52 protein-coding genes and 1 tRNA gene (2 of these 53 running past the window's edge) are annotated in these 56,519 nt (G+C 60.1%); 28 read left to right on the top strand and 25 right to left on the bottom strand.

Annotated features, from left to right (window positions below; genetic code table 11):
• Both V7M64_RS02105 and V7M64_RS02100 read left to right on the top strand, forming a co-directional pair.
• Window positions 1-360, top strand: partial view of a glucosaminidase domain-containing protein gene (locus V7M64_RS02105; RefSeq protein WP_333676689.1) — the 3' portion only. 150 nt of this gene lie to the left of the window's left edge; 360 of the gene's 510 nt are visible here — the last part of the coding sequence; the start codon falls outside the window, past its left edge; the stop codon is at window positions 358-360.
• The gene (locus V7M64_RS02100; protein ID WP_333676687.1) at window positions 357-725 is read left to right on the top strand and encodes a hypothetical protein; all 369 of its coding nucleotides are present in this window, start codon (window positions 357-359) and stop codon (window positions 723-725) included. The genes V7M64_RS02105 and V7M64_RS02100 overlap by 4 nt, the downstream gene beginning before the upstream one ends.
• Before the next feature lie 140 nt (window positions 726-865).
• Here V7M64_RS02100 and V7M64_RS02095 read toward each other — a convergent pair whose 3' ends face one another.
• Together V7M64_RS02095 and V7M64_RS02090 are read right to left on the bottom strand one after the other, a co-directional pair.
• A complete protein-coding gene (locus V7M64_RS02095; RefSeq protein WP_333676685.1) occupies window positions 866-1,183 on the bottom strand; it encodes a helix-turn-helix transcriptional regulator in 318 nt (105 codons plus the stop codon).
• A gap of 426 nt (window positions 1,184-1,609) precedes the next feature.
• Window positions 1,610-2,023 carry a hypothetical protein gene (locus V7M64_RS02090; RefSeq protein ID WP_333676684.1) on the bottom strand — a complete coding sequence of 138 codons (414 nt, stop codon included), beginning with the start codon at window positions 2,021-2,023 and terminating at the stop codon, window positions 1,610-1,612.
• Window positions 2,024-2,164: 141 nt separating this feature from the next.
• On the opposite strand from V7M64_RS02090, the gene V7M64_RS02085 reads away from it, so the two are divergent.
• A complete protein-coding gene (locus tag V7M64_RS02085; RefSeq protein ID WP_333676683.1) occupies window positions 2,165-4,048 on the top strand; it encodes a hypothetical protein in 1,884 nt (627 codons plus the stop codon).
• Between the two features lie 319 nt (window positions 4,049-4,367).
• On the opposite strand, the gene V7M64_RS02080 is transcribed toward V7M64_RS02085, so the two are convergent.
• Window positions 4,368-5,252 carry a hypothetical protein gene (locus tag V7M64_RS02080; protein ID WP_333676682.1) on the bottom strand — a complete coding sequence of 295 codons (885 nt, stop codon included), beginning with the start codon at window positions 5,250-5,252 and terminating at the stop codon, window positions 4,368-4,370.
• 848 nt (window positions 5,253-6,100) lie between these two features.
• Here V7M64_RS02080 and V7M64_RS02075 point away from each other — a divergent pair.
• Window positions 6,101-6,814, top strand: coding sequence for an rRNA pseudouridine synthase (locus V7M64_RS02075; protein ID WP_333676681.1), 714 nt, complete (start codon window positions 6,101-6,103; stop codon window positions 6,812-6,814).
• A 128-nt stretch (window positions 6,815-6,942) separates the two neighbouring features.
• Here V7M64_RS02075 and V7M64_RS02070 read toward each other — a convergent pair whose 3' ends face one another.
• Entirely contained in the window at window positions 6,943-8,142 is a 1,200-nt protein-coding gene (locus tag V7M64_RS02070; RefSeq protein ID WP_333676680.1) for an acyltransferase, read from the bottom strand.
• A gap of 145 nt (window positions 8,143-8,287) precedes the next feature.
• Here V7M64_RS02070 and V7M64_RS02065 point away from each other — a divergent pair, with 145 nt between their 5' ends.
• The 6 genes from V7M64_RS02065 to ilvD all read left to right on the top strand — a co-directional run bounded on the left by V7M64_RS02065 (window position 8,288) and on the right by ilvD (window position 14,964).
• Window positions 8,288-9,163 (top strand): LytTR family DNA-binding domain-containing protein, encoded by an 876-nt coding sequence (locus V7M64_RS02065; protein WP_333676679.1) that lies wholly within the window; start codon window positions 8,288-8,290, stop codon window positions 9,161-9,163.
• A 528-nt stretch (window positions 9,164-9,691) separates the two neighbouring features.
• Window positions 9,692-11,233 carry an oligopeptide:H+ symporter gene (locus V7M64_RS02060; protein WP_333676677.1) on the top strand — a complete coding sequence of 514 codons (1,542 nt, stop codon included), beginning with the start codon at window positions 9,692-9,694 and terminating at the stop codon, window positions 11,231-11,233.
• A 155-nt stretch (window positions 11,234-11,388) separates the two neighbouring features.
• Complete coding sequence (locus V7M64_RS02055) at window positions 11,389-11,850, top strand: GNAT family N-acetyltransferase (RefSeq protein WP_333676675.1); 462 nt, start codon at window positions 11,389-11,391, stop codon at window positions 11,848-11,850.
• A gap of 37 nt (window positions 11,851-11,887) precedes the next feature.
• A complete protein-coding gene (locus V7M64_RS02050; protein WP_333676674.1) occupies window positions 11,888-12,487 on the top strand; it encodes a hypothetical protein in 600 nt (199 codons plus the stop codon).
• Window positions 12,435-12,905, top strand: coding sequence for a hypothetical protein (locus V7M64_RS02045; RefSeq protein ID WP_333676705.1), 471 nt, complete (start codon window positions 12,435-12,437; stop codon window positions 12,903-12,905). The genes V7M64_RS02050 and V7M64_RS02045 overlap by 53 nt, the downstream gene beginning before the upstream one ends.
• Window positions 12,906-13,125: 220 nt before the next feature.
• Window positions 13,126-14,964 (top strand): dihydroxy-acid dehydratase, encoded by a 1,839-nt coding sequence (ilvD, locus tag V7M64_RS02040; protein ID WP_333676673.1) that lies wholly within the window; start codon window positions 13,126-13,128, stop codon window positions 14,962-14,964.
• Between the two features lie 476 nt (window positions 14,965-15,440).
• Here ilvD and V7M64_RS02035 read toward each other — a convergent pair whose 3' ends face one another.
• Window positions 15,441-18,278: a diguanylate cyclase gene (locus V7M64_RS02035; RefSeq protein WP_333676671.1), complete on the bottom strand. Its 2,838-nt coding sequence runs from the start codon at window positions 18,276-18,278 to the stop codon at window positions 15,441-15,443.
• A gap of 594 nt (window positions 18,279-18,872) precedes the next feature.
• Window positions 18,873-19,286 (bottom strand): H-NS histone family protein, encoded by a 414-nt coding sequence (locus tag V7M64_RS02030; protein WP_333676670.1) that lies wholly within the window; start codon window positions 19,284-19,286, stop codon window positions 18,873-18,875.
• A gap of 330 nt (window positions 19,287-19,616) precedes the next feature.
• Between V7M64_RS02030 and V7M64_RS02025 the strand changes: the two genes are divergently transcribed.
• Window positions 19,617-20,108, top strand: a complete 492-nt coding sequence (locus tag V7M64_RS02025; protein WP_333676668.1) for a hypothetical protein — start codon at window positions 19,617-19,619, stop codon at window positions 20,106-20,108.
• A 25-nt stretch (window positions 20,109-20,133) separates the two neighbouring features.
• On the opposite strand, the gene V7M64_RS02020 is transcribed toward V7M64_RS02025, so the two are convergent.
• Complete coding sequence (locus V7M64_RS02020) at window positions 20,134-21,795, bottom strand: MASE1 domain-containing protein (RefSeq protein WP_333676667.1); 1,662 nt, start codon at window positions 21,793-21,795, stop codon at window positions 20,134-20,136.
• Between the two features lie 644 nt (window positions 21,796-22,439).
• Here V7M64_RS02020 and V7M64_RS02015 point away from each other — a divergent pair.
• Window positions 22,440-22,790, top strand: coding sequence for a 2-hydroxyacyl-CoA dehydratase (locus V7M64_RS02015; RefSeq protein ID WP_333676666.1), 351 nt, complete (start codon window positions 22,440-22,442; stop codon window positions 22,788-22,790).
• 55 nt (window positions 22,791-22,845) lie between these two features.
• On the opposite strand, the gene V7M64_RS02010 is transcribed toward V7M64_RS02015, so the two are convergent.
• A complete protein-coding gene (locus tag V7M64_RS02010) occupies window positions 22,846-23,814 on the bottom strand; it encodes a zinc-binding alcohol dehydrogenase family protein (RefSeq protein ID WP_333676665.1) in 969 nt (322 codons plus the stop codon).
• A gap of 114 nt (window positions 23,815-23,928) precedes the next feature.
• On the opposite strand from V7M64_RS02010, the gene V7M64_RS02005 reads away from it, so the two are divergent.
• Window positions 23,929-24,594, top strand: a complete 666-nt coding sequence (locus tag V7M64_RS02005) for a response regulator (protein WP_333676664.1) — start codon at window positions 23,929-23,931, stop codon at window positions 24,592-24,594.
• Between the two features lie 5 nt (window positions 24,595-24,599).
• Window positions 24,600-25,979, top strand: coding sequence for an ATP-binding protein (locus V7M64_RS02000; RefSeq protein WP_333676703.1), 1,380 nt, complete (start codon window positions 24,600-24,602; stop codon window positions 25,977-25,979).
• Window positions 25,980-26,092: 113 nt separating this feature from the next.
• On the opposite strand, the gene V7M64_RS01995 is transcribed toward V7M64_RS02000, so the two are convergent.
• Both V7M64_RS01995 and V7M64_RS01990 read right to left on the bottom strand, forming a co-directional pair.
• Window positions 26,093-27,571: a TonB-dependent receptor gene (locus tag V7M64_RS01995; protein ID WP_333676663.1), complete on the bottom strand. Its 1,479-nt coding sequence runs from the start codon at window positions 27,569-27,571 to the stop codon at window positions 26,093-26,095.
• Window positions 27,510-27,995, bottom strand: a complete 486-nt coding sequence (locus V7M64_RS01990; protein WP_333676661.1) for a hypothetical protein — start codon at window positions 27,993-27,995, stop codon at window positions 27,510-27,512. The genes V7M64_RS01995 and V7M64_RS01990 overlap by 62 nt, the downstream gene beginning before the upstream one ends.
• Window positions 27,996-28,680: 685 nt before the next feature.
• On the opposite strand from V7M64_RS01990, the gene V7M64_RS01985 reads away from it, so the two are divergent.
• From V7M64_RS01985 to V7M64_RS01940, 10 genes are all read left to right on the top strand, one after another.
• Entirely contained in the window at window positions 28,681-28,881 is a 201-nt protein-coding gene (locus tag V7M64_RS01985; RefSeq protein ID WP_333676660.1) for a hypothetical protein, read from the top strand.
• A gap of 74 nt (window positions 28,882-28,955) precedes the next feature.
• Window positions 28,956-30,188, top strand: coding sequence for a radical SAM protein (locus tag V7M64_RS01980; protein WP_333676659.1), 1,233 nt, complete (start codon window positions 28,956-28,958; stop codon window positions 30,186-30,188).
• Window positions 30,121-32,115 (top strand): alpha/beta fold hydrolase, encoded by a 1,995-nt coding sequence (locus V7M64_RS01975; protein WP_333676657.1) that lies wholly within the window; start codon window positions 30,121-30,123, stop codon window positions 32,113-32,115. The genes V7M64_RS01980 and V7M64_RS01975 overlap by 68 nt, the downstream gene beginning before the upstream one ends.
• The gene (locus tag V7M64_RS01970; protein WP_333676656.1) at window positions 32,112-33,176 is read left to right on the top strand and encodes a hypothetical protein; all 1,065 of its coding nucleotides are present in this window, start codon (window positions 32,112-32,114) and stop codon (window positions 33,174-33,176) included. The genes V7M64_RS01975 and V7M64_RS01970 overlap by 4 nt, the downstream gene beginning before the upstream one ends.
• A gap of 60 nt (window positions 33,177-33,236) precedes the next feature.
• Complete coding sequence (locus tag V7M64_RS01965; RefSeq protein WP_333676655.1) at window positions 33,237-34,412, top strand: HlyD family efflux transporter periplasmic adaptor subunit; 1,176 nt, start codon at window positions 33,237-33,239, stop codon at window positions 34,410-34,412.
• A 40-nt stretch (window positions 34,413-34,452) separates the two neighbouring features.
• Window positions 34,453-36,549, top strand: coding sequence for a peptidase domain-containing ABC transporter (locus V7M64_RS01960; protein WP_333676654.1), 2,097 nt, complete (start codon window positions 34,453-34,455; stop codon window positions 36,547-36,549).
• Window positions 36,550-36,602: 53 nt separating this feature from the next.
• Complete coding sequence (locus tag V7M64_RS01955) at window positions 36,603-36,992, top strand: hypothetical protein (protein WP_333676653.1); 390 nt, start codon at window positions 36,603-36,605, stop codon at window positions 36,990-36,992.
• 21 nt (window positions 36,993-37,013) lie between these two features.
• The gene (locus V7M64_RS01950; protein ID WP_333676652.1) at window positions 37,014-37,352 is read left to right on the top strand and encodes a hypothetical protein; all 339 of its coding nucleotides are present in this window, start codon (window positions 37,014-37,016) and stop codon (window positions 37,350-37,352) included.
• A 270-nt stretch (window positions 37,353-37,622) separates the two neighbouring features.
• Window positions 37,623-38,303 (top strand): helix-turn-helix transcriptional regulator, encoded by a 681-nt coding sequence (locus tag V7M64_RS01945; RefSeq protein ID WP_333676651.1) that lies wholly within the window; start codon window positions 37,623-37,625, stop codon window positions 38,301-38,303.
• Window positions 38,300-39,373 (top strand): ubiquinol-cytochrome C chaperone family protein, encoded by a 1,074-nt coding sequence (locus V7M64_RS01940; protein WP_333676650.1) that lies wholly within the window; start codon window positions 38,300-38,302, stop codon window positions 39,371-39,373. Before V7M64_RS01945 ends, V7M64_RS01940 begins: the two co-directional genes overlap by 4 nt.
• A gap of 189 nt (window positions 39,374-39,562) precedes the next feature.
• On the opposite strand, the gene V7M64_RS01935 is transcribed toward V7M64_RS01940, so the two are convergent.
• The 4 genes from V7M64_RS01935 to V7M64_RS01920 all read right to left on the bottom strand — a co-directional run bounded on the left by V7M64_RS01935 (window position 39,563) and on the right by V7M64_RS01920 (window position 41,795).
• Window positions 39,563-40,069 (bottom strand): hypothetical protein, encoded by a 507-nt coding sequence (locus V7M64_RS01935; protein WP_333676649.1) that lies wholly within the window; start codon window positions 40,067-40,069, stop codon window positions 39,563-39,565.
• 115 nt (window positions 40,070-40,184) lie between these two features.
• The gene (locus V7M64_RS01930) at window positions 40,185-40,757 is read right to left on the bottom strand and encodes a hypothetical protein (RefSeq protein WP_333676647.1); all 573 of its coding nucleotides are present in this window, start codon (window positions 40,755-40,757) and stop codon (window positions 40,185-40,187) included.
• 620 nt (window positions 40,758-41,377) lie between these two features.
• A tRNA-Leu gene (locus tag V7M64_RS01925) sits at window positions 41,378-41,464 on the bottom strand.
• A 91-nt stretch (window positions 41,465-41,555) separates the two neighbouring features.
• Window positions 41,556-41,795 (bottom strand): hypothetical protein, encoded by a 240-nt coding sequence (locus tag V7M64_RS01920; protein WP_325369106.1) that lies wholly within the window; start codon window positions 41,793-41,795, stop codon window positions 41,556-41,558.
• 217 nt (window positions 41,796-42,012) lie between these two features.
• On the opposite strand from V7M64_RS01920, the gene V7M64_RS01915 reads away from it, so the two are divergent.
• A complete protein-coding gene (locus V7M64_RS01915; RefSeq protein WP_333676646.1) occupies window positions 42,013-42,663 on the top strand; it encodes a response regulator in 651 nt (216 codons plus the stop codon).
• Between the two features lie 96 nt (window positions 42,664-42,759).
• Here the strand turns inward: V7M64_RS01915 and V7M64_RS01910 are convergent, their stop codons facing one another.
• Complete coding sequence (locus V7M64_RS01910) at window positions 42,760-45,903, bottom strand: Rne/Rng family ribonuclease (protein ID WP_333676645.1); 3,144 nt, start codon at window positions 45,901-45,903, stop codon at window positions 42,760-42,762.
• A 341-nt stretch (window positions 45,904-46,244) separates the two neighbouring features.
• Between V7M64_RS01910 and V7M64_RS01905 the strand changes: the two genes are divergently transcribed.
• Window positions 46,245-47,219 (top strand): RluA family pseudouridine synthase, encoded by a 975-nt coding sequence (locus tag V7M64_RS01905; protein WP_333676644.1) that lies wholly within the window; start codon window positions 46,245-46,247, stop codon window positions 47,217-47,219.
• 29 nt (window positions 47,220-47,248) lie between these two features.
• Here the strand turns inward: V7M64_RS01905 and V7M64_RS01900 are convergent, their stop codons facing one another.
• Entirely contained in the window at window positions 47,249-48,772 is a 1,524-nt protein-coding gene (locus V7M64_RS01900) for a CPBP family intramembrane glutamic endopeptidase (RefSeq protein WP_333676643.1), read from the bottom strand.
• A complete protein-coding gene (locus V7M64_RS01895; protein ID WP_333676641.1) occupies window positions 48,769-49,110 on the bottom strand; it encodes a 4a-hydroxytetrahydrobiopterin dehydratase in 342 nt (113 codons plus the stop codon). Before V7M64_RS01895 ends, V7M64_RS01900 begins: the two co-directional genes overlap by 4 nt.
• 158 nt (window positions 49,111-49,268) lie before the next feature.
• Here V7M64_RS01895 and V7M64_RS01890 point away from each other — a divergent pair, with 158 nt between their 5' ends.
• A complete protein-coding gene (locus V7M64_RS01890; RefSeq protein WP_333676640.1) occupies window positions 49,269-49,877 on the top strand; it encodes an NfuA family Fe-S biogenesis protein in 609 nt (202 codons plus the stop codon).
• A 95-nt stretch (window positions 49,878-49,972) separates the two neighbouring features.
• Here the strand turns inward: V7M64_RS01890 and V7M64_RS01885 are convergent, their stop codons facing one another.
• The 8 genes from V7M64_RS01885 to V7M64_RS01850 all read right to left on the bottom strand — a co-directional run bounded on the left by V7M64_RS01885 (window position 49,973) and on the right by V7M64_RS01850 (window position 56,174).
• Window positions 49,973-50,323, bottom strand: a complete 351-nt coding sequence (locus V7M64_RS01885) for a cytochrome c (protein WP_333676638.1) — start codon at window positions 50,321-50,323, stop codon at window positions 49,973-49,975.
• A gap of 21 nt (window positions 50,324-50,344) precedes the next feature.
• Entirely contained in the window at window positions 50,345-50,677 is a 333-nt protein-coding gene (locus V7M64_RS01880) for a cytochrome c (protein WP_333676637.1), read from the bottom strand.
• A 130-nt stretch (window positions 50,678-50,807) separates the two neighbouring features.
• Window positions 50,808-52,040: a TraB/GumN family protein gene (locus tag V7M64_RS01875; RefSeq protein WP_333676635.1), complete on the bottom strand. Its 1,233-nt coding sequence runs from the start codon at window positions 52,038-52,040 to the stop codon at window positions 50,808-50,810.
• Window positions 52,041-52,195: 155 nt separating this feature from the next.
• Entirely contained in the window at window positions 52,196-53,086 is an 891-nt protein-coding gene (locus V7M64_RS01870; protein ID WP_333676634.1) for a carbon-nitrogen hydrolase, read from the bottom strand.
• A gap of 95 nt (window positions 53,087-53,181) precedes the next feature.
• Window positions 53,182-53,709: a YbhB/YbcL family Raf kinase inhibitor-like protein gene (locus V7M64_RS01865; protein ID WP_333676633.1), complete on the bottom strand. Its 528-nt coding sequence runs from the start codon at window positions 53,707-53,709 to the stop codon at window positions 53,182-53,184.
• Window positions 53,710-53,829: 120 nt separating this feature from the next.
• Complete coding sequence (locus V7M64_RS01860) at window positions 53,830-54,582, bottom strand: helix-turn-helix transcriptional regulator (protein WP_333676632.1); 753 nt, start codon at window positions 54,580-54,582, stop codon at window positions 53,830-53,832.
• A 13-nt stretch (window positions 54,583-54,595) separates the two neighbouring features.
• Entirely contained in the window at window positions 54,596-55,633 is a 1,038-nt protein-coding gene (locus V7M64_RS01855; RefSeq protein ID WP_333676630.1) for an agmatine deiminase family protein, read from the bottom strand.
• A 196-nt stretch (window positions 55,634-55,829) separates the two neighbouring features.
• Window positions 55,830-56,174, bottom strand: a complete 345-nt coding sequence (locus V7M64_RS01850) for a hypothetical protein (RefSeq protein WP_333676628.1) — start codon at window positions 56,172-56,174, stop codon at window positions 55,830-55,832.
• A gap of 303 nt (window positions 56,175-56,477) precedes the next feature.
• Between V7M64_RS01850 and V7M64_RS01845 the strand changes: the two genes are divergently transcribed.
• On the top strand, window positions 56,478-56,519 hold the beginning of the coding sequence (locus tag V7M64_RS01845; protein WP_333676626.1) for an ATP-binding cassette domain-containing protein. Its footprint extends 1,842 nt past the window's final position; the window shows 42 of its 1,884 coding nt (coding positions 1-42); it begins with the start codon at window positions 56,478-56,480; its stop codon lies beyond the right edge, outside the window.

The raw sequence follows: 56,519 nt of genomic DNA, 5'->3' as shown, positions 1-56,519 counted from the left end.
ATTCTCGCCCAATCCGGGCTCGAAAGTGGCTGGGGCCTTCGAATGAAGGGCAACGCCTATTTCGGCGTGAAAGGTCACGCCCCGGATGGCGGCACGACCAAGTTCGTCACGCACGAGGTAGTGAAAGGCCAGCGCAAACAGGTCACCGACAGCTTCCGCGACTACGCAAACTATGGCGAAGCTGCGGAGGACTACGCCGAGATGTTGCAGCGTCGCTTTCCACAAGCCTTCGCTGATAACAGCGACTCCATGAAGTTCGTGACTCACCTTCATCGCTACGCGACCGTTGGCGACTACGTGGAACGGGTTCAAGGTGTCATCCGCGGCCACAATCTGCAGCAATACGATGTGAAGCCATGAACCGACTACTTTCTTTTCTTCTCGGTCTGACGTTCATCGCGTCGGCGTGCGCCCAAAGTAAGCCCATCAAGAACGACGACGATGCGGCAGCGCGTGCAGAAGACCTGACGACGCAATATCACCTCACTCCTATCAAGCTGGATTGCCTCTACTTCGACACCGCTGATGAAGGTAACGACTGGCTCGTTCGCGTTCGCACCAAACAAGGTGGGGAATGCGGAGGCGAGCCGGACGTTACGCAGACCGTTTACTTCATGAAGCTTCGCAAGAGCGACGGCCACGCGACCACGACTGCCTACAATAACGATGGCAACTTTGAAGAACTCAAGCGTGCGCCCGCTAGCAGTTCAAGCGTAAGCAAATGATGCACTTACAGTAGCCTCCTTAGCAGCTCAATTTCGATGATAGAGATTGAACGAAGCTTCTTGTTCTAGGAGTGCCTGCTCGTATTTTCGCAGCGATAGCAGAAGATAGGTCAGATACTTCCCGGACAATTTGTCCTTAATCATGAGGCTTTGTCTTTTGAGACCTTTTTAGCGCGCCGGGCTTTCATCCCATCGGAATCCCGCTCAAACGTCTTGAGGCGCCTTTCCAGTTCAGCGCCAAAAGTACCGAGGTCGGAACCGCATCCAAGCAGCCACGTCCTGAGTTGCAGGGTGTCCAGTCTCAAAATTCCTCTTTCCACCGCGGACACATATGGCTGCGATAGCCCCGTTTTATGGGCTAGCTTGGCTTGGGTGAGATCCGCTTCCTGCCTGGTTTCAATCAGCAACTGCAGGAAAACTGGGTATTCCTTCGAATGGATGGATTTCCCCTTAGGCATGTCACGTGCTCCAGTAATGAAGCCACGCTAAACAACAACATGAATTACTCCATCTTGTTATACTCTATGTTGTTATATTTGACGAAAGTCAGGTGAGAGACGGCGCTTATGAATCTGAAAAGCATGCATAGAGGCAAGAACGAAACACTAGCTATTCGACGGTCGCAAACCGTGCTTGGACGCCGACTGCGATAAAGCTGTCAAGCGCATGCCGCTCGACGAACCTCCCCTCATATCAGAGCACTCATCATGACTCCCGCGCCTCACCGAACACGCGAACGCCCATCCGAACCCTTCTGGCTCATCAACGAATCCAAGCTTCCCTTGGACCCTGAGCACGCCAGGCAGTACACGTCGCTCATGAGCATCGCCGGTACGTCACTGGCCATGGGCGTGATTCGCAATCTCTTGAGATGCAGTGAAGCCTCAAGCCGAACGACGCATCAGCCACTTGATCCCACCCCGTGGCCGCTCAGCCCAGCGCAAGTGCAAGGCCTGCGCGCTGCGCTGTATTTTCTTCGCCGACATGGTGACGAGTTGTTGGAAGCCGAGCGAAACCGTTAGGCCGCCTGTTTTTTCGCTAAAAGCAGGCCGAATGGCGGCCGGCCATTTATGCTCTTTTGACGTTGTCCCGTAAGGCGAAGAATAATCGCTCGCCGCCCGCTGGACATCGTCGCTATGAAACATCGCTTCCGGTTTTCCGTCGTGCCCTTGCTCATCGCATGCGCCTTGTTGCCGCGAATCGGGTTGTCCAGGCAATACGAGGTTCGAAGTGGCGAGCTTGTCTTTTCGATTGACGATGCAAGCGGCGCGTATGCGCTCGACGCCCGTGGGCTTCATTTCGCGGGTCGTCTGCCCGGTGGGGCAGCGCACGTTTCAACATCGGCAAAGGGGCTTGGCTTTATGCTCGCCGAGGGTGTTGAGGCGGATGTCTCGCCTGCACCAAGCGCATCTGGCGCCTTGCTGTTTTCATGGAAAATCGTGGGCACACGTACGCTCACGCAGCTTCCAGCCTTTCCGGATTTCAACACTGTACCTACCGGATTGCACTCGCTTTCGCATCGGCAGTTGAATTTCGCGCCGCCGGTGTTTGATTCGCCGCAGGATGTGTCGACACCGTGGGTTCTTTTCGACGACAGCGGACGCGCGCTCATCATCTCGCCCGCGTCGGATTTCTTTCTTGCCAGCATGCTGGGCGATGCCAAGACGCGCATTGCGGTGGGATTGAATTCGGAAGTAGGGAAGTTGCCGGTTGGCTACACGGCAAGCGCGTTGGTGGCTGCGGCGCCGGATATCGCGACGGCCTATGGCGTTTGGGGTACGGCGTTGCGCGGGCTCTATCATCGCCGCCCGACGGCTCCCGACGCGGATGCCACCTTACGTTATCTCGGCGAGCTTACGGATAACGCCGGCGGCCACTATTACTACAACTATGAATACGCGCAGGGTCTGAATTACGAGGACTCGCTGGTGCGCTTCATCCAGCGCAGTCGTGAAGCCGGCATCCCATTCGGTTATCTGCAGCTCGATAGCTGGTGGTACGCCAAGAGTGCGTGGAATCCGCATGAGAAGGTGGGGCGGATCAAGAACCCGGCGTTGCCCGACGAAGACTGGAATCGCTACGGCGGTCTTCTCGAGTGGAAGGCGCAGCCCGGTGTGTTCCCCAAAGGCATGGCTGAATTCCACCAGCGCGTGAAGCTGCCATTCCTTGCGCACAATCGTTTTATCGACAAGGCCAGCCCTTATCGAAAGCGCTTTGCGATATCTGGCCTCGCCGCCGTCGACCGTCGCTATTGGGATGAACTCGCCGATTACGCCGCCAGCAACGGTATTGCCATTTATTTGCAGGATTGGCTGGATGCCATTTACAAGTTCTCGCCGGAGCTGCAAAGCGTGCCCGGCAAGGGCGAGTCGTTCGCGGACGGCATGGCGTCGGCGATGGCCGCGCACGGCATCACCATGCAGTACTGCATGGCCTATCCGCTGTTTATGTTGCAGGGGGTGAAATACCCGAACCTGACCACCATTCGTGCCGCCGGCGACGGCTTGACTCGCGATAAATGGACCCAGCTGGCCTTCAACGCGCGATTCATTCGTGAGTTAGGCGCATGGCCCGCGACCGATGTGATGCCCTCGCACGATACGGCCGCCATGCTCTTCGCCACGCTTTCCGGTGGACCGGTTGGGGTAGGCGATGCATTCGAAGATCTCGATCGCGCCAACATCTTCAGGGCCGTGCGTGCCGATGGCGAGATCGTGAAACCGGACGAACCCCTTATGCCGCTCGACGTCAGCTATATGACGCAGGCCAGGCAAACGGGCGCAGCGATCATCGGTGCTACGTTCACCCATCACGGCAATCACGCCACGGCTTATGTGCTGGCATTCGCTGATACTCCTTCGAAAGGTGCGAACGATTTTTCCATGCTGCCGGCAGCATTGGGTTTTAGCGGAACCGTGGCGGTGTTCGATCCGTTCTCGCAAACGCTGGTTACCGCACGCAGCAAGGAAACGATCACTGGAAAACTCAAGGGTGCCGATGCCTTCGCCTATCGCGTTATCGCGCCCGTGTCTGCATCGGGTATCGCCGTTTTGGGTGATATAGGCCAATTCGTTCCGATGGGGCGCAAGCGCGTAACGTCGTACGAGGAGCTTGCCAATGGGGTTCGGTTGAAACTTGCGTTCGCAGCCAACGACCCGGTGATCACGCTGGCCGGTTATTCACGGTCCAACATCGTTCCATATGCCGAAGGTGCAGCCATCCTGTCCGCGGCGCGTGACCCGCAGACAGGATTGTTCAAAGTAGCGCTGCGAGCGACCGCTCACACGGCCAGCGAGGTCACGCTTGTGTTAAGGCAACACTGACTAAGTATCGCCGTCGTCATGATGTCTGGAAGGCTCGCAGGGTGTGGCGTGTGGCGCCGGGAAGACTGGCCGTCTTGCCAAGCCGCGCGGCGCAGCCTACGGGCCTTCCAGGCATCACCCCATCTTTAAATTCAGCATGGGGGGCAGCCCTGTCTGTCCGCATGCCGCAGGTACCCGTCTCGACAGACGTCCAGTCTGCCTTCGCCGACGGCCCTGTGGCCTGCGAACAGACAGGACTGGTGACGACGGCGATACTTAGTCAGTGTTGCCTTAAATGCAAGCAAGTGACGGGAGCAGGCTGTCAGCGCCTGGTGCTGATCTACCATACATCTTCGTCGTCAGTGAACTCATGATTGATTTGCAAATTTGCCAGGTTGGTGGCCTGGAAGAACGCGTGAAGGCGAAGGTCCTTGTTGATTTGGGTAGTGCCTTGGGTGCCATTCATGGTGATCGGGTTCAGCCATTGCTTGGGTGCATTGCCGATATTCCCGTGCTTTATGCTGTACGCGTCAAGGCAAGAGCCGCAGCCCTTGCAGGTGCCTTGGCTAGAGCCCGCCAAGAGATCTTGTGTGCGCGTCCATTCACTGAAAAGTCCTGCAATTTTTTTCCTTTTTTCTTCAGTGGTGCCGGTGACCGTGCTGATTTTCGATTGCACGAATCCGATGTACAGGTAGCGAATAATTCGGGACTCGCCATGGAAGCCCGTGGTTTCAGTGGCCCACTGAAATATGTCGGAATTTACTACCGACCTTACAAGTGTGATGTTTCTTTTTATATCGACAAAATCGCTTTGCGATTTTTTTATGACGCTATCAAACAGTTTTTTATATATGCCATCTTTGATGTTTTTATATTTTGCCTTGGCCTTTTCCGATGGGGCGTTTTCCGCCTTGTCCGAAATTTTGCACTGCTTTTCCCAGAATTCTTCGCGCGCAGCTGCTCCATCAAAGCCTTCTTTGCCAATTTTTTTCTTCAACGCTGTCAAGGCGTCAATGACGTCGGTGTAGTCACTGGCAACGGTGGAGAAGCTCAGATTGGCCTGGGATGTGACAAATAGGCGACCCTGCGTCTTCGACAGGAAGATCGTCGTCGTGTTTTCAGTCGTCCCAGGGTGGATTGAAAAGGCTAGGAGCTCCAGAATCGGACAATATGTTGTCTCGATGTTCGATGCTTTTTTGCTCGCTTTGCTTTTGTCACGTGGCATTCTTCGCTCCTTAAGAACTGCGATGAGTTAAGCGGCGCTTGGCTTTTTACGTGCGCGCATGGATGAGTGGCCAGGCACGTCAGTCATGGCAATCCGCCTGAATCATTGGCGTATTCGACATCAGTGCGTTTCTTCTGTTCTCACCGCAGGGCTTCGCGCAGGCGGCAAGCGAGACCTTCCTTGACGTATCCATCAAGGTGATGACGAATTTCGATCGGATTCCCCAGTCACACTTACAGCCCCCTGTCGTGTGTTTAGCGCGTACCTTTTCCGAGTACGGCTTGGTAGCTTAGTTAATCATCGTATCGCGATCAATGCGAAGCCGTTGCTGCGCAGGCGTTCCATGCATGCGTTTATGCATAGTTCGTCGCGCAACCTATCCACAACGCTTGTGGTTTTCACATAATCATCACAAACGACAGCAGTTTGCTGCGAGTGATTGGGCGGCACGCGAAGGCGCGAGAAGGGAAGGCGGACTTCTGGCTTGGGTTGGCGAGGCGCTTGGAGTGCGGATGAAAAAAGCCGGCGTTATTCGGAAGCAAGCGGTTGAGTGTACAGGGGCCAGAGGCAGTCAAACGCCATTGGCATCGGCCCATTCGCGCAGCACCGCACGCTGCCGCCGCACTTCCCAGTAGGCGGCCCATTCAATCGCAGAACCAGCCCTATAAAAAGATGCATTTACGTTTGAACTGCTACCGCGGCGGACTTTTTCCTGCGATGAACGGAGAATAGGGAAAGGTGGGTGGTTGCCAAATTGCCGTAGCGCTCGATGAATGTCACGCTGGCAAAAGCCCGACCTCCGGAGGGTTAAGTAGACTAATCATCTCCGACCCTGCAGAGCCCTCCCGATGACCGAACCCGTCCGCCTCGCCAAACGTGTTATCGCCATGACGCAGTGCTCGCGGCGCGAGGCCGAGATGTATATCGAAGGCGGCTGGGTGAGCGTGGATGGCCAAGTCGTGGAAGAGCCGCAGTTCAACGTGCAGGAAGGTCAGTGCGTCGAGATCGATCCGCACGCCGAACTCGTCTCGCCCGAGCCGGCAACGCTGTTATTGCACAAGCCGGCGGGTCTCACCGTTGCGCAGGCGCGTGCCCTGGTCAGCACACAAAGCCATGCGGACGACGACGCTTCCGGCGTGCGCGTGTTGAAGCGCCACTTCGCCCGGCTGGAGTCGCCGCTGCCATTGCCCGACAACGCCAGCGGCCTGCTGGTGTTCACGCAGGATTGGCGGGTCAAGCGCCACCTGGAAGAAGACGTCGCCCGTATCGAGCAGGAGATGATCGTTGAGGTCGCCGGCACTCTGGCGCCGAACGGCCTCGCCTTGCTCAACCATGGGCTCAGCTTTAATAACTATGCATTGCCGCCGATCAAGGTGAGCTGGCAAAACGAAAGCCATCTGCGCTTTGCGTTGAAGCGGATCGCGCCGGAGATGGTCGAGTGCATGTGTCAGGCCGTGGGGCTCAAGGTGCTGTCGATCAAGCGTATTCGCGTCGGTCGCATTCCGATGTCGCGCCTTCAGGTAGGACAGTGGCGCTATCTTGCCGGCACCGACCGGTTCTGATCGTTGCCTGGAAACTCTGTCATTCCGACCAGGCTCCACTTCTGTCCGGCATGGCGGGGGCAATCGCCAGCTGATTTTGCGCCTGGGCAAGGGCGTTCTCGCGGGAACGCCCTTTGTCCAGTCTCACATCAGGCGATGTCGTCAGCGATGCGCAACGTCACCGGTGATACAACGGTCGTGGCACGTGACGGCGTCGCCTCCATCCCAAACAGCGGCCGCAACCAGCGCACGCGCCGGATCACGCATTCGTGCAACAACGCGCACCCGCCAATGGTGCAAGCGATGATCAACACCGGCTCAAGCACCGGTCCCAGCCCTAGCGGCATCAACTGCCACGCAAACAACAGCAACAAGCTCTGATGCAACACGTACCACGGATACACCGCTTCGCGCGCATATGGCAGCCAGCGGAACGGGCGGTTGAGATACGCATGGCCCCAGCCAAGCACGGCGCAGATCGCCGTCCACAGATAGGCGTAGCGGAACGCATGCACCATCCACCACACCGCTGCCGGAGCCGACTCGGGCAGCAGGCGAATGCCGGCCAGATAAACCGCGTAGCAGACCAATGCTGACGGCAGCGAGATCCGGCGCAGCCGCGCCAGTTCCGACCAGATTCCCGCATCGGTGCCAAGCAGATAGCCATACAAGAACATGCTGAAGTAAAGCGCATGGGCATACCAATCACCCCATAGCGCGCCGGTGAACGGATAGCGATGGGCCAGCAGGCGATCCCACACAAACAATGGGATGGCCGGCAACAGCAATAGCGCTGGGCCACGGCATTGCAGAACGGCGGCACGCAGGCGCTGGCCGGCTGGCGATTCCAGCAATGGCAGCAGCACCACCAGCAGCATCGTGTAGACCCATAGGTAGGGCAGGTACCACAGGTGGTTCCAGGTGAAGCCGTACTGCCAGCCGGTGAAGGCGCCAGCGGGCCACGGGCCACCGGTCCAGTAGCGCAGCAGGAAGTGGCCGAAGCCGGGCTGGACCAGGTGGGTAGACAGGCCCTCCACATAGGGCTGGATCGGAATCACCACCAGCATGCCGAACACCAGTGGCAGCAGCAGGCGCACGGTGCGCTTCCACGCCATGCCCGGCAGGCTGGCGCGGCGGCGCATAAAGTTCACCGCCAGCCCCGAAATCAGAAACAGCAGCTCCATCCGCCAGCGGTTGAGGAACAGCATCGGGTCTTGCAGCCAGGTGGCGGTGTGGCTGCTTTTTAGATGGAAGTCCCAGTGGGCCACGTACAGCATGGCCGCGTGGTAGAGAATCAGCAGCCCGAAGGCGAGTACGCGCAAGGCGTCGATGTCGTAGCGGCGGTTCATGGCACGGGCTCCGTGGCGGGAAAGTGGCGCCAGCTTCGGCGCGCCGGCGCGGCCTGTCGTGCCTCAAGTGATTGTTTGCAGGGCAGTTGTGACGAGCGGTGGGCCACAGGGACGAACGGAGTGGCGTTGTGCGTAGAATCCGCCGATGCAAACATCCCGCGGCTTCGACACCTACCAGCGTTGGCGGCGCCCGATCGAGATCGGGTTCTGGATCGCGCTGCTGACCCTCAACGTGATCTTCAACAGCATCGACACCCGCATCGACCACGCCGGCCGGATCGCGCCGTGGGAGTCGTGGGTGTGGGAGACGAGCAGCGCGCTACTGGTGTTGGCGCTGCTGCCTGCCGTGATCGTTGCCGAGCGGCGCTGGCCGATCCGCTTTGACACCTGGACCCGCAACCTGCCGTTGCAGGTTCTGCTCAGCCTGCTGTTCAGCCTGGTCCATGTCAGCGGCATGATCGCCTTGCGCAAGCTGGCCTATGCCGCCATCGCCGGCTGGCATTACGGCTTCGGCGCGTGGTGGATCAATTTCGGCTACGAATACCTCAAGGACGTGCGCACCTACTTTCTCATCATCGGCCTGCTGATGCTTTACCACTTGTGGCTGCTGCGCCAGCAGGGCGAGGCCAAGCTGCTGGCCGAACCGGAAGATGGGCTGCCGGTGGAGCCGGTGGATCGGCCCGAGCGCTTCCTGGTACGCAAGCTGGGCAAGGAATTCCTGATCAACGCCAGCGAGATCGAGTGGCTGCAGGCCGCAGGCAACTACGTGAACCTGCATGTACGTGGACGCGATTATCCGCTGCGCAGCACGATGGCCGGTATCGAGGCGCGGCTGGATCCGGCGCGTTTCCTGCGCGTGCATCGCGGCTATTTCATCAACCTCGATTACCTCGTCGAGATCGAGCCGCTGGAAACCGGCGATGCGCGGTTGCGCTTGCGTGACGGCACCACCGTGCCATGCAGCCGTCGCTATCGCACCGCGTTGCGTGAGCGCTATGGGCAACCGGTTGCGGCGGAGTGAGTTCGCGAAGCGTCCGTGGTCTGCAGGCTGGGATGCAATCCCAGCAGAAGGGGGCCAAACAAGCATCGCCTCGCGATGGCGCGCATAGGCTTTTTAAGGCAACACTGATAGCGCGGGGCATATTCCCGCCGAGCAGTGGTTTCCGCCGGCACGACGATATGCGCTGAATCGACATTAAGTCGGAAAATCCCCTGCCGCGATATTGGAACGAAACGAAGGATATGCCGCGCGCACAATGGACTGAAAATCACCCTGGAATCAGTCCAGTTGTATTGCGGGCTCACTCGCGCTACATATACCCCATGACATGTGTTCCAGGGGGGAAGCATGCTCGCCAGTCGCCCATTCCTGATCTTGCCGCTGTTGCGGATGCGTGGCCAGCCAAGCGCCACGCGGGTTCGTGGGCGCATTCAAGGCCGCCGTGCATACCATCCATCGATTTAATCATTCGCTCGGCGCGGTGGACATGCCGGTGCATGTCGATCGCGGCCGCCACGACGCACCGGTTTACTGAGGAATAGCTTGGACATGGACGCAACCGCTTTTTCGCCGGAGCAAGCACACATCAATTCACCCGAGCGTACCCGCAATGCTTTTATAACGGTGCTGTTGGTCGAGATGTGGGAACGCTTTGGCTACTACGGCATCACCATGCTGCTGGTGCTATTCATGGTGCAGCGGCTCGGTCTGGGCGATGCCCAGGTCAATCTGATCTGGGGCGCATTTTCGGTGCTGGTATTTGCGACGCCGGCGATGGGCGGCTGGATTGGCGACAAGGTGTTGGGCGCCAAGCGATGCCTGGTGTTGGGCGCCATAACGCTGGGTTTGGGCTACCTGTTGTTGTGCCTGTATGGCGACCGGTTGCCGGCCCTGCTCGCCGCATTGAGCGTGATCATTATCGGCAATGCATTGTTCAAGCCGAATGTGGCCAACCTGGTACGCCGCATCTTTGAAGATTCGCAGACACGTTTTGACAGCGCGTTCACGCTTTACTACATGGGCAGCAACCTGGCTGCCGCCATCGGCGTGCTGCTGATGCCGTGGGTCAAGGATCGTTGGAGTTGGTACGCCGCGTTTGGCTTGTGTTGCCTGGGGCCGTTGCTCAGCCTGGCTTACTATGCGCTGATGGCGCGCAAGCTCGGTGGCATGGGTTCCTCGCCCGATAACCATCCGCTACGCAGGGGGCGCCTGGCACTGGTGCTGCTGGGAATGATCGCCACACTGTGCGCTGCGACTTGTCTGCTGCATCACAGCGAGCTGGGTGTGGATTGCGTTTATGCCGGCGGCGTGATCGTAATCGGTATTTTCGCGCACATGATCCTGCGTGGTTCGCGCCGTGAACGGGCTGGATTGGTTGCAGCGTTGATCCTGCTGATTGAAGCGTCGTTGTTTTTTATCTTCTACCAGCAGCTGGCCACCTCGCTGACGCTGTTCGCCCTGCGCAACGTGGATGGCAACCAGACGCTGTTCGGGCATCATCTTTTTACCTGGTCGCCGGCGCAGTATTCGGCGGCGAATGCGATGTGGATTCTCGTGCTGTCACCGCTGCTGGCGTGGCTTTATCGACGGCTCGGGCAGCGTGATCTGCCGGTGGCGGGGAAGTTCGCGATCGGCTTCGCCGCGGTGGCAGCCGGCTTTTTCAGCTTTGGCTTGAGCGGAATGGTAGCGGTGAATGGCCTGGTGCCATCCTGGGTCATGTTGGTGGGCTATGGTTTCTATTCGCTGGGCGAGCTGCTGGTGGCCGCGCTTGGCCTGGCGATGATTTCGCGCTACGTGCCGGCGCGCATGGGCGGTTTCATGATCGGGGTGTTCTTTGTTGCCGGTGGCGTGGCGCAATACCTTGGCGCCATCATCGCGAATTTCGCGAGCCTGCCTTCGCAAGTGAAAGACCCTTCGCTCAGCCTGCCGGTCTATACGCGTCTGTTCGATCAGCTTGGCTTGCTTGCGCTGGCGGGCGCTGTCACGGCGTTGACGTTATTGCCGCTTATCAAACGCCTGTCCTTGGCTCATGCAGCTTCGTGCGCTGGAGAGGCCGGACATGCTGATGGGCGGACCGTGGCGGCGGGCTAGTTATTCTTGCTTAGTTGGCATGACGATTACTGCCGATAGCTATGTTTTTGCCCGGACTGCGTTTTATAACGAGGAACCTTGGCTGAAATACCAGCTTTCTCTGGCTTTCCGATGCTGGGATTTCATCCTGCCCTACGTGGCTGCATGGCAAAGCAATGATCAGAATCGAATCTGCAACCCAGGCCGACCAGGACGATGTCCATGCGCTTCTCGACGCTTGCGGTTTGTCTACCCATGTTTTTTTTTCTCCCGCTGCACTCTATTGGACGGTGCGAAGTACAACGGCGTTGATTGGTTTCTGCGGAATGGAACTGGCCGGACATGCGGCGTTGCTGCGCAGCGTAGCCGTGCATGACGAGTATCGCGGACAGGGGCTTGCGAAACGGCTTGTCGAAACGGCGATAACCGGGGCGAGGGCTCGCGCGATCAGTCGAGTTTATCTCTTCAGCAAGGATGCCGGCAGCTATTTTCAGGCCCTTGGATGGCACGAAGTACCGGTGGAGGAAGCGTCGCAGATCATGCATGCCGCACCCCAGGTTCGTCGCTATCATCACATCGGATGGTATCCCGGCGAGCGGGCTTTCCGGCGCGATATACAGGCGAGCCCGTGCAGTTGAGCTATGCCGTTCCACCGTGAAACAGGGGCCGAAAATCATGCAGCGTTGGGTGCTTGTGTTGCTGTTGCTGGTAGCCGGCTGGGCCGCGTTGCATGGGTGGCAGCGTCGACCTGTCCACCCGCCGCCGGGAATGCTTGCACCGGACGCGCCGCAGCAAATGGATATCGACCATGGTGTACAGCTTCAGCGGGGTGACACCACGCTCACCACGCGCGCCCGCTTCGAGTTGACGGCGCGTGTTCTATCGCGGGAAGACTATCGTTTCGACGCAGGGGCTTTTCTCGCGCCGGAGGATCTTGCGCTGGGTTGGGGCCGCATGTCCGACAGTGCCGTATTGGCGAAAATCAGCATCACGCAGTCCAACCGGTTCTATTACTGGCACGTCGATCAATTCCCCATTCCGCGGCGCGAAATAGAAACCTCCAGCGCCAACATGCACATGATTCCTGCCGATAAGACCGTCCGCCGTGCACTGGAGCGCGTGCGTATCGGGCAGCTCGTGCACGTTGAGGGCTTTCTCGTCGACGCCCGCCGACCGAACGGTTGGTATTGGCATACGTCGATGAGCCGGGAGGACACGGGAGATGGTGCTTGCGAGCTGGTATTTGTCGAACAGGTCGACATTGTGGCGCCTTGACAGCACACTGCCGCCTCCAGGCGATTGTTTAAAAATCCCATCGTCAAAACCGGTTCTGTCTTCTCTCATCCAAGGCATGCGCTACTTATCCCTGCTACTTCTTGGCCCCTGGATCGTCGTTCTGGCGTGCATCTATTGGGTGGCGTTTAAGCGGTCCCGCGTGACCTGGCTACATGCGGCCTACGACATGATGGTCGTTATCGTTGCTTTGGGGGCTGCCTACGGGTTGGCCCTGGTGGCTTACGATGAGGTGGTCATTCAGGACGTCGGCCAATTGGGGCGAGAAAGCGGAAGCATTTGGAAGCAGGTCATGCCGGCGTTATATGGCTACGGTGCGTTCGCTGCGGTGATGGTGCTGGGAATGGCGCTGCGTTTTGCTTTTTGGAGGCGCAAGCGGGCAGGGACCCGGGCGCTGTAGCGTCCACTTGCACCGAGAAGCTTGATTCTTGCAACAGACGGCTCTCTCCCCGCGCGCTGCGGGGGCACTTCTCCCCTGCGAGATACGGCCTTACGACGCCACGGCATAAGCAACCAACGGCTTTAATCTTGCACCCAAGCGTGCCTAGAATCGGAGACCGCCTCATGGCGCCGAGCTGCCAGCCCGGCGCGCGTTTCTCGCCTCACGTTCCGGAAGCACCATGCCCGACTATCGCTCGAAAACCTCCACCTTCGGCCGCAACATGGCCGGGGCGCGCGCACTGTGGCGCGCCACCGGCATGAAGAACGAGGACTTCAAGAAGCCCATCATCGCGGTGGCCAACTCCTTCACCCAGTTCGTTCCCGGGCACGTGCACCTGAAGGATCTAGGTCAATTGGTGGCGCGCGAGATCGAAAAAGCCGGCGGCGTGGCCAAGGAATTCAACACCATTGCCGTGGACGACGGCATCGCGATGGGCCATGACGGCATGCTCTATTCGCTGCCCAGCCGCGAGATCATCGCCGACTCGGTGGAATACATGGTCAACGCGCACTGCGCCGATGCGCTGGTGTGCATTTCCAATTGCGACAAGATCACCCCGGGCATGCTGATGGCGGCGCTGCGCCTGAACATTCCGGTGGTGTTCGTTTCCGGTGGCCCGATGGAGGCCGGCAAGACGCGGCTGGCCGAGCACAAGCTCGACCTGATCGATGCCATGGTCATCGCCGCCGACGACAAGGCGACCGACGAGCAGGTGCTGGAAGTCGAACGCAGCGCTTGCCCCACCTGCGGTTCGTGCTCGGGCATGTTCACCGCCAATTCGATGAACTGCCTTACCGAAGCATTGGGTTTGTCGCTGCCCGGCAACGGCACGGTGGTGGCCACTCATGCCGATCGCGAAGAGTTGTTTCTGCAGGCCGGACGCCTCATCGTCGAACTCTGCCGCCGTTACTACCGGGACAATGACGAGCGCGTGCTTCCACGCAACATCGCCAACTTCAAGGCATTCCAGAACGCGATGACGCTGGACATCGCCATGGGCGGTTCCACCAACACCATCCTGCACTTGCTGGCGGCGGCGCAGGAAGCCGAGCTCGATTTCGGCATGCGCGAGATCGATGCGCTTTCGCGCAAGGTGCCGCAGCTGTGCAAGGTCGCGCCGAATACGCAGAAGTACCACATTGAAGACGTGCATCGCGCGGGCGGCATCATGGCCATCCTGGGCGAATTGGCCCGCGCCGGCCTGCTGCATGCCGACGTTGCCACCGTGCACAGCACGACCATGCGCGATGCGATCGCCGGCTACGACATTACGCAAACGCAGGACGCGGCCGTCCACACGTTTTATAAGGCAGGCCCGGCAGGCATTCCCACACAGGTCGCCTTCAGCCAGGCCACGCGGTGGGACAGCCTGGATCTTGATCGTACCGAAGGCTGCATTCGCGATTACGAACACGCCTATTCCAAGGAAGGTGGCCTGGCCGTGCTTCACGGCAATATCGCGGAGGACGGCTGCGTGGTGAAAACCGCAGGCGTCGATGCCTCCATTCTCGTGTTCGAAGGCAACGCAAGGGTGTTTGAGAGCCAGGATGCCGCCGTCAAAGGCATTCTCGGCAATGAAGTGAAAGCCGGCGACGTGGTGGTGATTCGCTACGAAGGCCCGCGCGGTGGTCCGGGCATGCAGGAAATGCTTTATCCCACCTCGTACCTGAAATCCAAGGGCCTGGGCAAGCAATGCGCCTTGCTCACGGATGGCCGATTCTCCGGCGGCACGTCTGGCCTCTCGATCGGCCATGTTTCTCCGGAAGCCGCCGCCGGCGGCGCCATCGGTCTGGTTCGCGAAGGCGACCGCATCCGCATCGACATCCCAAACCGCAGCATCGATCTGCTGATCGGCGATGCCGAACTTGCCACGCGCCGTGCCGAGCAAGATGCCAAAGGCTGGAAACCTGCCGAGGCGCGTGCGCGCAAGGTAAGCACGGCGTTGAAGGCGTATGCGTTGCTGGCAACCAGTGCGGATAAGGGCGCGGTGCGCAACAAAGCGATGTTGGGTGAATAGTTGGCTTAGCGCCCATGGCGCTAGCTTAGGGATGTTTCAGCTGCCTCAGATTCGATATTCGTCATTCCAGCTTTCGCTGGAATGACGTTGTTTTAGCTTTCCTGCAAGGGCAGCGGGCAATTTCTCTGGCAGCAGCGGGCGAAAGCCGGGCCCAGCGACTTTGGGCACCTCAAGACCCTAGGACTCGGCCTTCGCCAGGATGACGTCAAGAAAAATCTTTTTTCGCGATAATCAATACCCGGATCACCCAAGCGTCGCAAATAGTGAACAGCAACAAGAAATGAATAACCCCAACGACGTGGAGGATGGCTATGCCGAAACCGCAGTCGGCAATATCGCCTCCCGCCGAATCTTGGAAGAGTAGGCTTCCATCATATCGGCCTGCATGAATCTGAGGACGACGGACTGGTGGACGGTTGGCTGTTGCGCGATTAGCCGTCTACTTGCAAGGCACTTGGCCAGGCAGCACGGTGAAGCTAAGCAGCACCCATCGCCTGATTACGTCCAGACGTTTTGGCCACATACAACGCCACATCGGCGCGGCGGATAAGGTCGAAACCATCGCGGTCCTGTGGTTGCAGCCACGCGACGCCAACGGAGCAGGTGAGTTCTACGCGCGCGCCGTCGCCGCCGAAGGGATGCTGGGCGATGCATGCGCATAGTATTTCAAAGGGCGCGTGGTTCGTTGGAACAGCACCGGGAACGACGGCGAGGATTTCCTCGCCGCCATAGCGGCCCAGGGTGGCATCTGGCGGCAATGTATCGCGTAACCGTTTGGACGCCTCGATCAACACGGCGTCGCCAGCCAGATGCCCATAACAATCGTTAATGTGTTTGAAGTGATCCAGATCGATCAGCGCGACGGCCAGAGGTTGGCGATGTTCGCGTGCATGCGCCATTGCCTGGGCTAATATTTCCAGCACGCGTGATCGGTTGGGGAGGCCAGTCAATGCATCGTGATTGGCTTGGTGCCACAGTGCGGCGCGGGTTTCTTCCAGGATTTGCTTGTCTATTTCCAGTTCGCGCGTGCGTTGCGCGACCAGTCGTTCGAGGGTGCGTGCGCGATGCCGAAGGTTGCGGGTGCGTAGCTGCCAGATCAGCACGATGCCAAGGACAAGTAGCAGCGCGGCAACCAGCATGGCGGGGGCGCGCCGCCACCACGGCGGCACAATGTGAATCGGTAGCCGGATGACGGGCGAGAGCTGGTGTGTATCCGGGTCATAGGCGGCTGCCTCGAACACGAAATCGCCGGGTGGCAAGGGCGGGTAGTCCACCTGCGAGCGGTCCGACGTCATCCAGCTGCGTTCCAGGCCCTGCAGTCGGTAGCGATATTGCAGCGTGCGTCGTGTGGGAGCGCCCAGCGTTGCAAGGTGCAGCGTAAGCGGCTGTTCGGGTGCGTTGTCGAAACGGTAGGCGGGCGCCAGGGGCTGCGGTTCATTATCCAGGCTTACTTGCGTGATGATCGCCGTCAGCGGGTCTGGGGCGATCAGCGACGTCGGGTCGAGAACATGGGTGATGCCATTGGACGTGCCGATCCATATCGAGCCGTCGTTATCTTCAAAGTAGGCATTCTCGCCGATGTCATCCCAGATCAGTCCATCGTCTTCGGTCAAGCGTCGCCAATGCTGGCCATCGAACAGCTCCACGCCATCGGTACCGCCGATCCATAGCCAGCCGCGGCGATCCTGTCGGATGAAATAGATGCGGGTGCTGTCGAGCCGTTCGTTTGCGACGTGTTGCATGGCCAGCTTGCCGGCGCCGGTTACGTGGCCTTGCCACAGGCCATCGAAATTGCCGGCTAGATAAAAATCGCCGCCAGGCAGAATATCCATATGGGTGAAGCTTTGATTGGATGGCATCCCGGTGACGGCAATGCGCATCCATTGGCCGTGATCAAAACGAAACAGCCCCGCATCACCGCTGAACCACAGCCGGCCTTGTGCATCCTCACTTGAATCGGCGAATGCGGTATCGGGAATGACGTCGCCGCCCGCGCGCTGCAGTGTATGTCCGTCGTAGAGATAGATGCCGCGCTCTGTGCAAAGCCATACCCGCCCTTGGCTATCGACCTTCATGTCGCGGATATAGGCGGGCGAGTGCGCGATTTCCTCTGTGGTGCCTGCACGAGCGTGATAGCGCAGCAGCTCGCCGGAATAATAGGCGACCAGCATGTCGCCATCAGGCAGTGCATGCAGGCCGATGGTCTCTTGCGCCAGCGATGGCGGTTTCAGCGGCCACGCTGCCGGGCGCACGCTGCTGGGCGCAAGTACGCTGCCACCAAGTTCATCGCCGATCCACAGCGCGCCACCCGTTGTGCGTGCAATGGCCCACGTCGGGCTGCTATCCAATCCTTGCGCGGTCTGCCAGCTCTGCATGTGATCGTAGCCGCGCCATTGCAGCACGCCGCGACCATAGGTGCCGATCCATAGCACGTGATTGCGGTCGTAGAGCAAGGCGTCGATGCCGATGTCCGGCAGGCCATTGCGGGTGTCGAAAATGCGCCACGTCTTGCCGTCCCAGCGTGCCAATCCGTCGTTGGCGCGCGTAAGCAGGCGGCCGTGATCGTCCTCGATCATATCCAGGTAAGCGGTGACGACGCGTGCGCCGGGCAGGTCGCGGTTTGCGAACGATTGCCCGCCCACCGGCAGCGCGCGGATGTAGCGCGGGCTGCGCACCCATAACGTGCCATCGCGAGCGCGCAAATAGGATGTCCAGGTATCGGCGGGAATGCCTTCGCGTTCGCTCCAAATGCGCAGTTGATCGCCTGCCAATTCGCATAGGGATTTATCGCAACCGAACCATAGCGAGCGGCCATCGCTGAAAACACTGGTAATGTTTTCCAGGGCCGGGTTTTTGCCAAGTGCCTGCCGATCGAAGCGCGGATGCAGGTGCCATGCCGTGCCCATGGATTGGACAACCCATAGGTGGTGTTGACTGACGACGTACAAGCGGCCATCGAGGTCCGCCAGCATCGCACCGGGGTCCACTTGCAAGGGATGTGTGCTTGCCGTGACCGATGTGAATTGCATGCCGTCGCCCACATACAGCCCCGTGCGCGTACCGACCCAAAGCTGGCCCGCGACATCTTCGTGCAAGGCGGCAATGTAGCTGCCGCGCAGGCCTTCGGCGGCACCGATGCGCTCAAAAACATGGCCGTCGAAGCGGAATAGGCCGTTCTCCGTACACACATAGACGAAACCGCGGTGGTCCTGCACCAGGCAGTTGTCTTCCAGGCTGGTCAGCCCTCTTGGTTGCGTGAAGGACGCAAGGCTGATGGCCTGGCTATGGGCATGCGGAGCCAGAACCCACAGCATGAGCCACGCAAGCCATGTCCGAACACGGTGCGGCCAATGCTTCCCAGCTGATGATTCTCTTGGCTTCCCCGTTGACACTTCGTGGCGCCCCGTTCGCCGTACGCTCTCCGCCTGCGCGTGGCTGATTCTTGCTTATCTGCGCAGGGAACGGTAGCGCAGGGCTGGCAGGCGTCGGCTAATGACTCAAGCTCATTACCGGCGCAGGCGGGAAAGCGGAGCGGGGAGCGGACAGCGGCCCTGCTCGCCGGGTGCGCGTCGATTGGCATGTCCCGGTTAGGCGTTCAGCAACAACTTAGCGAAGAGCAATCTTGCGTTGTCCGATATCGTGGAGTGGAAAATGACGACGCGGGTAACGGTGAAATATTCCAGCTGATATTGCGCGTACGTTGGGGTAGCGCCGAATTCCGGCCACGGCATGTATCCAGGTTGCGACGTTGGGCTTGGCATGCGCTCAGCCCAATCCACTACGGCAAGGTTGGAATTATGGGCAAGAAAAAGGCGCGGGATTTCCGCGCCTTTTTGGTTTTCATGCTTGGCAGTTTGCCTCTCACCCCACTCTTCCCCAAGGAAGAAAAAATAGAGGCAAAGCGCACTTCAACGCCGCTTGATCCTGCGACGCGTAGCTTTCTTGGCAGTCTTATTCGCCGGGCCGGCCTTTTTCCGGGCGACGGCACCATCGATCAGCAGGCTTTCTGCGGTGACGCCGCGCTTTTTCAGTGCCGCCGCGAACCACAACGGACGCTTGCCGCGGCCGGTCCAGGTTTGCGAGGGATCTTCAGGATTGCGGTATTTGGGGGCAACGGTTCCGCGCTTGCCAACCTTGCCGGCACGACCGCCGCGGACGGGATACACGTCAGCCAGGCCGAGGCCGGCGTTGCTGAGCAGGGTGTCGATTTTCTTGCGGATTTCTTCGATCTGACTGGATTTGGCTTCTTGCATTTGCGCGTTTGCGTTGGCAATGAGCGATTGAAGTTCTTTCGGTGAAAGGTTTTTCAGGTCAATGGCCATGACTGGTCCTTATAGTGGTTTTTTGGGTGATGCCGCTATCAAGCTAGTCAATATGAACAAATTTTGCAAATCTTTTTAACGTTATGTGCCGGAAAGCCTGCCTGTTTTTTACAATCAGGTAATCAGGTTTAGGACGTTAACTATTTTCATCGATTTAGAAAATAACACCTAAAAAGGCGTTTGGAAAAGAGAACGGGTTCTCCATTGCAGGCCATTTTTGAGCCTATAACCGAAGCGGGCGTGGCATAAAGGCACCACGCGCCCTATACGCCGCCGGGTGTTAGATATGGCCAGAAATCGGTGCCGTCATCACAGACAAGGGGGTTATTTATGTTCCGCAAGCCATTCGGATTTGCTGCGCATACGCGCATCATTACGATCGCCTTCGCAGCGCTTGTTTCCACCTCGGCATTTGCGCAGGCACCCAGCACCGGGCTTGGACAGGCATGGCCGAACGCCACGGATGTCAGCGTAAGCCCGCATTACCATGTGTATGTATTCGTTCGCGATGGCATTCGCTATGTGCAGATCAACGATTTGAACGGCACGGTGCGCGCGGCAGTGGCGATTGCGGACAACGTGGTACTGGTGTTGCCGGTGGGCGTGGACGCCGCCGACGTGACCACGGGGCGCAGCGTTGCATCAGGAAATGCGGGCGTGCCGGACACGGTTTATAGCGATGGCACCGCGCGTATTACCGCCACGGTGACGAGCACGGGCACGGTGCATGTCAACGTGGCGACGACGCCGGTGACCATACTCAATATTTGTACAAATCCGGCCAATTGCAGCAACGCTGTCGGTGGCGGTAACGGCGGTTGACGATGGGTTGGAACCGCCGGTTCCCTCAACGAATATACAGTTCCGGCGAGGCGGCGGGAGCCGCAGCACGCGGCTCCTGCATCCGCTGGCTGACGTCGTGCAGCAGGCTGGTCATACGAAACACATTCGGTCCGTTAAAAGTGTGCAACTCGCCGTTGTAGAGGCGAGCGTAATCACGCATCGCGATCGCGCTCAGGCTGTTGGCCCCCAGTTTGGCTGCCAGATGCTGCGTTTCCTGTTTCTTTTGGGTACTCGGCACGGATGCGATGGGATGAGCACTGCCCGCAACGCGCAGGGCAGCCCAGCGCTGCCCGTGAGTGAAGCCGCCACGCAGTGAGATGGTGATGGTGGACCAATCCTGTTGCGCGAGCACATACACCACCGCTTCGCAGGCCAGGCGATAAATGGCCGCGTGCACGCTGGGCGAGAGCTGGCTCAAACCACGGCCGGTCAGCTCGAAGCGATAGGCGATGCCGGCTTCGTCCAGCGCGCGTCCAATGGTCTCGCGCAAGGCGGCCGGCAGGCCGCGCTCGCGCCACGCTGTCGGGTGCATGGATTCCACCAGCTGATAGACCTGGCTCTGCGTGGCGGCCATCTGTTTGTAGTAGCTCTGGCCTTCCATGGGCGGAATCATGTGCTTGAAGCGATTGAGCAATCGCGTTTGGGTCAATTGCAAACCGCCGGCAACCTGTTCGAGCGTCTGCGAAGCTTGCCGCATGCGCAACTCGCACAAGTACAAGCCTTGTTGTGCCAGTTTGACCGCCGCCTTGGCATCGATGCGCTCCTGTTCCTCCACGGCATTTTGCATGCTGACGCGCACGCCAAGCGCAAGCAGGCAGGTGACGGAGAAGGCAAGGAAGGCTTGCGCGCCAATCACGTCCAGGTCGCCGATGCGCGATTCCATGTTGAGAAAGATGCAGATGATCGCCGCCGTGGTGCCGACCGCCGCCGCGCGCCAACCATGTTTTATGGTGAGCCACGCGGCGGGGAGCAGCATGGCCATCCGTATCACCGGCTTGATGTCCGCGACGACATGCACGTTAAGCCAATAGAGCACCGCCAATGACGGCAGCAGCAAGACCAGGGATTCCTGCAGCAGCGGGTTACCGATCCAGCTGGCAATTTGACGACGCCACGGCTGGGGCTTTTGCAGCTTGAGCGCCAGGGCGATCGGCAGAACGGTAAGAATGCCCGCGTACTTGCCGAGGAAAACCTGCACGGCCTGGATGCTTTGAAATTGATAGGGATGCTCGGTTCCGGCGGGCTGCACCACAACGAGCAGCAAGAGCACCGTAATGGTGGTCCACACCGCCGAGGACAGCGCGATGCAGACAAGCAACGCCTTCGCCCTGACCATGTGCCTGGAAGGGAACAGCCCCAGCTTGCGTTTGCACCACGCCACGATAGGCATGGCGAACAGGATGGCCGGGATCGAATTGCCGATCTCCCAGGCCAGCCCGAACGGTGCCTGCCCAGGCGAGGTGTAATAAAGCGTGGGGCCCAGTTCGGCCAGGGCCAGGGCGGGCCAATAGCGATAGGGCAACAGCAGCAGAACGCCCAGGCGCAGGCCGCTGACGATATGCCAGATGCCGACCGAATAAGGCCGCAGCAGCGTGTAAAAGGTTCCGTATATGACGAAAACCGCTACCTGCCGCAGCCACTTGTTTTCCATGATTGATTTCAGCATCGGTGCACCCCTGAGCTTTGGTTAAGGCAACACTGATTAAGTATCGCCGTCGTCATGATGTCTGGAAGGCTCGCAGGGTGTGTTGCGTGGCGCCGGGAAGACTGGCCGTCTTGCCAAGCCGCGCGGCGCAGCCTGCGGGCCTTCCAGACATCACCCCATCACTTTGAATTCAACCTGTTGGGGCCAGCCCTGTCTGTCCGCATGCCGCAGGTCCGCCGTCTCGACAGACAACCAGTCTGCCTTCGCCGACGGCCCTGTGGCCTGCGAACAGACAGGGCTGGTGACGACGGCGATACTTAATCAGTGTTGCCTTAAGCGCGCCCCTACCGTCCGTTGCGATATGACATCCGATGGTGCAACAGAGGTAATGCTTAGACCGTGCCACACATGCCCCGGCGTAGGTCCAGGGGCTGTTTTTTTTGCTGCTTGCGGCGAGGGCGGCGCTGGGGGCCATCATACGCAAGCCGGTTTCTGGAAACGTGAAAATGGACATGCAGCCCCGGGGCTGTATCACGTCTTTGCGGCTAGCCCAGCGCATGTTTATCGAGCGTGCAGCAGGGGAGCAGCCGTGGCCCGCGCCGGCAGTTCGCGCACCGTGTCAGCCTGTTGTAGGCCAATACGGCGCACGAAAAAGGGAACAATCGATGGATGGCGCACCTGCCTATGAGATAATCACTGATCCTGTAGCACACTGCGTTCCCATGACCCTCCCGAAAGACGCCTTCCGCCGCTTCCAGGAAGAACTCGCGGCCCTCGACAAGGAAATCGAACAACGTCCGCCCAAAAGCAGGAAAGAGACGGCCAAACAGGCTGCCATTACCGCCATGGAGAGGGCGAAAGAGGAATTTCTGTCGCTGAAGGCACGTCACAATCTGACCGTGGCGGACGTGGTGGCGTTTTTCCCCGAGGAAGAGGGGATAGCCTATCTACAGAGCCTGATTGCGCAGCAGGCGGAAGCCAAGCCGCGGCGGGGACGCAAGCCGAAGCATGCCTAGCCGTACGGGCCAGGATGCCGGCGCCATGGTTCCTCGTGGGTAACAAGCTGCCCCTTCAGGGCACAATCACGACCCGCCCCGGCGTACCCTGGGCGACCGCCTCGTACGCTTCCCGCCCTTGCGCCAGCGAGTAGCGATGGGCGATCACCGGCGCATCGAACTTGCCGTTGTCGAATTCCCGTGCAATCGCCTGCATCAGCCGGGCCGCCTCCACCACGCCCAGCTTGGCGCTGTCGGCGCCAAGCAATTGGGTTTCGTTGTGGTAGAAGTCGACCAGGTCCAATTCCACCCGGCGCCGGCCGGTAGCGCTGATTTCCACCACCCGGCCACGGCGCCTGGCCATCCCCAGCGCCGCTTCGAAAGCTACCCCGCCGACGCTGTCGAACACTACGTCCACGCCATCGGCCAAGCCCTCCAGGCTGCGTACGCCGGTGGCGGCGTGCTCGTCGAACGGCACGAAGGCATGCATGCGCTTCCCGGCCGGTGAGCTGGCATCCACCGGATACCGATCGATGCCGACGATGCGGCAGCCCAATGACTTGGCGATCTGCGTGACGGCGCCGCCGACGCCGCCACCCGCGCCTATCACGGCAATGGTTTCGCCTTCGTGCAGTTGCGCGTAGTCCACCACGCCCAGCCACGCCACCACGAAATTCACACCGATGGCCGAGGCTTGTGCGTGATCGAGTGCCGCAGGTTTGCGTACCAAGGCGGCGACTGGCAGCTTAATGTATTGAGCATGCGTGCCGTCGCGAATAAAACCGATATCGCCACCCGTACCCCATACCTCCACACCACGCCACGCCGGCGGCCCTTGCTCCACTACGCCGCTGAAGTCGCGGCCTGGAATGCGCGGCAGCGTGGTCTGCGAAAAATGCCCGGCCACATTCTTGACGTCGCTGGGATTGACCGACGCGCCATGCACCCGCACCAGCGCGCTGTCGGCATCCAGCCCGGGCATGGGGACGTCAGCGTACTCAAGCACATCCGGCGCACCGTGGCGGGTGATTCGCAGGGCTTTCATGCGGGTCTCCAGTTAGGGGGCGGCGGGTGCGGTAAGACCGTCCTAAGCTAATCTGCGCAAAATGACCAAGCAGGACAATACTTCCCACAAAGTAGGGCGAAGGTAAACGGCGGCATGCACATCATCCTGGTCGAAGATGACCTGCAACTGGGCGAAGCCATCCGGCAGGCGCTGGAACGGCTTTCCTATGCGGTGACCTGGCTGCGTGACGGACGCGAGGCGCTGGCGGCGCTGCGTGACCAGACGGCTGACCTGGTCTTGCTCGACTTGGGGCTGCCCAACAAGGATGGCCTCGAAGTATTGGCCGAAGCGCGCCGCTCGCACGTCAATACGCCGGTGATCGTGATGACGGCGCGCGACGGACTGGAAGCGCGTGTGCGCGGTCTCGATGCCGGTGCGGACGATTATCTGGTCAAGCCTTTCCACCTGGAGGAACTGAGCGCACGTATCCGCTCGTTGACGCGTCGCGCGCAGGGGCTTGCCGCCAATCGCATCGACGTGGGCGTGATCAGCTTGGATATCGGCACGTGCGAAGCCGAATACCGAGGCAAGCGCGTTGAACTCACGCGCCGCGAATTTTCCCTGCTGCGCATTTTGATGGAACGGGCAGGTCGCATCGTGCGCCGCGAACATCTGGAAAATTCGCTGTATGGCCTGGATAGCGCCGTGGGCAGCAGCGCGTTGGAAGTGCAGATCCATGCGTTGCGCCGCAAACTGAGTTTCGATGCCATCCGTACCATTCGCGGTGTTGGCTATATGATTCCGCGGGACCCCACGTGAAGCGAATGAGCCTGCGCGACCGACTGCGCTGGATGATCATTGCGGTGCTGATTGCGGTGCTGCTGCCGATCGGCCTGTATAGCTACGACCGTACCTTGAAAGAAACACGCGAGCTGCTGGATGGGCGGTTGGCGCAATCGGCACGCACGCTGGACGTGTTGATTCGGCGCGCCGGCCTCGATGCATTGCGCCTGCCGGCGCAAGCTTCGCTGGAGGTGCCGATCCTCAGTCGCGAAGACGAAGTGCAACGCTTGCACGCGCGTACTTACGAAACGGAAGTGGGCTATCAGGTGTTCGACATGCACAATCGCATGCGCCTGACCACGGCCAACCTGGCTCGCCTGCCCATGCCGCCAACGCCGGTTTCCGGCTTTGACAATCATTTCTTCGAGGGTTATGGCTGGCGCGTTTTCACCCTGGTGGATGACGTCAATAACGTGGTCATTCGCGTCGGCGAACGTGATGACAGCCGGCGGGATATCACGCGTGCGTTGTGGCTCGATCTGGGGTTGCCGCAGTTGGTCGGCCTGCCATTGCTGGCGATATTGGTGGGTTGGGCGGTACGGCGTGGCTTGCGCCCGCTCGAACGTTTGCGGCAAGCGCTGGCGTCGCGCTCGCCGGGCAATCGCCAACCGATCCAATTGGACCATGCACCGCAGGAATTGCAGCCTGTGGTGGATGCCTTGAACGCGCAGCTGGAGCGCCTGGAGGATGCATTGGAGCGTGAGCGTCGTTTCAGCGCGGACGTCGCGCACGAACTGCGCACGCCGCTCGCATCCACCATGATCCACCTCGATGGCGTGATGGCAGCGTCGCTTCCTGCCGATGCCGAGGTTGCATTGTCCAGCGCGCAATCCGGGCTCGCGCGCCTGGCACGGCGCATCGAGCAATTGCTGGCACTTGCACGCCTTGAAGCCGGCGTGGCCGCCGGCCAGCGCAACGAAGTCGACTTGATCGTCGTGGCGATGAATGTGATTGACGAGCTCGCACCGTTGCTGGGCGAGAGCGGCGTGGAGTTTGCGTTTGCCGAACACGATGACAGCCTGAAGATGGATGGCTATGAGGCGGCGCTCGCTGCGTTGCTGCGCAATCTCATCGAGAACGCCATGCATCACGTGCCGATGGGCGGGCAGGTGCAGCTGTCCATGCATCGTTCGCAGGGCGGCATCGTGATCGAAGTGGTCGATAACGGACCGGGTATTCCGCCCGAGCGGCGGGCGAGCGTGTTTGCGCGCTTTCATCGCGAGTCCAGCGGTGGCGATGGTTACGGCCTGGGACTTTCCATCGTGCAGCGTGCGGCGCAGTTGCACGGTGCGACCATTGATTTGCTGGATGCGCCATGGGGGCGCGGGTTGCGGGTGCGGGTGGTTATTCCCGGCAATTAACGCCTGACAGGGATTCGCTTCAAAGCGGCATTCGCTACGAGCTATCGGGTCTCTTCGCGTCATTCCGGCCTTCGCCGGAATGACGCGCAAAAAAGTCTTGCGCAAAAAAACGCTTATAACGTCAACGTCACACTTGCCCGCACCGTCCGCGGCGTGCCCTGGTTGAGAATGAAACCAAAACTCGTCAGCCAGTACTTTTCATCGGCAAGATTGTCGATGCCGACACGGTAAGTCACTGGATGTCCGCCGAGCGTGCTGGCGTACCGCGCACCCACGTCGAACGTGTGATACGCGGGGACAAAATTGCTGTTATTGGCCTCGATCGCTTGGTTGCCCACATAGCGCGCGCCCGCCGTCAGCATCAGGCCGGGGAGCTGCGGCACGCTGTACTCCGCATACAGGTTGCCTTGCAGCTTTGGTGCGCCATAAGCACGCTTGCCATCCGCGCCGGGTGCGGCGCGGATGTTGACGGCATCGAGTGCCATTACGCCGCCGAGCACGGTCCAATGCTTACCAAGCGAGGCTTGGAACGATGCATCCACACCGCGGTAGCGCGTCTGGCCATCTTGCACATAGACATTCTCCGCATTGAGGTACTGCAAGCCACGTTGTACCTGGAACAGCGCAAGATTCGCACTCCATGTATCGAACTCGGTTTTCGCGCCAAGTTCAAACTGCTTGCTGGTGGTGGGCGCAAACGTCTGGTACGCATTCACTGCGCTTTGCGGTGCACCGGTGGCCTGTTCCAGCGATTGCACGTAGCTGGCGTACAGCGTCATCGGTGCCAGCGGCTTGTACATCAGCGCGACGGTCGGCGTCACCGGCTTTTGGTCGTAGAGTGCCGTGGCTTGCGTGCTGCCCGGCCCGAATGACTTGTCCAGGTAATCGATGTAGCGCAGGCCAAGCAGCGCGGACCACTGCGGCGAAAAAATAAGCATATCGCTCACAAACAACGCACGTTGGGTCGTGGTTTGCGCCAAGTACGTGGCGCGGCTCCATGATGGGTCTGGGTTGGGTAGCAGGGGCGGGGCGAACAGATTGCCGGTTCCGAGCACCTGCCCGGCGCTGATGTTCCAGTCTGCCGGGTAGTGCGAATTCAACGTTTGCTCAGAGGCACCGAGCACCAGGTCGTGCTTGATGAAGCCGGTGGTCAAGGTACCGTTGAACATGCCTTGCCACTGCGCGTAGTTGTAGCGCGAATAGCCCAGGTAGTTGAGATCGGTGTAGCCGCCTTGGTTGTCGGTAAGGATGATGGCGCTGTCGCGGTTCTCGCGTGTCTGCTTGGCGTAGCTGTAGTCGAGATGGAAGCTCCAGTCAGGCGAGATCTCCCACTTCAGGCCCGTGTTCGCTACGCGGTAGCTGGTTCGATAGCCCGTGTAGGGCTGGCTGACACGTTGATCGCCCGGCAGGGGTGCGGACACGCGTACGGGCTCGGCAACGGGGTAGCCGAAATCCTGCCCGAGGATGATGCCGTAGTAGGCGCCTTGCACATCGCGATCCTGGTAGATGCTGTTGAAGTGCCACTGCAGGCTATCGTTGATGTTCTTGGTAAGGGCAAGCGAGGCGCACAATATGGCGACGAAGCCGAACACCTATGAGCAGCCACAGGGCGATGAGGAGGCAGCTCATCATCAAACCGACGCAATCGTCGGTGAATTCCCTGCTCAAATCGCCGTGCCGTCCGCTAAAAAGAGGTCGGCTGATGGACGGATTGTTGAGCAGATATTTCACCTGCAAACTCCGTCCACCATTTTGGATCGCGTCCCAATCCTTTTTGCTGACATTCACCCAAAGCTTCGATCGCCCCAGCTCGTCAGAGACGGTGTAGGTTCGTGTCCCCAGATCGAACGCGTATTGGACTTCGTATCCTCTGTATCGGCTCGCTTGGAGAACAGTGGCTTGGGTCGTGCCCACTTGGCTGGGGTCGCCCAAGGCGATGGTAGCGTCTTGATGCACGCCTGAAAGAGCAGCAATACCACGGAGCCACACAGCCAAATGAAGATCGGAAGCAAGCACCGATCGAGATCTGCATAGGCTTGCCGAACGTTGATCATCTGTCGTTCCTTTTCACATCGAACAACTGATGTGGATGGGTGTATTCAAAGGATTAATGCTATGCGTGGGCGACCCTTCTGCGGTGATAGCAACAAATGAGCAGATGAGCAGGCCAAGAGCCGCTATGCCGCGTCAGATTGATGGCCACCCATCCAGATGGCTGACACTAGCGAACGTGGCAAACGCTAGGCAAGAGCGTAGATAAAGAATCACGCTCATGCATTGCTTCTCGACCTCGGCGACAATTGTTGGCCAGGTGCATCAAGGTAGGGATTTTCCTTCCACATCCGTTTGAGATGGAGAGAGCGGCGCGGCACTTGACGTGATTTGTCACGAAAGGTCACGATGAGTCCTCGCGTGATATTGCGAAGTGCAAGCCAGTGAGTAACGCTCAAAGGAAGAGACGGATGCTGCTGAAACAGGGGAGTGCCATGTGCATTGAGATGTGTGCCCGCGATGTCATCACGGCCATCGGGCCACCACTCTTGTGATCAAGCGAGCCTTGGCTGCATCGTAGCCAAGCCATGACGTGATCGGATCCTCTTTCCCACATCCGGTCGGCGTCAGATCCATCCACACAGATCGAATTGAGCGGCGACATCGCAGCTCATCACGGCCCTTTGCGGCCATTACATGGAGAAGAAGTATGTCGATCAGTGAAAAATTGCGCGCGCAGTTGCAAAAGCACGGTTACGACTCGTCCGCCGAGGCAACCGAACTGACGCGTGAGCAAATCGATGGCATCGCTGTCAGCGGTGCTGATTGGTTCGAACAGTTCCACCAGGACAGCAGCGGTCCGGGCCAAGGTGGTTTCTGGAAAGAAATCATGCACAAGGGTCCCCTCTGATATCTAGGTCGTTGCCATCAAAGTTGGCGCGCAAATCTTTTTGCGCGCCAACCCCATTCGAGGGGAGGGATCCGATGAACGACATGATCGAAACGGTCGATCACATTGAAGCTGTGATCAAGGTTGCTGAGCGCTGCAACATCAATTGTTCTTATTGCTACGTCTTCAACAAGGGGGATGAGTCGTTCAAGGATCGTCCCGTCAAGATTTCCCAGCGGATCATGAGCGAGACCGCGGCCTATCTGGCCCAAGGGGCACAGGATTTGAAGGCGAGCGCGGCCACGATCATCTTCCATGGCGGCGAGCCGTTGATGATGGGAAAGCGCAACTTCGATACGTTCGCCAAAACGCTGTTGACGGAGTTGTCGGACGTCCCCAATGTTCGGCTTGGCATCCAGACCAACGCCATGTTGCTGGATGACGAGTGGGTGGACATCTTTGCGCGCCACCGCATGAGTGCCGGCGTCTCGTTGGATGGTCCCGAAGACATCAACGATTTGGAACGGAAGGATCTTCGAGGCAGAGGCACCTATCAGCGAACGGTTGATGGCCTTCGCTTGCTGCAAAAACGCGCTAAACAAGGCGATCTGCCCTGGCCAGGTGTCATTTCTGTGATTCACCCCAAAGCGAACGGTCGAACGTGCTATCGCCACTTCGTGGATGACCTGGGGGTGCGAGGGATGACGTTTCACCTGCCCATGGACACGCATGACAGTTTTCGAGGGCAGGACCCCATGGTCTATGCCCAATTCTTGTGCGACGTCTTCGACGAGTGGGTGAAGGACAACACCAAGGACATCTACGTGCGGATGTTCAGCCAGCTGCTTTCCTTCTTTTCCGGGAAGGCAACGCCCGAAGACAAAACGCCTCATCACGTCCGCTTGCAGCACCTCACCATCGAGAGCGATGGCAGCGTGGGCATCGATGAGCTCAAACCCACACGGCTAGACACGGGCCGATACAACGTCGGGTCATCAACCCTGCGCGAGTTTGCCAATTCGCCCGCCTCGGCCCTCCTGCGGCAACTGCACACCCGCCTGGCCGAACCCTGTCTTCCCTGCGTGTGGCGGAACTATTGCCGAGGTGGTTTGCAGCATGGCGTGCAGGTCAACCGATGGAGCGATGCACGCGGTTTCGACAATGCATCCGTGCTTTGCGATGGCTTGATGAAAATCTACTCACACATCGCGCATCATGCGCTGGCGGCAGGGTTGCCGGAGGAGCGCATCGTGACAGCCCTTGAACACATCCCTTCCGATTTCTCTCCTTCAAAGGGACTGGATCGAGATGCTTTCCTTGCGGTTTGACGAACGAACCTTCCGTGCATCGAAGCCGATTGTCTGGCTTCTCATGTTGGCCATGGTGTTGGTGGCCGTGGTCACGCATGCCACTTCGATGAGCGTGGTGGTCTCGGGGGATCGCTACACCCTCGTCAAGCTGTCTAGCGATGGGCAGTTCGTCACCTTTGTGGATCGAACCGGCGAGCATCCTGTGTTGCGCCGACAACGGGTCGGAGCGGACCAGGCGCAGAACGTGGTGGCCTGGCCTGCCGGGGCGATGAACTATCAGGTCGCGCGTGATGGTTCCTCTTTTCTGCTGTTCGGACACGGAAAGGGCGGGGCGCCGTCGCTGTCCTACGTGTCCGCCACCGATCTGGTGACACATCCGGTTGAGGTTCAAGGAAGCATTGCGGGATTCGGAGGCGCCTCCGTGGACGACTTCGTGGTGCTGACGCAGGACCAATCTGCGCACCTCCACGTGCTGCACATCGCCTTCGGTTCGGGAAATGTGACCCGAACCGATGATCTTGGTGACGTCAGTGATGTGGCCTTCGATGGCAGTGGTCGGGTGAGAGCTGTTCGCTCGGGGCAAGGTGTGTGGGGGCCGATAGGTCATGCCTCACGACAAGGTCAGCCCGCGCCGGCATCGGCGTCGGTGGTCAGTGCCTCCAACGACGGCAAAGATCTGTGGTTCACGGATGTGGATGCCAAGGGGTTCAAAGTCCTGCGTCGACTCAACGTTGGAACCCAGCAATGGTCGCTTGCGAGCAACGCCAAGGATACGGACGTCTCATGGATCACCGTCAATCCAAAGACGGGCGGGGTGGATGGCTACGCCAAAGCCGAGGCCGAGCCCCAATGGGTGACGATGCCGGACATCGCCGCTGATGTGAAACATCTGACCGCCATGTTGATGGGCGTTCCCTACGTGATCGCCCGGTCGTCCGACGATCGCATTTGGCTCTTCGCATTGATGTCCAGCCGAATACCGGTGGGCTACTACACCTACGACCGTTCGAGCGGCCGCGTGGTCCACCTGTTTTGGGCACGGGAATTCTTTTCCGATGAACCCATGCTCCCTTCGGTGGCACGATGGATCCGAAGCGCCGATGGCACTCCCATTCAAGTGCTGGTGTCGCCACCGTCGCCCCAAACCTGCCACACCCCTCAATGTCCCTTCGTGGTGAAGCTCCATGGCGGTCCTCATCATCGCGACGATCTGACCTTTGATCCAGAAACCTACTGGCTTCAATCGCTGGGCTATTGGGTGGTCCGAGTGAATTTCCGAGGATCCATTGGCTTTGGCGATGTGTTTGCGCACGCCAGCAACCGCGAATGGGGCCGCAAGGTGATTGAGGATGTTGCGGGTGCGGTGGATTGGTTTGTGCAGACGTTCCCCGCCGACAAAACCAAAGGCGCCGCCATGGGCGGCAGCTTTGGTGGATTTGCTGCCATGGCGTTGGCCACGAGCCATCCAGATGCCGTGCGCTGCGTTGCTTCTCTGAACGGGGGCGGCGATTTGGAAGCCTTTGCCACCCTGCTGCCCCAACGGCAGCCGCACATGGCGGGTGACATTCGCGAAGAAGTTGGCGATGTGCAACGCGCCATTGATCTTCGCGACATCCGGCAGCAGTCCCCCGCCGCCCACATTGACTCCGCCAAAGCGCACTTCCTCGTCGAATACGGTGAACAGGACACCACATCTGTGAGCGAGGAATCATCGCGATTTGCGCAAGCGCTGAGGCAGCAGGGCAAGCCTGTCCTGGAAGTGATCTATCACAACGAGGGCCATGAGCTCACCGATCCGGACAGCCGCCGCTATCACTTTCAACTGCTCAGCGATTTCCTGAGCTCGTGCTTTGAGGGAACCCCTTTGTCGGCCGACCAAGGACGGCCTGGCGGTGTCTCTCTGAACGACACATCGGTTCCTGACACACATCCGGGTTCGCCATGATGGATCGCATCGCCATCTTCTCGCGTGGGGCTATGGCTCGATCGCATCGGGTCCGCAAGATGGTCACTGCGGCCGTCCTGTGTGCTTTCTGGTTGGTTCTGCATGCGGCTCATGCGAGTGACATCGCTTCGCAAAGGAATGTCACGCTGAGTCCTGACGGCAATCTGATAGCTTACGTGGAGTCGGAACAGGGTGCGCCCTACATCTGGGTGGCACACGCACACAATCCGGCCAACCGCAAAGCTCTCACCATTTGGAACAGCACCTTCGTTTCCTACACCTGGTCCGCTGATTCATCGCGGCTTGTTTTTCAGCGGCGCGACGGTAACGGCCACTACGCCTTGGGTGTTTTTCCCGTCGACCAAAAGGGAGAGCCGGCCTGGTATCAAGGAGGCGCTAACGCCGCCTTGCATCGCTATGTGTTGACCGATGACGGTTCACTGGTTGCCTTGGAAGTGGACGGTGAAGGGGTACACGTTAGGACCTTTTCATCCGGAGAGACCGACCGGCGAGAGGTGCTGACGATTGCCGCCGCCGATGAGGCATTGATGACGCCCGCCGGCACGGTGGTGGCGTATCACCGCGCGGGCCGATGGTATGTGGGCCGTCGCGGGGACTACCGAGAGGTTGCGGACATGCAGGGCGCGCACGTCATCAGTGCGGACAACCAAGCCGTCTATGCCGTGAAAGCAGCCACCGGGGATGATGTCCGTTTGATAAAATACAACGTCGATGATCAGCACGAAACGTTCCTCACGCGCCTTCCTGCCGCATCGACGGTGACTCCCAGCGATGCGGGGGTGCGACTGATCCGTCCAACCAGTGATGCGCCCTGGATGGCGATCGATTCGCAGTTGGAAATGGATGTGGCTTACGCCAACGCGAAGGGCATGGGTGAGGCCGTGCACATCCAACTGTCCGACGATGGCAAAACATGGCTGCTCAAACTCAATCCTGGGGAATTCCCGGGGGATGCGCGCTACGCGATCTACTACACCGATGACAAAGCCTTGGCGCTTTTGTTCGGTCCGAGTGGTTCCGTGCTGGGAAGCGTTCACTGAGCCGCCATGGGTTACGAGATCTTCCGCGAACAAGCCATCAAGGCAGCGTCGGCTTCCACCTTGCCGACCATCACCTTGCAGCCTCCGCGCCTGGGATGGTTGTTCTGTGCATTAGGCATTTTCGTTTTAAGCGTGCTGGCTGGCCTGTTGTGGCTCGGCAGCTACACCAGCTTTGCCCAAGCGGATGGCTTGTTGACCCCGAGCGGAGGCTTGCTGCCCGTACAAACCAATCACGCCGGGGTCGTGACCAAGGTATTCGTGAAGGATGGCGATCATGTGCAGAAGGGAGCACCGCTGCTGCAATTGACGGATGATCAGGGCACGCCGACGCAAGGGGAGACTCAGGCTTCCATCCTCCGTGAACTGGCATCCAAGCAAAGTCGCCTGCGCGATGATTTGGCGAGCGAAGAAGCGACGGGCCAACGCCAAGCAGACAATCTCAAAACGAAAATTGCCGGTCTGGGCCAGCAGATCATCACGGCTCAGCATGAAGTGGCCGTTCAGAAGGAACGTGCCGACGGTGCCATGTCGCTTTATCTCACGTGGGACAAGGCGAGCGACACCGGGGCGGTGTCACGGGCGCAGGTGCTGGCCCAGCACGACACGGCGCTGCAACTCAAAGCTCAGGTCGACAACGCGCAACGAACCTTGATGGATTTGCAGCGTCAGCTGGACGACGCGCGGTCACAACTGGCGGACTTGCCCAATGCGACCGCTGAAAAGCGCCGCGCCACCCAGCGCAACATGTCCGACGTCTCCCAAACCATCCTTGAACACGAGTCACTGCACGCCACTGTGCTCTATGCGCCGGTCGATGGCACGGTGACCAGTTCCTTGGTGCATGTGGGTGATGCGCTCGACACGCATGAACCCGCCATGTCCATCCTACCGTCGGGATCGGCGCTTCGTGCGGAACTGTGGTTGCCGAGCAGTGACATCGGTTTTGCGTCGGTCGGCGATGCTGTCCTGTTGCGCTACGACGCGTTCCCGTATCGCCGTTATGGGCAGGGTAGGGGTGTGGTGATGGAGGTGGCCCGCACGGCGGTGCAGCCGGCCCAGGTTCTCAAATGGGGAGGGTTGCAAACCAAGGAACCGCGCTATCGCGTCATCGTGCAATTGCAACAACAGTCCATCCGTGCATTCGGGGCGGACCAGCCGCTGCTGCCGGGCATGATGCTCAAAGCCCGAGTCATCTTGCAGAAGCGACGGCTGATTGAATGGGCAACCATGCCATGAAAATCGATGTGAGCGCTAAGTCGGACGAGGAGCGGGACGCATGACTGAGGCCTTGGCGAAAATGGTGGCGTTTGGAAGGACGTCAAAGCTGCCCTTGATCTTGCAAAGCGAAGTCGCCGAATGTGCGCTGGCCTGCTTGGCGATGGTCGCCAATTACCACGGTCACAAGGTTGATCTGGCGAGCCTGCGCCGCCGTTTCGGCACGTCACTGCAAGGCATGAAGCTGGGACGGGTTGTCGATCTTGCTTCCGCGCTGGGGTTCAATGCCCGCGTCCTGCGGAGCGAGATGGGGTATTTGGCCAATGCCAAGATGCCGTGCATCCTTCACTGGAACTTCAATCACTTTGTTGTGTTGAATAAGGTGGTCCGCGGCAAGGCGGACATTTTTGATCCATCCCGCGGGCGGTATTGGATGCCCCTGAGTGAGGTGGCCAATCACTTCACGGGTGTGTTGGTCGAGCTCAGCCCGCAGCCCAACTTCAAAGTGATCGAAGAGCGAAAGCCGGTTTCGTTACGCCGACTGATGGGACCCATGTCGGGTGTTGGCCGGACGGTTGCCCAGGTGATGGTGCTGGCGCTGTGCATCGAGTTGCTGACACTTGCGCTTCCTTACCAAATGCAACTCGTGCTGGATCAGGTCATCTCGTCGGGTGACAACACGTTCTTGATCACCACGACCGTTGCCTTTCTGGCAGCGGCCGGATGCCAGGCCGTGCTGATCCTCGCAAGAGGTTGGATCCTCAGTTGGTTTGGCGTCTCGTTGGGCAACCAATGGACGATCCATCTCTTTGCGCACCTGCTCAAACTGCCTGTCGACTTTTTCTTCAAGCGCCACATGGGCGACGTGGTGTCGCGCTTTTCCTCCGTGAAGACCGTGCAGGGAACCTTGACCGGTTCCTTCATCGAAGCGCTGTTGCATGGGGTCATGGGCACGTTGAGTTTGGGGATCTTGTTTGCATACAGTGTTCCCCTGGCACTGGTCATTCTGGTGTGCGCAAGCCTGTATGGATTGCTTCGCTGGCTGTCTTACCAAAAGTTGCGCGTGATCAACGAAGAGCAGCTGGTCTACGCCGCTCGTCAGCAGTCCGAATTGATGGAGTCGGTGCGCGGCATCCAGGCGATCAAGCTGTCCAACAAAGAGAACCTGCGTTGGATCCGCCTGGCCAATGCCACGCATGAGGCTTCGGAGCGTGACCTGAAAAGTCAGCGCCTGGGGATGACGTTTGGCGCGCTCAGCCAAGCGCTGTTTTCAGGTCAACGCATTGTCGTCGTCGCGACCGGGGCGTTGTTTGCCATCCGCGATGCATTCTCCATTGGCATGCTGGTGGCGTTCGTGACCTACGCTGATCAATTCACCGTCCGCGCCAGCGGCTTGATCGACAAGCTCATCGGGCTTCGCCTGATGACCCTTCATGCTGAGCGCATCGCCGAGATTGCGTTCAGCGAGCCCGAGCAACAGGTGGGCAGAGGGGTGTCGACACACTTGACGGTTGGACACATTGAAGTCAAAGACGTCAGCTTTCGCTATGCGGAAGACGAGCCCTACATTCTTCAAGGGGTTTCCTTCACGATTGAACCGGGAGAGTCGGTGGCGATCGTGGGCAAATCGGGGTGCGGGAAAACGACCCTCGCCAAAATTGTGCTTGGACTTTTGCAGCCGACGAGCGGTGCCGTCTTGGTGGACGGGTGTGACATCCGAACGTATGGACTGGATCGTTACCGCTCCTTGGTTGCGGCAGTCATGCAGGACGATCACCTGTTTGCCGGATCGATCGCGGAGAACATCGCGTTCTTTGATGCGGAACCCTCGGTGGAGGCCATCGAAGCCTGTGCGAGGGGGGCGGCCATTCATGACGACATCATCCGCTTCCCCATGGCCTATGAAACCTTGGTGGGCGATATGGGATCCTCCCTTTCGGGTGGTCAGAAGCAGCGCGTGCTGTTGGCTCGGTCGCTCTATCGGAATGCCAAGCTGCTGGTGCTGGATGAAGCCACCAGCCACCTGGACGTCACCAGCGAAATGAAGGTCAACCGATACATCCGAGGCCTGGGGCAATCCAAGATGGTGATTGCTCACCGGCAGGAAACGATTGATCAATGTGATCGCGTCATTTCATTAGAACCGGTTGCGGGCTGATCGGCTTATTCCTTTTCATGACGAGCGCCGCGTCGGCGGCACCAGCAACGGTCGTGCTCAGCAAGACCTTTGATGTTTGCGCCACGCCCGTCCATGGCGTGCGCTACCAAATGACCGAAGGCTTGGATGCCGCATCGGGAACGGCCAAGCAGGGTGCAGCCACCGTGAGCATATTGATTGGCCGTCACCCGGAGCTGCCGCCGGGCATCAAGAACCCGTTTGGCACCACCTTGGCGCCAGCGATCGCTTTGCAAGGACAGGCGCCCAAGGCCGATGGCACCGGCAAAGTCAGCCTGTATGCGTATGGCGTGGGCATAGTCAACATCGGGACCAAGCCTTTCCAAGACCAAATCCTGATCACGATGGAGGCCAACAACGGAGTGGCCAATCTAGCCTTGCTCGACAAAGTGGGCCACGCCCTCTTGCGATGCCGGCCGAACTAATACCACGGACCGCCGGCACCCATGAGCACGATCACCAGAATTTTCGTTGGATTGGTGGTCTTCGTGCCCTTCCTCTACATCACCTCGTGCTCCGTCATTTCCCGCGTCCACGAGCATGACTTCGCCCTCGTGAAGGAGGGCGATGCCGAGGCCCATGTCATCACCACAATGGGCCAGCCGTCCGATGAAGAGCGGGCAGGGGGCCGACGTGTTCCTCGCTACGATGCTCCTGAGTGTGTAGCGCCATGCGTTCAACGACTGTGGTATCTCAATCGCCTCAGCATCGTTGGTGAAGCGTGGATGATCGAGTTAAGCGACCAGGGGCGGGTGGTGCGAACCGCCTATATCGTTTCGCCCTGACGGTTGATGCGCTCGTGTCGTGATGCTGAGGCCCTTGGGCAGGGGCGGCCGTAGGAAAACACCACGCCGGATGGCTGGTCGAATACAAGTTAGCCCGGCTACTCGCTCAGTCTGAGTGAGTTTGATCGAGCACGCTGAGCCCGACCAAATCTTGTCCTGAATAATGGACAAAAAGGGTCCTGGCGAGTTTCTGTCCAGAATAAGAGACATTATGGGGCTCAATCATCGGCGCATTTTCGTAAAGTGCGTCCAACGCCATGAGGCCGAGCCATGAACGAAACCGCCAGTAATTCCGAAACCGACGAGCCATTCCACGGTGATGCGCTTTTTGCTACCACCCGCGATAGTTTGGCCGGTGCTCTTCGCCGCGCAATGCAGGTGGCGTGTCAGAACGATCAGGGTGGGATGTCCAAAATCTCACAGCATGAGTTGGCAGATCGAGCAGGGCTCGCCCGTTCCAGCGTAGCCAAATATCTCGCCGGAAGCCATGGAGATGGTGAACGCTCGAACCCGGACCTACGCTCTTTGTGCCGCATGGCCGCAGCCCTCAACGTGCCCCCAGCTCTGTTGTTGATGCGCACGTCAGATTGGACTCGGTTGGTGCAGGCCGCCCATACGCTGAGCTTGGCCATGAAGGATGCCGGAATCCAAGCTGTGGCTGATGAGCTCGGGATTTTCAAGGAAAATCCCGCCGAGCGCGCCGCCATGGCTCTGCAAGTAGCTCAGCGCATGAGCATGACCACATCGCAGCCGATAAAGATTGATGATCACGGCGATTCCAATGCCCGTGCTCGACATGAACTTCAATCCATTCATGACCGCCAACGTATGGGGGTGGTTACCACCTGCGCCCTGCCGCCTCTCGGGCGATTGGACCAGTATCAGCAAGCCGCTCTGCTTTGTCTCTGCGCTGTCATCGGCGCCACCACCCACCAGGAAGGAAATTTATGAGTCTGTCTGATGTTCTTTTGAATGCAGATGTAGAAGACCTTGATGTTTTGACCGACTACATCACAGATAAAGGAGAAGGACGCCTCTCCCTTGATAGTGATGTCTGCAAGCGTCTGATTTCCTGCAAGCAATCTGGGCATTACTCCCGGGCTGATCGCGAACTAATTGACAAAGAAATCCGTGCTTTTGGCGGCAACTCCATTGTCAACTTATTCCGCGGCGGCGAGGGCATCAAATACGGTGAGTTGGTTTCGGACGTCGGCACGCATCTGAAAGTTAACTTTGCCAAGAAGGCGCCAGCTGCGAACATTGAAGTGGCGATCTTGCAGAAAATTTTCACCGACTCGGTTGCCAGGATGTCGGAGGTTGAGCGGAAGCAAGTGCTCGCCGAGCTCAACGTGGGCGAACTTGCCGGTGCAGGGCCGGCACAACTTGCCACTGCCATCGGCGCCTCACGGCTGGCCGGATTTGCAACCTATCGTATGGCCGTCATCGTGGCCAATGGCATCTCCAAGGCGCTCCTTGGTAAGGGGTTAACGCTTGCGGCCAATGCTGGCCTGACCCGCGTTATCGCGTTGGCCACAGGTCCAATCGGTTGGGTGATCACAGGTTTGTGGACAATCGCGGATCTGGCCAGTCCAGCCTATCGAGTCACAGTCCCCTGTGTAATCCAAGTGGCATACATGCGCCTAAAAGCGTCCAACGCTAAGTTGGCTGCACCTACGACGCTGGCCTTGCCGCCGCCGGTGGTTGAGGGAACGTCAGCAACGAAATCAGCTAAGGATGATCATGCCTGGTTCGAGGCACAGGAGGCGAAAAAGAAATTAGTTGCTTCCTCCGCGAAACGCGCGGCCAAGAAAGTGGTTGCGAAGAAGGCAACATCAAAAAAGACCGCGGCAAAGAAGAAGGCGCCGAAGAAAGCCACTGCGAAGCAGGCCGCCTCAAAGACGCCGATGAAAAAGACTGCTGCCGCGAAGAAAGTTAGCAAGAAGAGTGGAATTCGAGCCAATAAAGGTCCGGCCTTGAAGAAGGCCGCCAAGAAAACGATCAAGAAAGCCGGCAGACACTAATACAGGCTATGGAGCGGACCTGGTCAGCAGGTCCGCTCCTCACAAGAGGATAGGAAAATGGAAGGTGCAGTTTGTAAGATCGTAGGAGCCACGGTCATTGCCGGGTTTGCCACGTATGGCTTCTTTAAGTTCGTCGCCAAGATTTGCACGAGGTGAGTAAATTTCGCGGCGATAGGTCTTGTGTGGTTCTTACTCGCAACGCTCTTCGCTCAGGATCAAGAGGTGTTCGCGATCAAGTATCGCGTATTGAATCCCGTCGTCCATGTCTCCGCTATGCTCATCTGGACCTACGGTTCCGTAGATCATCCAGATGCCGGCTTCCAAAAGCTGCTCAGTCATCCGCACACGGGTGTCGCGCTTGTTTCCGCCGATAAGTTCCCGCACGTCGTTTTGTGATGTGTGCACATCAAAGTTGGGATTATTCGCCTTGATGATGGGGCGAATCGCTTCGCGAGCTTCAATTCCTTGATCACGAAATGTTGCGTCAAGATTGATTGTCATAGCGGGATTGCCATTTAGTTGGACCTGATAGATCGAACCTTGGAATCGCGCATATCGCTTTGCGGTCGCTTTCTCTAAGGAGAGATAGACGGCTTTTCCAAATGGACGGATTGCATCGCTGTGGATTGGATCAAGCTCGGTAAGGCTGTGGCGTTCCGATCCATGAAAGAAAATTTTTTGAAGTAGATCACGCATTCGTTAGACCAATTGATTGGTTCGCGGAAAATCAGGATGGTGATTGGGCTTGTTTCCGTTGTGTCCCCGCTATGAAAGACCCCAAGTTTCGGTTCTGTTGATTTGGCACCCATCATCAGCTTCGATGAATTCCTACTCTCTTTCTGCTTCCGCGTGGCGGCACATGACGCAACGCGAGCTGGGCGTGCTCGATCGCCAGCTGCTCAGCGGCCTGTTGATCATCAAATCGAGATAAATAGCCATCCATGACGGCGGCATATTCCTTCATGGTCATCTGTCGAATGTGTGCATCGGCAAGCACGGCCATCGGCAAGTCAAGGCCTGTCAGGAGATCAACGGGTCGCCGCATCCCGTGGAAGTCCAGCGCCGCCATGCCGAATACCCATACGTCATCCGACCGGCCGTGGTTGAGGAAGCTGGCGAATGAGGGGTGTTGAATCTTCTTTGGCCCACGTCGCGTCGGCTCTCGCTCGATGTATTGCACCAGATCGCCCACCAGATAGCCGCTCTGGCCTCCAACCGTGATCAGCGGCGGCACCGGTTCTCGATTGGCGCGCAGGCCGTCGAACGTCTGGGGTGGCAGGTGCAACAGCGCTTCGGACACGGCAGAGGGCAGGAGTTGCATGCCGGGTAACTCGTGGAGAGCGGCGAAGAACGGATCGTCGTGGACGGTGGCGGCTTGATCCATGCCTGTTGATCTATGCCGGTTCTGATTGCGGGGCGACAGACGTTTGCTTCAACGCGGTGATGTATTCACTCAGCGTCATCCATTTACTGCGGTCGCTGCGTGCTGTCGGAACCTCACCGCGGAGTGCGGCAAAGAAGTCCACGGGCTTGCGGGGTGGACCGACCAAGGTGATGGGCCAGAGCTCATCAGGTGTTCCTGTGCTGACCCATGTTGAAAACGATCGATGCTTCATGGCGATCGTGCGATCTATCTCGGCGTTCTCTGCGCGTTCGCGCAGGAACCGCCTGATCTCACCCAGTGAATACCAAATCGCAGTGTGCGCCCTTTCTCGTGGCATCGGTGCGGTGGCTGTGGTGGTCGTGTGCGCATGCGTTCTTTCAACATGCCCAAAGACAGCCCGGTCAAGATGAAGACCTGTTGGGGCAACAACAGCACGCTGTCGTCGAGGTGGGCCACCTCGCGCAGCAGGAACTCTGTTGAGACCGCGGCAATGCGTCTTGGCATGACTGCATCATGCTAGCCGTGATCAAAACTTTTCAACCAGGGGCATCCGTGGGGATCCGCAGCGGATGGTGAGAGAGGAGGGATATTTCGAGATTAGCGCAAGTATTTGATTTAGTTGGTGCCCGGAGCCGGGATCGAACCGGCACAACCTTGCGGTCGAGAGATTTTAAGTCTCTTGCGTCTACCTGTTTCGCCATCCGGGCGGGAAGGGGTGCCGAATGACCGGCGGCAGGCGCGCGATCGTAACATGCAGTTGCGCAAGCGGAGCAATGGACTCCGCTTGATTTGTACCAGTCAGGCCACAGCGCTTTCCAGCGGCTGTCCCGGGCGCGCGTATTGCGCAAGGCGGATGGTGGAGGTGGGGCCTGGCATTTCCACGCAGGTGCTGCGACCCGAGCGGTTGTGCTCGTCGCGGGCGGCTTCGCGCGCCAGTTGAATAGCGGGACCAAGGCGCAGCTGACTGAACAGCGTGGCCGAGTCCCTTCGTATGCTCCAATCTCCATCAGGCGATTGTCTGAGCGAGTAGATCACCATCGATGCACTCCGGCAGGGTGGAACGCGTGACTTACGACAGCTATTTCGCTAATCATGGCACCAAAATTAGGACATGTATGTAGGTAATTTCCTACCTTGATTGTGGGAGTTGGCTCAAGATGGAAATTCCTTTCGGAACGCGGGGTTATCGACTTGCAATGTGTCAGAGACCTGCCTACTTTGCGAAGGCACAGTTCCTAACCAAGGAGGGCGCTAGATGATCGACGTTGTACTGGTAGATGATCACGAGCTGGTAAGAACCGGCTTCAGAATGATTTTGCAGCAGCCGGATATCCGTGTTTGCGGCGAAGCGGCCACGGCCGAGGATGGTCTAAGGCTGATCCGGACCAGCAAGCCGCATATCGCGCTGGTCGATGTCCACATGCCGGGCATGAGTGGCATTGAGCTGACCGAGCGCATCGTGCGGGCGAACCTGCCCACGCACGTGATCGTGGTGACGGTGGTGGAGGATGCCCGCTTTCCGAAGCGGCTGCTGGATGCCGGAGCGCATGGTTATCTGACCAAGAGCTGTGCGGCGGAAGAACTGCTCAATGCCGTGCGCCAGGTGGCTGGCGGCCGTCGCTATCTTGCGCCGGCGGTGGCGCAGCAGTTGGCACTGGCCACGCTGGATGGCGAAGGGTCGCCATTTGACGCCCTGTCCAGCCGTGAGCTGGAAGTGGCCATGATGCTGGTGCGGGGCAAGGCGCTCACCGCCATCGGCGAGCAGTTGAATCTCAGCCCCAAGACGGTTTCCACCTACAAGCAACGTCTGATGGAGAAGCTGCAGGTCGACCACGTGATCAGCCTGGCACACCTGATGACCGTGCACGGGCTGCTGGATACGCACAACAACCAGGTTGGGAACTAAGGAAGGTTCCCGTCTATTTTTCGACATGGCAAACAAAAGGGCCGGACGTCACGTCCGGCCCTTTTGTTTTAGACGGCTTCCGCCAACGACGATGCGTCAGGAAAGCCGGTTGTCGCGTTGATGATCGGCGGGAAGATGTTCTGCGTCGGAGGACGGTTCCTTCGTCTCACCGACCTGCTGGTTGTGAACATGCAATGGCTCGGCAGGTACCGAGTGATGCAATGGCGCAGCGAGCAGGTCGCCTTGCTCAGGCTGATGGATGAGCGGTGCCGGCGTCACCACCACCGGTTCTACGGCAGCGGGCGCGGTGATGGACTCGATCAGCACGGGTTCGTCCGCATGCTTGGTCTCGGTGATGACGATCGATTCGGCGGCCACGCGGGTTTCATTGGTGGTCGGCTCTACGTCGTGCGGTACCGAGACTGTCACCACTTCGGCTTGCGTCACCGTCGCGTCTTCATACGGCTGGGCAACCATTTCTTCGATCGCCACAGGTGCTTCTGTTTCTGCGGTCGCTTCGCGCACCGGAATGGGCGGAAGCACCGGCAGGTTGAACGACGACGGCACCGGTGCCGGCGCAATGATCAACGGTGCGGAGGGATGGGTGTCTTCAGCCGCTGCGGTAACGGTTTGTGGTTCACCCACCGTGACCTTGATGGATTCCACCTCGGCAACCGCTTCCTTCACCGTTACCGGTGCATGGCTTTCGGCGAATGGCATGGCGTGCACAACTTTCACCGGCGGCGCGGGTGTGTGGTCCGGTGCTGGTGCGGCAGTGACGTGAGTGGCGGCTGGCGCGGGCTTCTCTGCGGGTGCCGCGTCGGCTTCCGGCGCGGAAGTTTCCAGGTCATCGCGATCCTCGTCGTCCAGATCCAGCGCGTGGGCCTGGTCGTTCTGTCCTGCATCCGCAGCACCTTCATGACGACGACGGCGACGGCCACCGCGACGGCCACGACGGCGGCGCGACTGACCTGCACTCTCGGCCGACGCTTCGCCAGCGGTAGCGTTGTTTTCGGTTGCGGCGGTGACTGTTACGGCGACTTCCGTCGCTGGCGTGGGGACATCCGCCGGTTTGGCAGCCGGCGGATTGACGGGTTGCTGTTGCTGCGGCGGCTGACGCTCAACCTGCGGTTGACGCGGCGGCTGTTCCTGCTGGGTTTGCTTGTTGGTTTCGACGTCCTGCTGCTTGTTGCGCTGTTCGGCGGAAGCCACTTCGCCGGTCTGCGTCGGCGGCTTCGGCTGGCGCTGTTGCGGTTCGCGCTTGCCTTGCTGCTGGCGCCCCGGCTGCTCTTGGCGCTGGCGCTGCTGATTCTGGCTCTTGCCTTGTTGCTGTGCAGTGCCACGGGCTTCGCGCTGTTGCGGGTTCTGGCGCTGTTGCTGGCCTTCGCCGCGGGTACGTGGCTCGTTACGGCGATTTTCCTGCTGCCGGTTGCCGCGTGCGGCTTGCGGACGCGCCGCCACGGGAGCCGGGGCAGGTGCCGGCGCGACGGCGCCGTTGCCGCGGAACAAGCCGAACAGTTTGGAGAGGAAGCCACTTTGGGATGCTGTCGGGGCGGGTGCGGGAACGGCCACCGGCTGGCGCTGCCTGGTGACCGGTGCCACCGGCGCGGTGGCTGTTTCTTCTTCTTCGCGTACCGGCGCCGGACTGCTGGGCACGATGCCGCTCACCACCGGCTGCTCGCTGCTGCCCAGCATCTGGCCCATCTTGCGCACGACGTCGGCTTCTTCAGCCGTAAGGCGCTCGTAGCTGGGCTTGCTGTGCTCGCCCATGTCCGCTTCGCGGATGCGCTGGATCTCGATGTGCGGCGTCTGGAGCTTCTCGTCCGCCACGATCACGACGTGCACCTTGTTGCGCAGTTCGATCTCCACCACGCTGGCACGCTTTTCGTTGAGCATGTAGTTGGCCACGCTCTGCGGGGCCTGCACCAGCACCTGGCCGGTGTTGTCCTTCATCGCGTGTTCTTCGATCAGGCGCAACGTGGACAGCGACAGCGATTCCACGCTGCGGATATGGCCGTGGCCTTCGCAGCGCGGGCAGACGATCTGGGTGGCCTCGCCCAGCGACGGGCGCAGGCGCTGGCGCGACAATTCCAGCAGGCCGAAGCGCGAGATGCGGCCGATCTGGATGCGCGCGCGATCGAGCTTGGCGGCTTCCTTCAGGCGTTCCTCGACTTCCCGCTGGTGCTTGGGGCTGTCCATGTCGATGAAGTCGATCACGATCAGGCCGCCGGCGTCGCGGATGCGCAGCTGGCGGGCGATCTCGGTGGCCGCTTCAAGATTGGTGTTGAACGCCGTCTCCTCGATGTCGCCACCCTTGGTGGATTTGGAGGAGTTGATGTCGATGGCGGTCAGCGCCTCGGTCTGGTCGATCACGATCGATCCGCCGGAGGGCAGGCGCACGCTGCGGTCGAAGGCGCTCTCGATCTGCGTTTCGATCTGGTAGCGCGAGAACAGCGGGGTGTCGTCCTTGTACAACTTCAGTTTGCGCAGGGCGTTGGGCATCACCTGCTGCATGAAGTCGCGCGCGTCCTGATACAGCGATTCCTCGTCGATCAGGATCTCGCCGATGTCATTGCGCAGGTAGTCGCGCAGGGCACGGATGAACAGCTTCGATTCCTGGTAGATCAGGAACGGTGCTTTCTGGGCGTTGGCCGCCTGGGAAATGGCTTTCCAGGTGGCCAGCAGGTAATCCAGGTCCCACTGCAGCTCTTCGGCGTCGCGGCCCATGCCGGCGGTGCGCACGATCAGGCCCATCTCGTCCGGGACGGTGAGATGCTCCAGCGCCTCCTTCAGTGCCTGCCGGTCTTCGCCCTCGATGCGACGCGAAACGCCACCCGCTTTCGGGTTGTTCGGCATCAGCACCATGTAGCGCCCGGCCAGGCTGATGAAGGTGGTAAGGGCGGCGCCCTTGTTGCCACGCTCTTCTTTCTCGACCTGCACGACCACTTCGTGGCCTTCCTTCAGGAGGTCACGGATGTTGGACTTGTAGGGATCGAGGCCCGGCGTGAAGTACTCGCGGGCGATTTCTTTCAGCGGAAGGAAGCCATGGCGTTCGGCGCCGTAGTCGACAAAGCAGGCTTCGAGGGAGGGTTCGACGCGAGTGATGCGGCCCTTGTAGATGTTGGCTTTTTTCTGCTCGCGGGACGGGATTTCAATATCGAGATCGTAAAGGGTTTGGCCATCGACGATGGCCACACGCAACTCTTCACGCTGAGTCGCGTTGATCAACATTCTTTTCATTGTGTGTGATTCCTTGGCTTGGCCGCGCGTCGCGTGCCAAGGTGGCGCCTGGTGTGGCGGCCTTTCCTTCGGATCGCGCCGCTGCGGTAAAGCGGCAAAATAACGGTAACGTTCCCGATACCGGGATGATTCTATGCACGCACGCCGCATCATCAGGTCAACAAAACCGGACAAGCGGCTACCCGAACCGTTACGATGAATGGGTGTTTGCAACCGGTTGCCAAGACGGCCTACCGGAGCAAACCTCGCCGGCGTAACAGGCGGGCGCCCGGGTCCCAACGGGATGTCGGTGGACCGGGCTGAGCGCTGTGCGAGTATCCTCTCAACCCAGGTTTTTTTCAATGCAGACGGCAACTTCCCCCGATGTACCTCAAGGGGTGCGTCAAGTAGAGATCGGTCCGGAGCGGGACGGTCAGCGCATCGACAACGCCCTCGTGACCCTGCTCAAGGGGGTGCCCAAGAGCATGATTTACCGGCTGCTGCGCACCGGCCAGGTGCGCGTGAACGGCAAGCGTGCCAAGCCGGATACGCGCCTGAGCCAGGGCGATATCCTGCGCATCCCGCCGGTGCGGGTGGCCGAGCGATCTCCCGAAGAGGGGGCATCCCCGGCGGCGCTCGCCGCGGTTGCCGACACCGTGATCTTCGAGGACAAGCATTTCCTGGTCATCGACAAGCCATCCGGCATGGCCAGCCACGGCGGCAGCGGGGTGAGCTTCGGCGCCATCGAGCTGCTGCGGCAGGCCCGGCCCCAGGACCACCTGGAGCTGGTTCATCGCCTGGACCGGGACACCAGCGGCGTGCTGGTGTTTGCCCGCACCCGTGCCGGGCTTACCGGTCTGCAGGCGGCCATCCGGGATGGTCAAGTCACCAAGCAGTACCTGTGCTTGATGGTGGGACATCCACAGAAGGCCAAGTTCGACGTCAACGCCCCCCTCAAGAAGTTCGTGTTGCAGGGCGGCGAGCGGATGGTGCGGGTGGCGGACGACGGCAAGCCGTCGCTCACTTTCTTCCGTGAAATGGACCAGTACACCGGCGCCCGCCTGATGCAGGCCACCTTGGGCACCGGCCGCACGCACCAGATTCGCGTGCACGCTGCGCACATCGGCCATCCGCTGGCCGGCGATCCCAAGTACGGCGACAAGGAGGCGAACAAGCGCTTCCATAAGCAGGGGCTGCACCGGTTGTTTCTGCACGCCTCAAACCTGTCCTTCGAGCTGGACGGGCGTGCCTATGGGTTTTCCGCGCCGTTGCCGGATGACTTGAAAGCCGTCCTGGACGCGTTGGGCACCAAAGGGAAAAGCCACCGTCGCTGGTAGGCGCCATGGAGGCTGGGACTTCACCCACCCTACAAAAAGAAGCGCGCGCTGACTTCGAGTGAGCGCAGCAGCGTCCCTCCAGCGAGCCCCGATTCCACCAGCAAAGCGCAGACCGCGTGCGCCAGCACGATCGGCAATACGCTGCGCGAGCGCATGAAGCACCACGCCCACCACAGTTCGCCGACAAAGCACAGCTGCATCAGCGTTCCGTTAGGGGTGTGCAATAGCGCAAATACCAGCGCCACCGGCACGATGGCCCAGTTCGGTCGAGGCAGCATCTGCTCGAAGCGACGTAGCAGCACGATCAGCATCAACCATTGCTGCAACCAGGCCCAGGCGAAATAGGCAAGCACATGCCCCGGCAGCAAGGGACGCAGCGAGTGACCGTAGACAAGAATAAGTAGTGCTGCGACCGGCAGTGTCGCGAGCGGCCACAGCCAATGGCGGCCCGCTTCAGGCCAGCGCCAGAGCCGCGGCAGATGGCGGCGCTCGATCGCCAACGCATAAGCGAGGCCGCCGCCGAAGGCCATCACGCCCAAGGGGGTCGGTCGCAAACCCCAGTGCAGCCCAATGATCAACCACAAGGGACCGAGCAGGCAGCCGGCGATGTCGATCCAGGGGCGCAGTGGACCCTGGATCGGGCGCAATACCAGCCAGGTCAATGCAGCCAGATAAAGAACGCAGGCGATCCAGGCCCATGCCGGAGAACTGCGGACCATCCGTTTGGCGTGCGGCGTTTCGCCGGCTGGAACGATCAATGCGGCTGGCCAGCGACCGCGAAGCTCGTCGCGTAGCGCCAGCATGGCCTCCGCACTGCTGTCTTCAGGCAGACGGAACAGCGGCATTGGCCAGTTTTGCGCGGGTGCGCCGAGGCGGTCGAGGCCCTGTGTCGTAATGCGTGGCGGCAAATCGATCGCAACGTCTTGCAAGCGCGGCATCGGCTCGGTAGTGAGCAATGCCGCCGATGCGATGCGCACGCTTGCTTCCCGGGGTATCTGGATGCGCAAGCGGAGCATCTGCGCGATGCCCGGCGTCGCACAAGCCCCGGCTGTGGCGCTGCGCCAGGTCAAGGCGCGCAAATCGACATGCACACTGCCGGTGTGCGGGGTCAGCACCTCGGCTAGCGGCGCCAGGCAAGCAGGTGTCCGGCCGCGACCTTGCCATACCAGGCCGAGCTCGCCGGGCGAGTCGCTCTGCAACTGCAACTGCAACTGCAAGACCGGCCAATGCTTCAGGTCGAGCGACCACGCAACCGGCAAGCCCAGTTCAAACGGCGTGCCGTCTTGGCTGGTGATGCGCAATGCATCGTCGCCCCGCGCTACCGTTGCGTTGCCGAAAGCGCGACCTGCCACCAGGTCGCGCGGTTTGCGCAGTGTCCATTGCCAAAGCGGCTGGTTGGCTTCCACTCGCGCGAGCTGCTGTTGCGCCTGGTCCAGCAATTGCGTGGCGGCGACGGTCGCCGCCAAGCGACCAAGCGCAAGACAGCCCGCCAGCGCGACCAGCACGTAGCCGGCGCAGATCAACGCCGCCGGAAGCCGCCTGGTGGGGATCAACGTTCGAGCAGAGCGTCGACGCGCGCGGCGCAGATGAAATCGTTCAACGACAGGCCACCCACGTCGTGCGTGGACCAGCGCAGCTTGCAATGGCCGTAGCCTGCCTCGATATCCGGATGGTGATCCTCATGGTTGGCCATGAAGCCCACCGCATTGATAAAGCCTAGCGTGCGATGGAAGTTGTCGAAGCGGAAATCCTTCACCAGGGCATTGCCTCCCGCACCGAGCTTCCAGCCCGGCACCAGCGGCAGCAGCGCGGCGATGGCTGCTTCGTCCAGCGCATGCTCTTTGCCTTTACGCGGCTGGCAGTGCTGGGCGGATAGCGGTTGGGCATTCATAGCGATCTCCGTCGTATGCTCAAACGCGGGAACTGTACGCGAAAACGGCGAAAGCGAACATTCGCGCGAAACAGGACTAAAATGGTGCAGTATCGACGACGCCCCGTCGCGCCGCGCTAACCCGACCTACACAGCTACACAGCTAAGTGAACACAGGCATGATCGAGATTTCCGAACGCGCGCAACAGCATTTCCTGCGCTTACTCGCCCAGCAAGGCATCGATGGGCTGGGCATCCGCCTGCGCGTCACTTCCCCGGGCACCCCAGCTGCCGATTGCGAACTGGAATTCTGCGAACCGCAGGAGCTCACCGGCGGCGAGTGGACGGTGGAGTGCCAAGGCTTCAATTTCTACATCGAAGGCGACAGCGCGTCGTGGCTGGAAAACGCCACCATCGATTACGAGCCGAGCCAGACTGGCGGCCAGTTGAACATCCGGGCGCCGAAGATCAAGGGCCAATTGCCGGGGACGGACGCAGGCCTGGTTGAGCGCGTGCGCTACGTGCTCGAAGCCGAAGTGAATCCGCGCATTGCCGCGCACGGCGGACGCGTGAGCCTGCTGGAAGTGGATGCCGATGGCGTGGTCGTACTGCAATTCGGCGGCGGCTGCCACGGCTGCGGCATGGTCGATGTCACGCTCAAGCACGGCGTGGAAAAAACGCTACGCGAACGCGTGCCGGAAATCACCGCAGTGCGTGATGCCACTGACCACAAGGGCGGCGCCAATCCGTACTACAGCAAGAACGAAGGGCAGTCTGCGATGGGGTGATGTAACGAGGTGGCTGTCACCCGTTTACATCCATCTATCCTCAAGGCCGTCATTCCCGCTTCGCGGGAATGACGGCCATTACATCGCGAGAGCGATCAATCGCCCTGCACGTGACCTTTCAACGTATCCATCTTCGTCGGCAACGTTGAGTAATACGTGGCGATATCGTCGATATCCTGATCCGATAGCGTCGCGGCGAAACCCTTCATGATCGGGTTGTTGCGGCGACCGTCCTTGTATTCGTGCAAGGCCTGCTGGATGTAGCCAAAGTACTGGCCGGCCAGGCGCGGATATTGCGGATCGACAGCATTGCCGTCCGCACCATGGCAAGCAAAACAGGCGGCTGCCTTGGATTTGCCGTTTGCCGCATCGCCGCCGGCCAGCAGCGGCGCCGACACCAGCGCAAGAGCCATACCGAACGAGAGCAGCGTGAGCGTGCGTTTCATGCAGATGGAATCCTTGAGCTGTTACTTGGCAGCAATGCTGGAAAGATAAGCGGCAATATCCTGGATCTCCTGATCGGAGAGGCTCTGCGCCTGCGCCATCATGGTCGGATGCGTGCGATCGCCCGATTTGTATTCATGCAACGCGCTGATCAGGTATTGCTCGTTCTGCCCTGCGATCTTCGGCACCGGATATTGCGGGTACGCGTTGTTGGTGCCGGGAACGCCATGGCAACCATTGCAGGTATAGACGAGGGTACGGCCGTTTTTCTTGTCGCCCGTGGCATGGGCAGAGCTGGAACAAAACAGGACAGCAGCAGTGATGGCGGCCAGGCCAAACAATTGCAATCGAATCATCAAAAGGATCCCCAAGGTTCCAGCGGATGCGTGCAACGTACTTCAGCCGAGTATAGAGGCTGCTCCGGAGCCGTCACAATGGGCGATGCGAGCGCATGGGTCGCGACAAAAAGCCGCGCATCGCCGCCAATCAGAACAGGTTCTTGAGAATGTGGATGCCGGCGGTGTACTCACCGACGATGGTGCCCAGGCAAACCAGGAAGAAGTTGAGCAACGTGCGCGCCACGCGGTTGGTCCACCAGCCGCTCCAGTGCACGATGTCGTCGCGCAGGTTTTCGAAATCCGCCACGCGCGGCCGGCGCACCCATGCCTCGACCATGGCGCTGATGCCACCGGACGGAATGCCCGGACGGAACGGCTTGATCGGCCCGGCTATGAAGGCGGCGATGATGCTCAATGGATGGGCACGTGCCAGCAGTGCGCCAATTGCCGAGAAGCCGCCGGTAAACAGCACCCAGTCGCGCAAGGCCTGCGCGCCCAGCGCCGTGTTGCGATGGAAGGCGTAGCCGATCGCCGCAAACACCAGCAGCACGAGGCCGACCGCCAGCCATTTGGGCCACTTCGCCTTGGGCGGTGCCTTGGCCAGTTCCGCCACGGTGTCGCTCGGATCGGCCTGCTGGATGCGCAAGTGTTCACCCAGGCCTTTCAAGTGTCCTGCGCCGATCACCACCAGTACCTTGCACGGGTTGGCGGTGACGGAACGCCCGGCCTCCTCGCGCAGACGCGCTGCCATGTAAGCGTCGCGTTCGGCGATCAGGCTGCGATACAGCGGCGCCGATTCGTTGGCAAATTCGCTGAAGGCGCTTTCCAGCATGTCGCCTTGTTTGAGCTTCTCGATTTCCTTCTCGTCGATCGTCTCGCGCTCGAACACGCTGGCCAGCATGCCGCCGAGCAGGCCGAAGCGCTGCCAGAAACCCACGCTGTGCCAGGCGCGCTTGAGCGTGGTGCCCACTTCGCGATCGACCAGCCATAGCGGCACATTGAGTTCGGCCGCGCCATCCATCGCCGCTTTCATTTCGGCGCCGGGCTGGATGCCGTACTGATCGGCCAGGCGTTTCTGGAAGGTGGACAGCACCAGGCTCGCTGCCACCATGCCGGCCTTGCCCTCGCGGATCACGCGGAACAGGTCCATCTGCTTGAAGGCTTCCGGATCGCGCATGCCCTGCGCACGGCTTTCGCACAATTCCACTGCGATGGCATCGAACGATTCACTCGCCAACAACGCCTTCACCGCGTCCACGCTGGCACGTGACACATGGGCCGTGCCCAGCACCACATACTCCACGCCATCGCGCTGCACGCGCTCGATCGGCTGGCCGCTCAGGTCAGGCTTGGTGGGCAGGTGGGTTTCGGGGACGCTCATGCGGGGTAATGCAGGTGACAGGGGGACACCCAGCATGGAGATTCGGGGTGCCCAGTGCAAGCTTGCCTTTGAAAAGATGAGGATTTGGCCGATCTTCGCCGACTGGGACGACAATGCCAGCTTTTACGCGCACGGCGATGCCGGATTTGCAGTTATCAATCGCGGAAGCGCTTCAGTAGATCGCCATACGCATCGATCCGCCGATCGCGCAGGAACGGCCAGATCCGCCGCACGTGCTCGCTGCGCGCCATGTCGACCTCGACGATCAGCAATTCGCGCTTGTCGGAGCACGCCTGGGCCAGGAATTCGCCCTGCGGTCCGGCCACGAAGCTGTTGCCCCAGAACTGGATGCCCGCACCCACGCCGGCCGGATCAGGTTCGTAGCCAGTGCGGTTGCATGCCAGCAACGGAATGCCGTTCGCCACGGCGTGGCCGCGCTGGACGGTGATCCACGCTTCGCGCTGGCGGTCCTTTTCGTCTTGCGCATCGTCAGGATCCCAACCGATCGCAGTGGGATAAAGCAGCAGCTCGGCGCCGGCGAGCGCCATCAGGCGTGCAGCTTCCGGATACCACTGGTCCCAGCACACCAGCACGCCGAGGCGTCCCACCGAAGTGTCGATCGGCTCAAAGCCCAGGTCGCCCGGTGTGAAATAAAACTTTTCATAGAATGCCGGATCGTCCGGAATGTGCATCTTGCGGTATTTGCCGGCGATCGTCGCAGAGCGATCGAACACCACCGCGGTGTTGTGATAGAGCCCGGCGGCGCGCTTTTCGAACAGCGACGACACCACCACCAGCTTCAGTTCCTCCGCCAGCTTGCCGATGCGTGCGGTGCCGTGGCCGGGAATGGTCTCGGCGTTGTCGAACTCGTTGACCGATTCGTGCTGGCAGAAATACGGGCCGTTGTGCAGCTCCTGCAGCAGCACGAGTTGCGCCCCCGCTGCGGCGGCTTCGCGCAGTCCAGCTTCGATGGCGTCCAAATTGGCGTCGCGGCTGCCACGGTGCGTTTCCTGCAGCAGCGCAACCTTGAGGGTCTTGCGGGTCATGGGCGTTTCCTGGTCGCTTGGCGGCGAGAAACGCATAGTGTAGGCGAATGTGCGCAATCCCAACGCCGGCTGGGGTTGCGCCCGCAACGATATGTCTATCGCCCGTAGGTCAGGGTCTGTTGCGCCTTGTCCAGCACATGGCTGTGCACCATGAAACCCGCCAGCGCCGCGCTGGCATGGTCAGGAACATCCAGCTGCGAAACGTCCAGTGCGTAGACGGTGAATACATAGCGATGCGGCTTGTCACCCACAGGCGGGCAGGGGCCGCCCCAGGTGGTGGTGCCGAAGTCGTTATGCACACCGCGCGCGCCGGTGGGCAAGGCACCGCCTTCGGGCAACGAATGGATCGATGCGGGCAGATTGATCACCACCCAATGCCACCAACCGCTGCCGGTCGGCGCATCCGGATCGTAAACCGTCATCGCGAAGCTGCGCGTGCCTGCCGGCTGTCCTCGCCACTGCATGGCGGGAGCAAGGTTTTTCCCGCTGCAGCCGAAGCCATTGAAGGTGTATGCCGGTGCGATATGGCCGGTGGCGTCGGTCGCGTCGACGTGCAAGGAAAAATCCCCGGCGTGAGCAGCGGCGGCACTGAAGGCTAAGAAGACAGCAAGCGTACGGAGCATGACAGGCACTCGTGTTGTGGACAGCGGCAGAATACGCAGGCATCTGGCATCGGCCTGCCACGCCACGCGCAATCAATCGCCCGAAACGCTCATGCTTTCTTCAACGCCAGCCTTCCTTGCCTACCCGCGCAGCTCGGAAGGTAGCGTGCCGAAACGCAGGCGAAATCTCGCGGCAAAACGTGATGGCGAGAGATAACCGCAATCTTCCGCAATGCGCTTGAGCGGCTGCGACGTGGTCTGGATCAAGGTAAGCGCCCGGGCAAGGCGTACTTCTTCCAGCACGGCGCGAAAACTCGTGTTCTCGGCGGCCAGCTTGCGACGCAAGGTCGCCACGCTCATCGCCAGCTGCGCAGCCATCGCGTCGGCTTGCCATGCCTTGTCCGGTATCTCTGCCAGCAGCATGCGCACACGCTCGGCCATCGCGGGCGCTTGCATCGGTACTGGGCGGAAGCCACTCAGATCCAACGCTTCCAGCAACTCACGCACGCGATGCACCAGCACCGCTTGCGGCAATTGCTGCCGCAGGCCGAGTTCCACATGCGCAAACGACTGATCCAAGGCCGGGGAGGGCGGCAATACCGCCCATGTGACCGGCGCAGCATCCGCCGGCCATTGCTTTTCCAGCAGCACTCCGCGCGACACCGCCACGCAGCTGGAGAGATAGGGGCTGTCGCTGGCCGGCAGGTTTTCCACATTCAGCAGCATGCCGGGCGTGACCACCAGATAGTGGCCCACGTCGACAGCTTCACGCCGCACTCCGTCCGCCAGTCGTTTCTGTCCGGCGCGGATGCGCGCCACGATGAAGTCACCGAACGGCACCGCAGCCATGCGCTGCCGGCGCCGGGCATGGAAGTTGAGAAGCGCGACGCTCATGCGGCGTGCTGGATCAGCCCAGCAACCCCGCCGGCAATTGCATGGTGATGCAATGCAAGCTGCCGTTTTGCCAGATCAAGGGGCGGCAGGGGACTTGCACGACGGCGCGGCCAGGATGCGCTTCACCGATGATGCGCGCGGCCTCGTTGTCGGCAGTGTCGCCATAAGCCGGAACCAGTACTGCGCCGTTGACGATCAGGTAATTCGCGTAAGACGCAGCCAGGCGGCGACCGCCATCGATGATCGGCTTGGCCCAGGGCAATGGATACAGCGTGTAGGGTTTGCCATCCGGCGTGCGCAACGCAGCCAGTTCCTCGCCCATGCGCTGCAATTCGGCGTGGTGTACGTCGCCGGTATCGTCGCAAGCCTGATAAACGATGCGGTCGTCCGGCGCAAAGCGCGCCAGCGTGTCGATGTGCGCGTCGGTGTCGTCACCTTCCAGATAGCCGTAATCGAGCCATAGTACGCGCTTGGCATGCAGGCTGTCGCGCAGGATGTTGCTCATGTCCTCGCGCGATTGCTCCGGATGCCGCTGCGCAAGGCAGCGCCATGTGGTGAGGATGGTGCCGAGGCCATCGCTCTCGATACCGCCGCCTTCCAGCGCCCAATCGATGCGTTGATGGTCGGCGGAACCAAATACGCCTGCCTCCACCAGCCCGGCGATCAGCGCATCATCCTGCTCGGCGCCGAACTTGCCGCCCCAGCCGGTGAAGCGGAAATCGGTAAGTTGGAAACGACGGTCATCGCCGCGCAACGTGATCGGACCGGAATCGCGCAGCCAGGTATCGTCGTAGGGCAGTTCCACGAAACGGATGCGCGAGAGGTCCGCATGCGCCACTTGCAGCTTCGCCGTGGCATGCGCGCGCAACGCGGCATCGGCCACCACGATGATCAGCGATTGGAAACGCGTGATTGCCGCGGCCAGCGCGACGTAGGTGGATTCCACCTGTTCGAGCCGCTCGGCCCAGTCGGTGCCGTCATGCGGCCAGGCAATCAACACGGCGGCCTGCGGCTCCCATTCGGCCGGCAGGCGCAAGCTGGAATCGGTCATGGGGACAGCACTCGCGCTAGGAGGAATCACCTGACGAATGGCCAGGCAGGCAAGTGTGGAAGTTTACGATGCCGCTGATGGTTACGCGAGGAGCTTTGTTGCTGGCATAGCCCCATGTCGCCTGGTCGTCGTTCCGGCGAAAGCGCCTCGGCTTTCGCCGGAACGACAAGCGGGAAATTCGCGTCTAGGCCAAGAATCAATTCACCGCCGCAGGATTGCGATTGTTCCCCGCGGGCGTATTCAACACCGCATGAATCACATGGCTCTTCTCGAAGTACACGATGAAATTCGAGTACTCCCAACGATTGATGGTCGGATGATGCGCCGAGTCTCCGCCACGTGGCGACAACTTGCGCAACGGCGCGCCGTATCGTTTCTCCACCTGCGCCATGCTCATGCCACGGGCCGGCAGGTGCATGGTTCTTTCTTCCTGCACGCGCTGGGTGAGCGTTTCCTGGGCATGGGCCGCCTGCGACGCGGCCAGCCCGGCGCCAAGAGCCATGGCTGCCAGCAAGGGCAGGGTGTGACGGTGCTTGAACATGATTCCCCTCTCCGCACAAAGCGTTGCCGCGCTGTTGTAGCAGAACCGTTGAACACGCGCCACGAGCAAAACCCCCAGATGTGATGGGGGCCGCTCCGCTCCATTCTGCGCAGGCGTCACGGCCCCTGTCTGTCCGCATATCTTCGGTCTGTCGTCTCGACAGACGGTCGGTCTGCCTTCGTCGATGGCCCTGTGATCTGCGAACAGACAGGAACGATGCCACCCACTCAGAATGAATCGGAGCGCCCCTGACCGTTATCATGTGCGGCTTCGGGCGCTACGCCCGGCTTAGCCAGACCACACATGATTGCGTTCCGCCACTTCGCCCTGCGCCGCGGCAGCCGG

It is taken from the genome of Dyella sp., from assembly GCF_036746095.1.
GTDB lineage: Bacteria > Pseudomonadota > Gammaproteobacteria > Xanthomonadales > Rhodanobacteraceae > Dyella_B.
The sequence above is the reverse complement of the archived record's forward strand: the minus strand, read 5'-3'. Positions and strand labels throughout refer to the sequence as shown.

Excerpts from the sequence above, each read along its gene's own strand:
- V7M64_RS02100 (WP_333676687.1), top strand. The coding sequence starts at position 357 with ATGAACCGACTACTTTCTTTTCTTCTCGGTCTGACGTTCATCGCGTCG.
- V7M64_RS02095 (WP_333676685.1), bottom strand. The coding sequence starts at position 1,183 with ATGCCTAAGGGGAAATCCATCCATTCGAAGGAATACCCAGTTTTCCTG.
- V7M64_RS02090 (WP_333676684.1), bottom strand. The coding sequence starts at position 2,023 with ATGAAGCCCACGGGCGTCGAGCGCATACGCGCCGCTTGCATCGTCAAT.
- V7M64_RS02080 (WP_333676682.1), bottom strand. The coding sequence starts at position 5,252 with ATGCCACGTGACAAAAGCAAAGCGAGCAAAAAAGCATCGAACATCGAG.
- V7M64_RS02075 (WP_333676681.1), top strand. The coding sequence starts at position 6,101 with ATGACCGAACCCGTCCGCCTCGCCAAACGTGTTATCGCCATGACGCAG.
- V7M64_RS02070 (WP_333676680.1), bottom strand. The coding sequence starts at position 8,142 with ATGAACCGCCGCTACGACATCGACGCCTTGCGCGTACTCGCCTTCGGG.
- V7M64_RS02065 (WP_333676679.1), top strand. The coding sequence starts at position 8,288 with ATGCAAACATCCCGCGGCTTCGACACCTACCAGCGTTGGCGGCGCCCG.
- V7M64_RS02060 (WP_333676677.1), top strand. The coding sequence starts at position 9,692 with ATGGACGCAACCGCTTTTTCGCCGGAGCAAGCACACATCAATTCACCC.
- V7M64_RS02055 (WP_333676675.1), top strand. The coding sequence starts at position 11,389 with ATGATCAGAATCGAATCTGCAACCCAGGCCGACCAGGACGATGTCCAT.
- V7M64_RS02050 (WP_333676674.1), top strand. The coding sequence starts at position 11,888 with ATGCAGCGTTGGGTGCTTGTGTTGCTGTTGCTGGTAGCCGGCTGGGCC.
- V7M64_RS02045 (WP_333676705.1), top strand. The coding sequence starts at position 12,435 with ATGGTGCTTGCGAGCTGGTATTTGTCGAACAGGTCGACATTGTGGCGC.
- ilvD (WP_333676673.1), top strand. The coding sequence starts at position 13,126 with ATGCCCGACTATCGCTCGAAAACCTCCACCTTCGGCCGCAACATGGCC.
- V7M64_RS02035 (WP_333676671.1), bottom strand. The coding sequence starts at position 18,278 with ATGCTGTGGGTTCTGGCTCCGCATGCCCATAGCCAGGCCATCAGCCTT.
- V7M64_RS02030 (WP_333676670.1), bottom strand. The coding sequence starts at position 19,286 with ATGGCCATTGACCTGAAAAACCTTTCACCGAAAGAACTTCAATCGCTC.
- V7M64_RS02025 (WP_333676668.1), top strand. The coding sequence starts at position 19,617 with ATGTTCCGCAAGCCATTCGGATTTGCTGCGCATACGCGCATCATTACG.
- V7M64_RS02020 (WP_333676667.1), bottom strand. The coding sequence starts at position 21,795 with ATGCTGAAATCAATCATGGAAAACAAGTGGCTGCGGCAGGTAGCGGTT.
- V7M64_RS02015 (WP_333676666.1), top strand. The coding sequence starts at position 22,440 with ATGGATGGCGCACCTGCCTATGAGATAATCACTGATCCTGTAGCACAC.
- V7M64_RS02010 (WP_333676665.1), bottom strand. The coding sequence starts at position 23,814 with ATGAAAGCCCTGCGAATCACCCGCCACGGTGCGCCGGATGTGCTTGAG.
- V7M64_RS02005 (WP_333676664.1), top strand. The coding sequence starts at position 23,929 with ATGCACATCATCCTGGTCGAAGATGACCTGCAACTGGGCGAAGCCATC.
- V7M64_RS02000 (WP_333676703.1), top strand. The coding sequence starts at position 24,600 with ATGAGCCTGCGCGACCGACTGCGCTGGATGATCATTGCGGTGCTGATT.
- V7M64_RS01985 (WP_333676660.1), top strand. The coding sequence starts at position 28,681 with ATGTCGATCAGTGAAAAATTGCGCGCGCAGTTGCAAAAGCACGGTTAC.
- V7M64_RS01980 (WP_333676659.1), top strand. The coding sequence starts at position 28,956 with ATGAACGACATGATCGAAACGGTCGATCACATTGAAGCTGTGATCAAG.
- V7M64_RS01970 (WP_333676656.1), top strand. The coding sequence starts at position 32,112 with ATGATGGATCGCATCGCCATCTTCTCGCGTGGGGCTATGGCTCGATCG.
- V7M64_RS01960 (WP_333676654.1), top strand. The coding sequence starts at position 34,453 with ATGACTGAGGCCTTGGCGAAAATGGTGGCGTTTGGAAGGACGTCAAAG.
- V7M64_RS01950 (WP_333676652.1), top strand. The coding sequence starts at position 37,014 with ATGAGCACGATCACCAGAATTTTCGTTGGATTGGTGGTCTTCGTGCCC.
- V7M64_RS01945 (WP_333676651.1), top strand. The coding sequence starts at position 37,623 with ATGAACGAAACCGCCAGTAATTCCGAAACCGACGAGCCATTCCACGGT.
- V7M64_RS01940 (WP_333676650.1), top strand. The coding sequence starts at position 38,300 with ATGAGTCTGTCTGATGTTCTTTTGAATGCAGATGTAGAAGACCTTGAT.
- V7M64_RS01935 (WP_333676649.1), bottom strand. The coding sequence starts at position 40,069 with ATGCGTGATCTACTTCAAAAAATTTTCTTTCATGGATCGGAACGCCAC.
- V7M64_RS01930 (WP_333676647.1), bottom strand. The coding sequence starts at position 40,757 with ATGGATCAAGCCGCCACCGTCCACGACGATCCGTTCTTCGCCGCTCTC.
- V7M64_RS01920 (WP_325369106.1), bottom strand. The coding sequence starts at position 41,795 with ATGGTGATCTACTCGCTCAGACAATCGCCTGATGGAGATTGGAGCATA.
- V7M64_RS01915 (WP_333676646.1), top strand. The coding sequence starts at position 42,013 with ATGATCGACGTTGTACTGGTAGATGATCACGAGCTGGTAAGAACCGGC.
- V7M64_RS01910 (WP_333676645.1), bottom strand. The coding sequence starts at position 45,903 with ATGAAAAGAATGTTGATCAACGCGACTCAGCGTGAAGAGTTGCGTGTG.
- V7M64_RS01905 (WP_333676644.1), top strand. The coding sequence starts at position 46,245 with ATGCAGACGGCAACTTCCCCCGATGTACCTCAAGGGGTGCGTCAAGTA.
- V7M64_RS01895 (WP_333676641.1), bottom strand. The coding sequence starts at position 49,110 with ATGAATGCCCAACCGCTATCCGCCCAGCACTGCCAGCCGCGTAAAGGC.
- V7M64_RS01890 (WP_333676640.1), top strand. The coding sequence starts at position 49,269 with ATGATCGAGATTTCCGAACGCGCGCAACAGCATTTCCTGCGCTTACTC.
- V7M64_RS01885 (WP_333676638.1), bottom strand. The coding sequence starts at position 50,323 with ATGAAACGCACGCTCACGCTGCTCTCGTTCGGTATGGCTCTTGCGCTG.
- V7M64_RS01880 (WP_333676637.1), bottom strand. The coding sequence starts at position 50,677 with ATGATTCGATTGCAATTGTTTGGCCTGGCCGCCATCACTGCTGCTGTC.
- V7M64_RS01875 (WP_333676635.1), bottom strand. The coding sequence starts at position 52,040 with ATGAGCGTCCCCGAAACCCACCTGCCCACCAAGCCTGACCTGAGCGGC.
- V7M64_RS01870 (WP_333676634.1), bottom strand. The coding sequence starts at position 53,086 with ATGACCCGCAAGACCCTCAAGGTTGCGCTGCTGCAGGAAACGCACCGT.
- V7M64_RS01865 (WP_333676633.1), bottom strand. The coding sequence starts at position 53,709 with ATGCTCCGTACGCTTGCTGTCTTCTTAGCCTTCAGTGCCGCCGCTGCT.
- V7M64_RS01860 (WP_333676632.1), bottom strand. The coding sequence starts at position 54,582 with ATGAGCGTCGCGCTTCTCAACTTCCATGCCCGGCGCCGGCAGCGCATG.
- V7M64_RS01855 (WP_333676630.1), bottom strand. The coding sequence starts at position 55,633 with ATGACCGATTCCAGCTTGCGCCTGCCGGCCGAATGGGAGCCGCAGGCC.
- V7M64_RS01850 (WP_333676628.1), bottom strand. The coding sequence starts at position 56,174 with ATGTTCAAGCACCGTCACACCCTGCCCTTGCTGGCAGCCATGGCTCTT.